The following is a 44,062-nucleotide window of genomic DNA, read 5'->3' as shown; positions in this document are numbered from 1 at the left end:
TCGCTCACCCGCCCACCCTACGGACCTCTCGGGTGATCAAGAGGTTTGCGTCGGCGCTGGGCGCGTTTCTGACGTAAACCTCTTGATCACCCGGGGCCGAGGGTGGCAACACCGTTGCGTCAGACGGAGTGGCTGTTCGTCAACCCCGCGCTGTCCGTCGATCATGGAGTTGTGGTGGGTGGCAAAGTGCCCGCATCGAGCCAAACCAGGCACCGTAACTCCATGATCGACGAGGGCGGGCTGCCCCTCGTCCGCGATCTTGCGTTTACTGTCGCGACATAAGAGGGTATTCCGCGCATATCAGCGACCAAAACTGCAAGATCGGCGCGGGCGGGGCCGTTCTGGAGTGACGGACCTGGGTTCACCGTGCCCATGCGCCCACTAACCGATCTCTAGTGCAACGGTGTTGCCGAGGGTGGTTGCGGGCCGCTGCCGCGCTGCGGGGTGGCACGTACGATGGGGCGGTGACTGATCTCCGGACCGGCAAGCGCGTGCTCCTGGCCAAGCCCCGCGGCTACTGCGCGGGTGTCGACCGCGCGGTGCAGACCGTGGAGGAGGCGCTGAAGCTCTACGGCGCCCCGATCTACGTGCGCAAGCAGATCGTGCACAACAAGCACGTGGTGCAGACCCTGGAGGCCCAGGGCGCCATCTTCGTGGAGGAGAACGAGGAGGTGCCGGAGGGCGCCACAGTCGTCTTCTCCGCGCACGGTGTGGCGCCCGAGGTCCACGAGCAGGCCAAGGCGCGTTCGTTGAAGGCGATCGACGCGACCTGTCCGCTGGTCACCAAGGTGCACCACGAGGCGCGGCGCTTCGCGGCCGAGGACTACGACATCCTGCTCATCGGCCACGAGGGGCACGAAGAGGTCATCGGCACCGCCGGTGAGGCCCCCGCGCACATCCAGCTGGTGGACGGCCCGGACGGCGCCGACAAGATCACCGTACGTGATCCGGAGAAGGTGGTATGGCTCTCCCAGACCACGCTCTCGGTCGACGAGACGCTGGAGACTGTGGCCCGCCTCAAGCAGCGGCTGCCGCTGTTGCAGTCCCCGCCCAGCGACGACATCTGCTACGCCACCTCCAACCGGCAGCACGTGGTCAAGGAGATCGCCGCCGACTGTGACGTGGTGATCGTGGTCGGCTCGACGAACTCCTCCAACTCGGTCCGCCTGGTCGAGGTCGCCCTCGACGCCGGTGCCCGCGCCGGTCACCTGGTCGACTTCGCGCACGAGATCGACGACGCCTGGCTGGAGGGGGCCACCACGGTCGGTTTGACCTCGGGCGCGAGCGTCCCGGACGACCTGGTCCAGGAGGTGCTGGTCCACCTCGCCGCCCGTGGCTTCGCCGACGTCGAGGAGATCACCACCGCCAACGAGCGGCTCACGTTCTCGCTTCCGCAGGAGCTGAGGCGGGACATGAAGGCCGCTGCGGCGCGCGGCTGAAGCGTGGGAACGAACTCGGGTCGGCGTACGTCAGATTCGGCATGAGGACTCTTCGGCTCGCCGTCCCCGCGCTGGCCGTCTGCGTGGCGCTGAGCGCCTGCGGCGGCCAGGGTGTCGGGGGCGGCACACCCACCCCGACCCCGACGGGAGCGCAGCCGGTGACCAGCCAGCCCACGCCCGACCCGACGCCCTCGCCAGAGACCGGCACCCGGTCCGTGCCGCCCGGGCTGAAGACTCCGAAACCGGGCGGCCCGAGCACGCCGCCGGGAGTCGGGGCCACCACACTGAGCGGCACCGTGCAGGGCGGTGTGGAGCCTGGCTGCGTACTGCTCGACGGTTACCTACTGCTCGGCGGCCCGCGTGAGGTGCTGACGCCGGGCGCCCGGGTCGAGGTCACCGGTCGGGTGGAGCCCGGCATGATGACCACCTGCCAGCAGGGCACCCCGTTCGTCGTGACGGCCGCCCACCGGTCCTGACCACTGACCCCTGACATGCGGGAGCCCGCCCCCGAACGTGGGGACGGGCTCCTGCCGGTGTTACGAGCGGATCAGTTCACGGCACCGATGGACACGTTCCCGCGACCCACGATCGCACCCTCGCTGGTGACGATCGCCAGTTCACCGGAGAGCTGACGCCCGTCGGCCGGAACGGCCACCGCGGTCACCGTGCCGGTGATGGTGGCCGACTCGCCGTGCATCAGCGGCACCGCGACGGCCGGAGCGGTGATCGTGCCCAGCGACGCGGACGCGAACGCGTCGTAGTAGTCGTAGGCGGTGCTGGTGCCCGGCCCGTCAACCCCGTACGGCTCCACCACGACGCGGTAGGTGCCGGCGGCCGGGTTGGTCAGCGTGACCGCCTCCTCCGAGTCGCCGTCCGCGGCCCGGCCGACCTCGGTGGTGTCCCGGTAGACGAACAGGTCCAGGTCGGCGCCCGCGTTGGCGGGGTTGCCGATCCGGGCGGTGAACGTCGACGTGCCCGCCGGGATCTCGACGGTCCACTCCTGGTTGGGACCGCCCTCGGTGATGGTCGGACGCTCGGTCCGCACACCGGTCAGCGCGCCACTGCGGCCGCTGACCGAGACCGGGCCGAAGGCGTTGGTGACCTTCCAGCTCACCGGGGTCGGCTCGCCGGCCTCGACACTGGGCAGCTCGACCAGCGCCGGCTCGACAGTCAGGCCCTGCACCCGCGCCTGGAGCTTGAACGGGTTGTTCAGCGCCGGGGACGTCCGCCGCGACTCCACCTCGATCTCCCAGACCCCGGGAAGCGGGTTCTGGTAGTCACGCTCCTGCGGCTTGCAGACGTTGACGTCGGAGAAGTTGGTGTAGCAGACGGTGCTGGTGGTGGACTCCACCGGCACACCCAACGGGTTGATCGCGATGAACCGGGTCTGCGAACCGGTGGCGATTCCGGAGAGGTTCACCTGGAGGGCCTTGGCGCCCTCCGGCACCGTGACGAAGTACGACGTGAAGCCGTTGCGGTCGACCGAGCCCTCGTTGGCGTACGAGAAGTTGGGCTTCTTCACATCGTTCGAGGCCACCACCACCGTGGACACCTCGAAGTCGACCACGTTGGTGGCCGGGTCGTCGATCCGCACGATCGCGCCGTGCGCGCCCTCGGTGGCCGGCTTGGCGGTGACGCTGATGGTGACGGCCTTGTTGAGCGGCAACGCGACGGTCTTCGGTGCCTTGAAGGTGCCGTCGTTGCCCTGGAGCGTGATGTTGTGCTTGATGGTGCCGGCCGGGCCGCTGGTGCGGGTCAGCTTGACCGGGTAGGTCTTGCTCTGGCCGACCTTGTGGCCGCCCTCGGACGAGGTGCAGCGGTTGTAGACGCCGGTGCCCCGACCGGGGTTCGGCACGAACTTCACGCCGTTCCAGATGGTCAGCTGCTCCGCCAGGGGGCTGCAGACCGGCGCGTCGGAGACGTACGACCGGGTTTCGACGCCCTGGCGCAGCAGCTGCCAGGCGCCCGGAACGTTGACCATGCCGTAGCCCTGCGCGTACGTCGGCACGTCAGCGATCGGCTTGGCGGAGGTGAACAGCGCCCGCCGCAACGCCGCCGGGCTGACGCCCCGGTCGGTGGCCTTGGCGGCCGACAGCAGCAACGCGCCGGCGCCAGCGGTCTGCGGAGACGCCATCGAGGTGCCGTTCAGCATCGCGTAGCCCGGGGGCAGCGCGTATCCGGCCTCGGGGACCGGGGCGCCGAGCTGCCAGGTCGGTGCGGTGGAGATGGCCGAGCCGGGGGCGGCGATGTTCGGCTTGAAGCCGCCGTCCTCGCGCGGGCCACGGGAGGAGAAGTTGAACAGGGCGTTCTTCTTCTTGACGACCGAGCCGTAGTTGGCCAGCCAGGTGTCCTTGCTGATGTTGGCGGCAACGCTGATCACGTTGCTGGCCACCGACGGGTCGCCGACGGTGTTGAGACCCGGGCCGGAGTTGCCGGCCGAGATGATCAACTGCACGCCGTACGTCTCGATCAGTTCGTTGTAGAGGTTCGCCCGCGCGTTGTTGCCGTCGTTCAGGCCCGGTAGGCCACCGATCGACATGTTGACGATGTCGACGCCACGATTGGCCACCAGGTCGATCATGCCGGTGGTGAGCGCCGCCGCGGTGCAGCCGCCGCCCCAGGAGCAGGCGCGGGCGGAGACCAGCTTGGCGCCGGGCGCGGCACCGTCGAAGGCCCCGTTGCCGAGCATGTCGTTGGCGGCGGTGATGCCGGCGACGTGGGTGCCGTGGGTGCTCTCGACAATGCCGATGTTGACGTAGTCGTAGGTGCCCGGCAGCCCGATCGGCGTGGTGTTCACGTTCTTGCGGAACTCGACGACGAAGGGCTGCCGCTCGGCGACCGGCGTGGCCGGGTTGTCGGTGCCGAAGTAGCCGATGTCGTACTTCTCCTTGTACGGCCGCATGACCGGGTCGTCGGTGAAGTTGAGGTTCTGGTTGGCGTCCACCCGGATGTTGTTGGTGGCCGGGTCGAAGAGCACACCCCAGGTGTCGGTCGTGTCGCCGTCGCGGTTGACGTCACCCCGGGCGTCGCTCGCGTTGGTGACCGACTCGCTGAACAGGTTGAACCGGTACGTGCCGGCCGGCGCCGTCCAGGTGCCGAGGCCGTCGATGGTGAACGACGGGCCGGCGACCTCGGCCTGCATCCGCCGCCACGAGCTGTCCTCCAGCGGGTCGGTCGCGGTGACCCAGTCGACGATCTTTCGCTCACCGGTGGTGGTCTGCTGCAACGCCGGGTGGGCCAGGTCCACACCGGAGTCCATGATGCCGATCGTGACGCCCCGGCCGTCCCACTCCGGGTGGGCCGCGGTGAACGCCACCGCGCCGGTCTCGTTCGTCGGCATGTACGGGTTGTCCGCCGGGGTGGCCGCGCCCGGCGCCTCCACGGCGGCCTGTCGCGCACCAGCGGTGCCGGTGGGGGTCTGTTCCGGGGCCGGGTCCGGCAGTTGGATGACCTCGTCCAGGTCGACCGCCGACACGCCGGGCAGCCGGGCCGCCTTGAGAACCCGGTCGGTCGGGACCTTGGCCAGCACGAAGCCGACCCGGTCCTGCCGCTGGCTGACAGTGCCGCCGAGCTTGGTGAGGCTGTCGGCGACGTCCCCCGCCTCACCCTTCTCGGTGGCGACGATCAACGTGACGGTCGGAGCCTTCTTGGCGCGGGCCTCGCTGAGCAGTTTGGCGTCGTGCGCGCCCAGCGTCTCGGCGGCGGTGGCCGGGGAGGTGTCCGCTGTGGTCGTTGGAGCGGCGGCCGCGGTGGCGGCACCACCCATGGCGGTCACGGCGCTCGCCGCCAGGACCGATGCGAAGAGCGCGGCTGAGGTGCGCCGGCTCAGGTTTGGGAGTCTGCTCACGTTCTCTTTTCCTCCAGAGAACAGGGCCCTCAGACAAGGGCGCTCGGGTGAGCAGAATCTTTCGGGGTATCGGCGAGCACTGTCACTAGTGGCCAGTTCCTTGTGACCACTTCGTGATATGCAGGCGTACGCACTGTCACATAGATGGCTGGCGGGCCGAGACCTCGTCGGCCGGATCGGCCAGCTCGGGAGCCTGCGGCTGCCGGGGCGTCAACTCGACCTGGGCCGGCGTGGCCAACTCGTCGTCCGAGACGCCCAACTCGGCGAGCTTGCGAGCGCTGACCAACACCCGGGCCTCCAGCGAGCCGACCGCCCGGTTGTAGGCGGTCACCGCACCGGCCAGCGAGGACCCGAGCTTGCCCACGTGGTCGCCCAGGGTGGATAGCCGGCCGTACAGCTCCCGGGCGAGGGTGTGCACGGCGAGCGCGTTGCGGGCCAGTGCCTCCTGCCGCCAGGAGTAGGCCACCGTGCGGAGCAGGGCGACCAGCGTGGCCGGCGTGGCGAGCACCACGTTGCGGGTGAAGGCGTGCTCCAGCAGCGTCGGGTCTCGCTGGAGCGCGACGTCGAGGAACGGGTCGGCCGGGACGAACAGCACCACGAACTCGGGTGAGTTGTCGAACGCCGACCAGTACGACTTGGCGGCCAGGGCGTCGACGTGCCCCCGCAGGTGCCGCGCGTGCGCGTCGAGGTGGGTGTCCCGGCCGCGCTCGTCGCGGGCCTCCATGGCTGTCAGGTACGCGTCGAACGGGGCCTTGGCGTCCACCACCACCGAGCGACCACCGTGCAGGCGGACCACCAGATCCGGTCGGACGACCTGCTGGTCGGTGGCGGCGGTGACCTGCTCGGAGAAGTCGCAGTGCTCCAGCATGCCGGCAGCCTCGACGATCCGGCGCAACTGGTGCTCGCCCCAGCGGCCCCGCACCTGCGGTGCGCGCAGCGCCGCCACCAACTGCTTGGTCTCGGTGCGCAGCTCACCGGAGACCGCGTTCATCGAGCGGACCTGCTCACGCAGTTCGGCGTACGCGTCGACGCGGTCGTGCTCCAGCTCGGCCACCCGTTGCTCGTAGCGGCGCAGGGTGTCGTGCAGCGGCGCGACCGCCCGGGCCACCGCCTCCTGGGACTGTGCGGTGGCCTCGTAGCTCAACGCCCGCATGGACTGTTCCAGCCGACCCTCGCCCTCCCGGGTGGCGGCCAGGGTGGCATCCAGGCGGGCGATGTCGGCCGCCGAGCGGGACCGGGCCGCGAGCCAGCCCACCGCCCCGCCGGCGCCGAGGCACACGATCACCAGGAGCAGCGTCGAGACGTCCATCACCGGAGCTTGCCAGACGGATACGACGTGCGACCCGGGGGTACGTTCGATGACATGGAACTTGTGCTCTGCCTCGCCGTTGTGCTGGTCGGCGCGCTGGGCGCCGCCGCGCTCGTCCGCGCTCAGGCCGGTGCCCGTCGGCGCACCGAGCTCGGCGACGCCCGCGCGGAGGCGCAGCGGTGGTACGAGCGCCTCGGCGGCCAGTTGATGAACCTGCACGGCGACGACCCAGCGGTACGACAGGCGCTGGCCGACGCCGGTGAGCGGTACAACGCGGCGGGCTCCCAGCTGGAGCAGGCGTCCACGCCGCACCAGTTCGGGCTGGCCCGGGAGACCGCGCTGGAGGGTTTGGCGTACATCCGGGCGGCGCGTACGGCGCTGGGCATCGATCCGGGCCCCGAGGTGCCGCCAGTGGCCGCCGCCCGTGGCGTGGGGCAGCTCACCAAGGAGCGCGAGGTCGATGTGCAGGGGCAGACCTTCCGGGCCGGGCCGCAACCCGGCCGGGAAACGCCCTACTACTACCCCGGTGGGCGTTATCAGGGCCGCCCGGTGCCCGCCGGCTGGTATTCGACGCCCTGGTGGAAGACGGCGCTGGGTGCCGGCGCCGGTGTGCTCGGCGGCATCCTGATCGCCGACGCGCTCTTCTCGCCGGCCTTCGCCGACCCCGGGTACGGCTACGACGCCGGCTACCAGGAGGGCTTCGGTGACGGTGTCGACCAGGGCGGCGACGGCGGCGACCAGGGCGGCGACTTCGGCGGCAGCGACCAGGGTGGGGACGTCGGCGGCGGCGACTACGCCGGTGGGGACTTCGGCGGTGGCGGCTTCGGCGGCGGTGACTTCGGGGGCGGGGATTTCGGCGGCGGCGACTTCTGACAGTCGTTCAGACCTACGGAAACGGGCCCCGGTCGCTGCGACCGGGGCCCGTTTCCGTACCTGTCGATCAGCCGGTGTTGCGCATCCCGGCCGCGATGCCGTTCACGGTGGTGAGCAGTGCGCGTTCCAGGGCGGTGCCGTCGCTCGGTGCGCGTCGGCCGCCCGGTGCGGTGGCGATCGCCCGCCCGGCCGCGCCCGACTCCCGGTACTGCCGCAGCAGCGCCACCTGGAGATGGTGCAGCGGCTCCAGGTAGGTGTCGCGGACGGCCAGGGTGCGCTGAAGCACCGGCGAGTTCTCCAGCAGGGCCGGTGAGGCGGTCACCGCCAGCACTTCCCGCTTGGTCAGCTCGTACTCCTGCTCGATCTGCTCGAAGATCGGGTGCAGCTTCTTCGGCACCAGCGTCTCGACGTACCGGCGGGCGATGCTCAGGTCGGTCTTGGTCAACATCATCTCGACGTTCGACAGGAACGTGCGGAAGAAGTGCCAGTTGCGGTGCATCTCGGCCAGCACGTCCGCCAGACCGGCCTCACGGGCGGCGGCCAGCCCGGAGCCGACGCCGAACCAGCCCGGCACGATCTGCCGGGTCTGCGTCCAGCCGAACACCCACGGGATGGCCCGCAGCCCGGACAGCCCGGCGCCGGTGTTCGGGCGCTTCGCCGGCCGGGAGCCGATGTTCAGCGCGCCGAGCAGCTCGGTGGGGGTGGACGCCCAGAAGTACGCGGGCAGGTCCGGGTCCTCGACGAGCGACCGGTAGGACCGGAACGCCGACTCGGAGACCACGTCCATCGTCGCGTCCCAGCGCTCCAACATCTCGGCCGGCTGCCGGGGAGCGGTGTGCAGCAGGGTCGCCTGGAGCACCGCGGCGAGGGTCAGCTCCAGGTTCTCCCGGGCCAGCGAGGGCAGGGTGTACTTGTCGGAGATCACCTCGCCCTGCTCGGTCACCTTGATCGCGCCGTCCATGGTGCCGTACGGCTGCGCCAGGATCGCCTCGTGCGTCGGCCCGCCGCCGCGCCCGACAGTGCCGCCCCGGCCGTGGAAGAGCCGCAGGTGCACACCGTGCCGGGCGGCCACGTCGCGCAGCGCGCGCTGCGCCCGGTGGATCGACCACTGGCTGGTGGTGATCCCGGCTTCCTTGTTCGAGTCGGAGTAGCCGAGCATGACCTCCTGCACGTCACCCCGGGCCGTCACCAGCGCCCGGTACGCGGGCAGCGACAGCAACTCGTCGAGGAGCTCGCCGCCGGAGTTCAGCTCGGCGGGGGTCTCCAGGAGCGGCACGAACCCGACCCGGGCCCGCCCGCTGTGCACGTCCACCAGGCCGGCCTCGCGGGCCAGCACCACGGCGGCCAGCACGTCGTCGACACCCAGGGTCATCGAGATGATGTACGACTCGATCACCTCGGCGCCGAACCGGTCCTGTGCCTCCCGGATGGTGCTGAACACGTCGAACGTCTTGCGGGCCGGCTCGGACAGCGACGTGTCCACCGTCGACAGCGGACGGCGACCGGTCAGCTCGTCGGCGAGCAGCTTGGTGCGTTCCAGCCGGGTCAGCGCCGGGTAGTCGGAGACCTCGCCGACCGCCTCGTAGAGCTGCGCGAGCACGGCGTGGTGCGCCTCGGCGTGTTCCCGGACGTCCATCGTCGCCAGATGCAGGCCGAACGCGGAGACCGTACGGATGGTGGAGGCCAGCCGGCCGACCGCGGTGAGCTGCCCGGAGTTGCGGGCCAACGAGGCGCGCAGCAGGTCCAGGTCGGCGATCAGCTCGGCCGAGCCCCGGTAGTCCCGACCCGGTACGTGTGCGGTGCCCTGGCGCAACCTCAGCCGGGTGTTGGCGAGCTTCGCCTTCACGCAGCGTGCCTTGAGCCGGTACGGCTCCTCCGCGTTGACCCGGCGGAAGCGCTGTGCCACCTCGGGCAGCGCGTCCAGGTCGGCGGCGAGGCTGGCGGACAGGTCCAGGGACACCCCGCGCAGTCGGCGGGACACCGAAACCTCGTTGATCAGGTGGTCCATCGCCTTCTCGGTGGCCGCGATGCCGTGCTCGTGCTGGATGGTCAGCACCTCGCGGGTGACCGCCGGGGTGACGAACGGGTTGCCGTCGCGATCGCCGCCGATCCAGGTGCCGAAGCTCAGCGGCCGGGCCGTCGGTGAGGTCTCCACACCGAGCGTGCGCAACGTGTCGGCCAGGTCGTCGAGCACCTGCGGGGCGGCCTCGGCGTACAGGTCGCGCAGGTAGTAGATGGCGTTGCGGGCCTCGTCGGTCGGGTCCGGCCGGTCGAGCCGCAGCTCGTCGGTCTGCCACATCAGGTCCAACAACTCGGCCAGCCGGCGGTTGGCCGGGCCCTCGTCGCTGGCGCCGTACAGGATCGCGTTGGCGGTCTCGGCGTCCAACTCGTCGGCGATCGCCCGCAGCTTGGACAGGATCGAGCGACGGGCCGCCTCGGTCGGGTGCGCGGTGAAGACCGGTCGCACCGCCAGCCGGCGAGCCGCGTTGGCGATCTCCTCGGCCGGCACCCCGCGCTCGGCGATCATCTTGGCGGCCTGGTCCAGCCAGCCGCCCTGCACCGCGCGGCGGCGGCGCAGGTCCCGCGCACGGTGCACCTGCTCGGTGATGTTGGCCAGGTGGAAGTAGGTGGAGAACGCGCGGGCCAGCTTGGTGCCGGTGGTCACGTCGAGCCCGCCGAGGCGCTGGGCGGCCGCCGGGGCGTCGGAGCGGACCTGGGCGCGGATCTCCTCGACGAGGTCGAGCAGTGGGCGACCCTCCTGGCGGGCCAGTGTCTGGCCGAGCAGGGTGCCGAGTCGGCGAATGTCGGCGCGCAGTGCGGCGTCCGGGCCGTCGTGGTCGTGCTGGTCGGTCACGATGCGCTCCCTTACGTGGATACGAAGGACAGCGCTGTCCGACTTACTGGATGGTATCCGCGCGCAGGGGGTGTCTGGAGGGCCCCCTGGTGATCCACTGCCCGCCGAAGGGTGTTTTCCGGGGTGATCTCAACCACCGTCACGGTCCGGCGAGGGGCCGGACTGGGTCGTTCCGGGGCCGGAGGGGGCGACCCGGCGACCCCGGACCAGGCTTGCGCTGACCAACCCGAGCCCTCCGAGGACCGTCCAGATCCCGAGGGCGGATGCCGGCCAGCCGGCCTACCGCCAGCGCCCACGTTGCTAGCCCATGGTCCGTTTTGTGGACCGCACTGTGGAACCAGCTCGCCGCCCCCACGGCCCGGCAGAGACCAGCCGCTGGCCGTGCGGCAGGCGTCGCCGGTGGCGTCAGGGGTTGACGACGGCGAAGGCGCGGACCGGAAAGGTGCCCATGCCGGCCACCATCGGCGGGGCAGCGGTGAACCGGAACCCGCTCGGCGGCAACGCGTCCAGGCCGGTCAGGTGCTCGACGATCGGGATGCCGGCGGCGAGCAGCGCGCTGTGCGCGGGGCGTACGCCGGCGGCCGCCGGGCTCATGTCGTCGATGTTGATCGAGTCGATGCCGACCAGGGCCGCCCCCGCGTCGACCAGCGCCCGGGCGGCCTCCCCGGTCAGGTACGGCGCGTCCGGCGCGCCGTACCGTTCGGTGCCGAAGTGCGCGTCCCACCCGGTGTGCAGCAGCACCGCCCGGCCGGTCACCTCGTACGGGGCCAGCATCAGCCGGTCCACCGCGCGGATGCCGGCCGGCACCCGCACCACCACCCCCGGTAGGTCGGCGAGACGGTCCAGCGACACCCCGGTCAGGTCGTCCCGGCCGGCCCAGCGGTGGGCGGGCGTGTCCAGGTACGTGCCGGTGTTGGCGATCATGTCGATGCGGGCCACGTGGAACTCGGTGCCCGGGGCGTACCGCTCGCGGGATGCCGCGAAGGTCAGCCAGTCGGTGATCCGGGGGCCCGGCCAACCCGGCAGGGTGGTCATCCCGTCGCTGATCACGTGGCTCAGCTCGACCAGCCGACGATCGGCGCCGGATCCGTCGACCGTGACGCCTCGGCCGCCCTTGTGCGGCTCCTCGATGATCGTCTTGGCGCTGATCCGGACGTGGGCGACCATCAGCAGCCCGAGGTGCCGGACGAACAACGCCGCCAGGTCGTCGTCGGTGATCTCCCGACCGGGAATGTCCAGCCGGAACCCCTCGGTACGCAGCCCGCCACCGTTGGCGAAGCTCACCTCCGCGTCGAACTGTGCCCGCCACTGCTCACCCATCCCGAAACCCGACCACGCCAGCCGGCGACGGTCAAGATCCTCTGGCCGGGCGTGGGGCGCGGGTGACGCGCGCGGCGCGGACCTGGGCGGAAGGGGGTGGCTGTCGGTCGACGGGGCTAGGCTTGTTGCCGTGCCCCCCCGTCCGGCTGGACGAGGGGCCGCCGTCGTGTGCGTCGACTCCCCGGGAAGGATTCCCTTGCTCACCGGTCTGTTCACCGCCGCCCTGTCCGACCCCGGGCTGACCCGGGCGCGTGACCTGGCGCGCTCCGGTGCCGCCCAGGTCGACGGCCTCGACATCACCGCCCCGGCGGCGCTGCGCCCGTTCGCCGTCGCGGCGGTCGCCGCCGACAACGACGGCGCCGGGCGACCGGTGCTGGCGGTGACCGCCACCACCCGGGAGGCCGACGACCTGGCCGCCGCGCTGGGCGGGTTGCTGCCGGCCGAGCAGGTAGTTGTCTTCCCCTCCTGGGAGACGCTGCCGCACGAGCGGCTGTCCCCCCGCTCCGACACGGTCGGCCGACGACTGGCCGTGCTGCGCCGGCTGGCGCACCCGGAGGCGACCGACGCGCACGGCGGCACCGGGCCACTGCGAGTGGTAGTGGCCCCGGTCCGTTCGCTGCTCCAGCCACAGCTCAAGGGGCTCGGTGATCTGGAGCCGGTGCAGCTCGCCGCCGGCGAGGAGGCGGACCTGGAAGAGGTCGCCCGCCGACTGATCGACATGGCGTACGCCCGGGTCGACCTGGTCACCAAGCGCGGCGAGTTCGCGGTGCGCGGCGGGATCCTGGACGTCTTCCCGCCCACCGACGAGCACCCGTCGCGGGTCGAGTTCTGGGGCGACGAGGTGGAGGAGATCCGCACCTTCGCCGTCGCCGACCAGCGGACCATCGAGCAGGTTCCGCTGCTCTGGGCACCACCCTGCCGCGAGCTGCTGCTCACCCCGGCGGTCTGCGACCGGGCCGCCGCGCTCGCCGAGCAGCACCCCGAGCTGGCCGAGATCCTCGACAAGCTGGCCGAGGGCATCCCGGTGGAGGGGATGGAGTCGCTGGCCCCGGTGCTGGTCGGCCCCGACTCACTGGAGCTGCTGCTGGACGCCATGCCGGCCGGCACCCACGTCCTGCTCTGCGACCCCGAGCGGATCCGCACGCGGGCGCACGACCTGGTGCGTACGTCGGAGGAGTTCCTGCAGGCCAGCTGGGCCGCCGCCGCGGTCGGCGGCCAGGCCCCGGTGGACGTCGGCGCCGCCGCCTTCCGCACCCTCGGCGAGGTACGCGCCGCCGCCGGCAAGCTCGGCCAGCCGTGGTGGACGCTGTCCCCGTTCGGATTGGGTGAGGGGGAGACCGCCGATACTCGGCAGCCCTGGGAGGACGCGCCCGAGCAGGCCGCCGTCACTCCGGACGACGCCATCGCGGTGACCCTGTCCGCCCAACCGGCGCCGCTCTATCACGGCGAGACCTCTCGGGTGGTCGAGGACCTCAAGCGCTGGGCCGGCGAGGGCTGGTCGATCGCGCTGGTCTTCGAGGGGCACGGCCCCGCCCAGCGGGCGGTGGAGGTGCTGCGCGACGCCGGCCTGGGTGCCCGGTTCACCGAGGAGGTGCCGACCGCGCCCGTCCCCGGCGAGCTGGTGGTCACCTGTGGCGCGCTGAGCAGCGGGTTCGTCGACGAGGCGTCCCGCTTCGTGCTGCTCACCGGCAATGACGTGACAGGCGGTCGGGGCACCTCGACGCGAGACATGCGCAAGATGCCGAGTCGGCGGCGCAACACCATCGACCCGCTGGAGTTGAAGACCGGCGACCACGTGGTGCACGAGCAGCACGGCATCGGCCGCTACGTCGAGCTGGTGCAGCGCACCGTCAACGGCGCCAGCCGGGAATACCTCGTCATCGAGTACGCGGCCAGCAAGCGGGGCCAGCCCGGCGACCGGTTGTTCGTCCCGACCGACCAGCTCGACCAGCTCTCCCGCTACGTGGGCGGCGAGCAGCCGACCCTGCACAAGATGGGCGGCTCGGACTGGCAGAAGTCCAAGGCCCGGGCCCGCAAGGCGGTCCGGGAGATCGCCGCGCAGCTCATCCAGCTCTACGCCGCCCGCAAGGCGTCCAAGGGGCACTCGTTCGGGCCGGACACCCCGTGGCAGCGGGAGCTGGAGGATGCCTTCCCCTGGCAGGAGACGCCGGACCAGCTCGCCGCGATCGACGAGGTCAAGCGGGACATGGAGCAGAGCGTCCCGATGGACCGGCTGATCTGCGGTGACGTCGGCTACGGCAAGACCGAGATCGCGGTCCGGGCGGCGTTCAAGGCGGTGCAGGACGGTAAGCAGGTGGCGGTGCTGGTGCCGACCACCCTGCTGGTTCAGCAGCACTACAACACGTTCGCCGAGCGGATGAGCCAGTTCCCGGTCCAGATCCGGCAGCTGTCCCGGTTCCAGACGGCGAAGGAGACCGAGCGGACGATGGAGATGGTCGCCGACGGCACCGTCGACATCGTCATCGGTACGCACCGGCTGTTGCAGACGGCCACCCGCTTCAAGCAGCTGGGTCTGGTGATCGTCGACGAGGAGCAGCGCTTCGGTGTCGAGCACAAGGAGCACCTGAAGACGCTGCGCGCGTCGGTCGACGTGCTCAGCATGTCGGCCACCCCGATCCCGCGCACCCTGGAGATGGCGATCACCGGCATCCGGGAGATGTCCACCATCGCCACCCCACCGGAGGAGCGGCATCCGGTGCTCACCTTCGTCGGCGCGCAGGACGACCGGCAGGTGGCTGCGTCCATCCACCGTGAGCTGCTCCGCGACGGGCAGGTCTTCTACCTGCACAACCGGGTCGAGTCGATCGACCGGGCGGCACGGCGGCTGCGGGAGCTGGTGCCCGAGGCGCGGGTCGCGGTGGCGCACGGCCAGATGGGCGAGGACGCCCTGGAGAAGGTCATGGTCGGCTTCTGGGAGAAGGAGTTCGACGTCCTGGTCTGCACCACGATCGTCGAGTCGGGCATCGACATCCCGAACGCCAACACGCTGATCGTGGAGCGGGCAGACCTGCTGGGCCTGGCCCAGCTGCACCAGATCCGGGGCCGGGTCGGCCGGGGCCGGGAGCGGGCGTACGCCTACTTCCTCTACCCGCCGGAGAAGCCGCTCACCGAGCACGCCCACGAGCGGTTGGCGACCATCGCCCAGCACACCGAGTTGGGCGCCGGCATGTACGTGGCGATGAAGGACCTGGAGATCCGGGGCGCCGGCAACCTGCTCGGTGGCGAGCAGTCCGGGCACATCGAGGGCGTCGGCTTCGACCTGTACGTGCGGATGGTCGGCGAGGCGGTCTCCGCGTTCAAGGGTGAGCGGTCGGAGGAGGAGACCGATGTCAAGATCGATCTGCCGGTCGACGCGCACCTGCCGCACGACTACGTGAGCGTGGAGCGGCTGCGCCTGGAGATGTACCGCAAGCTCGCCGAGGCGCGCGACGAGGAGCGGCTGGGCGAGGTGATCGCCGAGATGACCGACCGGTACGGCGAGCCACCGGCCCCGGTGCAGAACCTGGTGGAGGTGGCCCGGTTCCGTCTGCTGGCCCGCCGCTACGGCCTGTCCGACGTGTCCGTGCAGGGCAAGCACGTACGGTTCGGCCCGCTGCCGTTGCCGGATTCGAAGCAGATGCGGCTCAAGCGCTATCACCCGGATGCCGTCTACAAGCAGGCCACCGACCAGGTCAGCGTGCCCCGACCGACCACTCGTCGGATCGGTGGCGAGCCGCTGCGTGACCAGGCGCTGCTCCAGTGGTGCGCGCAACTGCTCTCCGATGTGCTCGGTGCCCCCGCCCCACTCGCCGTCGCCGCGAGCGCCTGAGCCGTCGCCGCGAGCGACTGAGCCGGCGGTGTGCTCTGGACCAGGGGCGCTCGTGCGTCGACGCCGCCCCTGGTCGGGGGATGAGCGAAGGTGGGGGGTGTCACAACCCCGGGTGACGGCGTGAGAGAGTGACGGCTATGCGTGCTCGCCGTCTTGCCGCCGTCGCCACTGTGGCGCTCGGCCTCGTCGCCCTCTCCGGTTGCCGTGCTGAGCCTGGTATCGCCGCTTACGTCGGTGACCAGCGCATCACCGATGTTCAGGTCACCACCGCGATGAAGGACCTGCGGACGAAGAACCCGGCGCCGGAGTCCTCCGCCGCCAGCGGGCAACCCGCGGCGCAGCAACCGACTCTGCCCAAGGTGGCCGACGTGGTCCGGGCCCTGGTGCTGACCAAGGTGTGCGAGAAGCTCTCCGCCGAGAAGAACTACCAGCCGCGCGGCCAGGTGACGGCCGAGCAGGCTGCCCAGCAGCTCAGCCTCGACCCGGAGACCGAGCACGTGCGGGAAGTGGCGAAGTTCTTCACCTGCCTGTCCGGGTTGCCGGCCGAGCCGGTCGAGCCGACCAAGGAGGAGCTCGCCGACGTGATCGCTGCCGGGCGTGCGGCCGGCAAGATCCCGGCCGACGTGACCGATGAGGCCGCCGCCCAGCAGCTCGACGGCGAGCAGCTACGCGGCGCGCTGGCGACCAAGCGGATCCTGGCCGAGGCGGTCGGTCGTTACGACGTCACCATCAGCCCTCGGTACCGCCCGCTCGAGTTCCCGCTGCTCAGCTTCACCGATGACGCACCCGCGGTGAGCGTGCCGTTGGGTGAGCCGGGCTCCGACGCGGTCACCGACATTTCCACCCCGGAGGGGCCGACCGCGGCGCCGGAGGCCGAGGGCACGGCCAGCTGAGCATGACCGCACGGATCGTTCTCCTGGTCACCTCACCCCGGTTGCCCGCCGGCCTGTTGACGGCCGCGGCCTGGGACGTCGTACGCCAGCACCCGGTGTTGACGGGCGCGGACAGCGAGTTGACCACGGCCGTGCGCCAGGCGGGCGCCGAGGTCACAGTGGTGGACGGCCCGGCGACTCAGCCGCTGCTGGACGCGGTGGCGACGCACGGCACTGTGGTGTGGCTGGCCGGTCCGGCGGGTGACGAGGCGTTGGCCCGGGAGTTGGGTCTGCGGCTGGCCCGGCAGCCGGGGTTGGCCGAGATGGAGCTGATGTACGGCTCGTGGGATCCGCCGGGTGCCCGGCTGCTCGACGCGGTGGCCGTGCTGGATCGACTGGCCTCGCCGGGCGGCGACCCGTGGAAGCGGGCGCAGACGCACCGCAGCCTCGCCGGTTACCTGCTGGAGGAGAGCTACGAGGCGTACGACGCCATCAGCGCCGACGACACCGACGCGCTGCGCGAGGAGTTGGGCGACGTGTTGTTGCAGGTGGTGCTGCACGCGCGGCTCGCCGAGGAGTTGCCCGAGGACGAGCGGTGGACCATCGACGACGTGGCCGGTGGCCTGGTCGACAAGATGATCCGACGTAATCCGCACGTCTTCGCCGGCGCCGAGGCGGGCACCCTGGAGGAGATCACCGAGAACTGGGAGCGGATCAAGCGCGCCGAGAAGGCGCGGCACTCGGCGTTGGACGGGGTGGCCCTGAGCCAGCCCGCGCTGGCCCTGGCAACGCAGATCCTGGACCGCGCCGCCCGCCGAGGCATCGACGTCCCGCTCCCACCGGCGGCCGACACCCAGGCGGATGCCGAGGCAAGACTGGGCGCCGACCTGCTGGCAAGGGTGGCCGCAGCCCGCGAGGCGGGCACAGACCCCGAAGCAGCCCTCCGCCGCACCACCCTCGCCCACGCCGAAGCCATCCGCCAAGCCGAACCCCCACCCCCACCCGCCAGCCCGCGGTGATCATGAAGTTATTGCTCCGACACGCCGAGGTGGATGGCAACAACTTCATGATCGACGGGGTGGGTGAAACCGGCGGCGGAGCGCACAGCGGTCGGTAGGGTGGTGCGGTGGAAGCGTTTGGGGTGCTGGCTGAGCGGGTTGTCGAGGCTTTACTGGAGTCGCGGCCGGGGGTTGCCACCGCAGCCGGGGACCACCGGTTCGACGACAGGCTGCCGGACCTCTCCGCCGACGGGGTGACCGCCGATCGGGCGATGCTCTCCGACGCGGCCAACGCACTGTCCGAACTGGACCCGGACTCGCTCGACGTCGACGAGCAGGTCGACCACGCGCTGCTCAGCTCATTCGTGGACCGGGAGCTGTTCGAGCTGACCGAGATCCGCTCGCACGAGTGGGATCCGCTGCGGCACAACCCCGGCCCGTTGCTGCACCCGCTGCTGGCCCGCCCGTACGCCCCCGCGGACGTGCGGCTGACCCAACTGACCGGCCGGCTCGCCGCCGTACCGGACGCCCTCGCCACCGCCCGCGCGACGCTGCGGGACATGCCGCGAATCCACGCGGAGACGGCGGTGGGGCAGTTCACCGGCACGGCCGCGCTGATCCGCGACGAGCTTCCGGCGTTGCTCGCCCAGGCACCGGGCCACCTCGACCGGGTCGAGCCGGCGGCCACCGCCGCGATCGCCGCGCTGGACGAGTTCGTGGCCTGGCTGCGCACCGGCCTGGCCGCCGATGCCGGCCCCGGCCGTGACCCGCGACTGGGCCGACGCCGCTGGGAGGCCCGGCTGTGGCACACCCTCGACACCGAGCTGGGCGCCGCCGAGATCCAGCGTCGCGCCTGGGCCAACCTGGACCGGGTCACCGCGGAGATCCGCGAGGCCGCCGTCGAGCTGGTCGGTGGTCCGGCCGACGACGCGACAGTACGTCGGGCGTTGGACCTGCTCGCCGCCGAGCACCCGAACGACGCGACGATCGTCGAGCTGGCCGGGGTGACACTGGACGAGGCGACCGACTTCGTCCGCGCACACGACCTGGTCACAGTGGTCGACGACCGGTGCGTGATCCAGGAGATGCCGGAGTTCGCCCGGGGGGTCGCGGTGGCGTACTGCGACGCGCCCGGCCCGTTGGAGACCGCCGTCCTACCGACCTTCTACTGCATTGCGCCCACCCCGTCGGACTGGCCGGCGCAGCGGGTCGAGTCGTTCTACCGCGAGTACAACGACCACATGATCCGCAACCTGACCGTGCACGAGGCGATGCCGGGGCACTTCCTCCAGCTCGCCCACGCCCGCCGCTACGTCGGTGGCACACGGGTCCGCGCGTTGGCCGAGTCCGGCCCGTTCATCGAGGGCTGGGCGGTCTACGCGGAAGAGGTGATGACTGGGCTCGGCTTCGGTGGTCTGCCGGTGCGGTTGCAGCGGCTCAAGATGCAACTACGGATGACGATCAACGCGCTGCTCGACCAGTTGGTGCACGCCGAGGACCTGCCCGAGGCCGAGGCGATGGCGTTGATGACCGGGCGCGGCTTCCAGGAGGAGGGCGAGGCGGCCGGCAAGTGGCGGCGCGCGCAACTGACCTCCACCCAGCTCTCCACCTACTTCGTCGGGTACAGCGAGATGGCCGAGATCGCCGCCGCCCGCCCGGCCGGGGTGTCGGTCCGCGACTGGCACGACGCGATGCTCGCCCACGACTGCCCGCCCCCGCGCCACCTGCGCACCCTGCTCGGTCTCTGAGGAGGACCGCCGGGCCGCGCGGGTTTCAGCGCCGCCCGGCGGTCACCGTCGCGTCGATCAGCCAGCGCGAGATGGAGTACGCGGGCGGCAGTTGCGCCGGCAGCGCATCCAGGCCGAACCACTGAGCCCTGGTCAGCTCCCGCCCGTCGACCACCGGTTCGGCCCGCGGGTCGGCGGCACGGGCGGTGAAGCCGGCGAGCAGCACGCCCGGGCCGGAGATCGCCCACGGTTGGCTGCCGAAGTAGGTCAGCCGGTCGACGGGCAGCCCGACCTCCTCACCGACCTCCCGGTGTACCGCCGCCTCAAGCGTCTCGCCGGCCTCGACGAAGCCGGCCACCAGCGCCCACAGCCCGGTCGGACCGGTGGCGTGCTGGACCAGCAGCAGGTCGTCAACGTGCCCGGGCAGGCCGGGCCGGGTGATCGCGACCAGTACGGCGGCGGAGAGCTGCATCGGCACGTACAGGCCGCAGTCGGGGCACTGTCGGGCGGTCTCGCCGGGTCGGTCGGTCAGCTCCGCTCGGCAGGCGCCGCACCACCGGTGCGTACGCCGCCAGGTCAGCACCGCCAGCGCTCGGCCGGCGAGCGTGGCGTGCGGCTCCGGCACCTCGGCGGCGAGTGACGCCCAGCCGCGCGCCTGGCCGGGAAGGTCGTCGGCGGTGGTGGTCAGGTCGGCGCCCCAGGCGGGCACTCCGTCGAGCGTGCCCAGCGGCACCCAGTCGGTGTCGGCGGGCAGGTCGGCGACCCGGAGGGGGTGGCCGTCGACGCCGGTCAGCAGCTTCGCGCCGGTCACCGGCAGGGCCAGGTCGCCGGGGCCGGGAGGCGGGCTCCGGTCGGCCCCGGGGAGGAACCCGCCGGGCGGGTCGGTCACGAGCCGCCGGGGCGGCGGTCGACGACAGCGGCGTCGGCGGGCGGTTCGAACGCGCCCTCGTCGACGGTCGCGGAGTAGTTGCTCAGTGCCAGCTCCATCGGCTTGCCGTCGACCGGCCCGGTGAAGCTGCCGAGCACGCCCTCGGTGGTCACGCAGGCGGTGAAGTCGCCGGACGACGAGCTCTGAACCGCGACGCAGGCGGCGTGGTGCCCGGCGACGGTGGTGTCGCTCTGCTTGATCACCGCCTGTGGGTCGAGCGCGGCGGCGGTGAGCAGCCCGACCACCACCGGCGGCGTGACGAGGCCCTGCTGGTTGGCCTCGCCGAACAGCGTCACCGTGGGCTTGCTGCCCGGGGTGGGCGGGGTGATCAGCGTGCACTGCGGGCGCGCGCCGGTCGTCGTGCACCGGGTGATGGCCTCCGGGGTGACGGTGAGCTGCCCGCCCGGATAGGTGTACGTGGATCGCGCCGGCTTCTGTGCCTGCACGATCGCTGCGCGTTGGCCGCCGGGCAACTGGTAGTCGGCCGAGTAGGTCAATTCCAGTGCGCGATCGAGCCGGGCGGCGAGGTCGTTGACGAGTTCCGAGCGGCCCATGGCGACTCCGGCGTCCTCGAATGTCTGACAGCCGGTGACCGTGAGCGACGCGATGACCGACACGGCGAGCATGCGGAGGGTGGTCGAGGCGGCGGGCATGGCGACCAGCCTGGTGGATCTGGTCCGCGCAGCGCAAACCCGTTGCCGGTTGACGCCCGGAAATCCGGGAATGTCCGTCAATGCGGGGTGACCCGGGTGCGCGGGCGACGCCGTGCCCGTTCGCGCCGCCCGATACGCTGCGTTCAACACCTGCCTCAGCCGCACCGTCGCGGCCCACCCACGGACCGGATCACAACAACGAGGAGCGACTTAGTGGCAACCATCGAGGGAATCGTCGCCCGGGAGATTCTCGACTCGCGGGGCAACCCGACGGTCGAGGTCGAGGTCGGTCTGGACGACGGCACGGTAGCCCGCGCCGCCGTGCCGTCCGGCGCCTCCACCGGCGCCTTCGAGGCGATCGAACTGCGCGACGGTGACGCCGACCGCTACCAGGGCAAGGGCGTGGAGAAGGCGGTCTCCAACGTCGAAGACAAGATCGTCGACCAGATCATCGGGTACGAGGCCAGCGAGCAGCGGCTGATCGACCAGAAGATGCTCGACATCGACGGCACGGAAACCAAGTCGGAGCTGGGCGCGAACGCCATCCTCGGGGTTTCCCTGGCGGTGGCGAAGGCCGCTGCCGGCAGCGCCGAGCTGAGCCTCTTCCGCTACCTGGGCGGCCCGAACGCGCACCTCCTGCCCGTGCCGATGATGAACATCCTCAACGGTGGCGCGCACGCCGACTCGAACGTCGACATCCAGGAGTTCATGATCGCGCCGATCGGCGCGCCCACCTTCCGTGAGGCGCTGCGCTCGGGCGCGGAGGTCTACCACGCGCTGAAGTCGGTGTTGAAGAAGAAGGGGCTCTCCACCGGGCTCGGCGACGAGGGTGGCTTCGCGCCGAACCTGCCGACGAACGCGGCGGCCCTGGACCTGATCGCCGAGGCGGTCGAGAAGGCCGGTTACCGGCTCGGCACCGACATCGTGTTCGCGCTCGACGTGGCGGCCACGGAGTTCTTCGACAACGGCACCTACACGTTCGAGGGTGCCGCGAAGTCCGCCGAGGAGATGAGCACCTACTACACGAAGCTGGCCGACGAGTACCCGATCGTGTCGATCGAGGACCCGCTGGCCGAGGACGACTGGAGCGGCTGGCAGACGTTGACCGCCTCGATCGGCGACCGGGTGCAGATCGTCGGTGACGACCTGTTCGTGACCAACCCGCAGCGCATCGCCCGCGGCATCGCGGAGAAGGCGGCGAACGCGGTTCTCGTCAAGGTCAACCAGATCGGCTCGCTGACCGAGACCCTGGACGCGGTGGACCTGGCCCACCGGGCCGGCTTCAAGTGCATGATGAGCCACCGCTCGGGCGAGACCGAGGACACCACCATCGCCGACCTGGCGGTGGCCACCGGGTGCGGCCAGATCAAGACCGGCGCCCCGGCCCGTTCGGACCGTGTCGCCAAGTACAACCAGCTTCTCCGGATCGAGGAGGAGCTGGCCGACGCGGCGCGCTACGCCGGCGCTGGCGCGTTCCCGCGCTACCGTTCGGCCTGAGACGCACGAAGCCTCGGGGGAGGGGTGTGACGATGCAGCAGCGCCGCACACCGGGTGGTCAGCGTCCCGCCCGCCGGCCGGGTCAGTCCGGTCGGCCGGGCGGTGGGCGCGCCACGCGGGGATCGGTCCGGGAGGCCGGCGTACGCGCCGAGCCGCGCGCCGCCGGTCGCGCTCCGGGTGCTGCCCGGGGCGCCGAAGGCGTTCGCTCCGCGAATCGTCCCGCCGCCGCTCGGCGTACCGCTGCCGCTGGCGCCGTGAAGCGGCTCGCCGCACCCAACCCCCGTCGCTTCACCGGCCGGGCCACAGTGCTGTTCGCGGTCCTGATCGCGCTCGCGCTGGCCTACACCTATCCGGTTCGGGTCTACCTGGACCAGCAGGCCGACATCGAGCGGATGGAGGCGGCCCAGGCGGTGCAGGAGCGGGAGATCGCCAAGCTCGCCGCCGAGGCCGCCAACTGGAAAGACGACGAGTACATCAAGACGCAGGCTCGGGAGCGGTTCTTCATGGGCGAGCCCGGCGAGAAGATAATGGTGGTGCTGCACGACCCGGAGGGCGCCGCCCGGGACGCCGGGAAGTCGGCCGGTTCGGCCCCGCCAGCCGGGCCGGTGACCTGGTACGACACGCTCTGGTCGAGCGTGCGGGCGGCGGACAGCCAGCAGCCGGGCCAGTGATCCACCGACCAGCACACCAGGAGAGATGGGCACCGTGACTGTCGTACCACCGTCGGAGCCGGCGGCGGATTCCGTTCCCCTGCCGCAGCGCGAGCCGGCCGCCGAGGCCGACCTGGCCGCGGTGGCCGCGCAGCTCGGCCGGGCGCCCCGGGGCACCCGGGCGGTGGCCCACCGGTGCCCGTGCGGCCTTCCCGACGTGGTGGAGACGACCCCCCGCCTCGCCGACGGCACCCCGTTCCCGACGCTCTACTACCTGACCTGCCCCCGGGCCACCGCTGCGTGCAGCCGACTGGAGTCGGCGGGGCTGATGAAGGAGATGGCGGACCGGCTGACGACGGACCCGGAGTTGGCCGCCCACTACCGTGCCGCGCACGAGGACTACCTCGCCCGCCGGGAGGCGATCGGCGAGGTGCCGGAGATCGCCGGCATCTCGGCGGGTGGGATGCCGGGCCGGGTGAAGTGCCTGCACGTGCACCTGGGCCACGCGCTGGGCGCCGGCCCCGGGGTGAACCCGTTCGGCGACGAGACGTTGGGCCTGGTCGAGCCCTGGTGGTCGGCGGGGCCGTGCGTGGACGTGCCGGCGGCCGAATGAGCAGGCAGGCCGGGTCCGAGGCACCCGAGAGTCAGATCCTCGTACGGCGGGCCCGCACCGGGGACGTGCGGGGCATCCGACGGCTCGTCGACACCTACACCGACGACCGGCGGCTGCTGAGCAAGGCGACGGTCACCCTCTTCGAGGACGTGCAGGAGTTCCGGGTCGCGGTCCGGGCCGAGGACGACGTCGTGGTGGGCTGCGGCGCGCTGCACGTCATGTGGGAGGACCTGGCCGAGATCCGCACGGTGGCGGTGGACCCGTCCTGCCGGGGCCGGCGCATCGGTCACCGGCTGGTCGGTGAGCTGATCGACGCGGCCCGGGAGTTGGGCGTGGCGCGGATCTTCGTGCTCACCTTCGAGACCCGGTTCTTCGGCTCGTTCGGTTTCCGCGAGATCGATGGCGCTCCGGTGCCACAGCCGGTCTACGAGCAGCTGCTGCGCTCCTACGACGAGGGTGTCGCGGAGTTCCTGGACCTGGAGCGGGTCAAGCCGAACACGCTGGGCAACACCCGGATGCTGCTGCGCCTGTAGGTCAGGCAGTGCGGGGGTGGGCGGCGAAGAACTCCCACATCAGGTCGGTGGCGGACAGCCCCGCGTCGGATGCGGCGAGTTGGCCCGCTGTCGCTCCCGGCCAACTGTGGCCCATGTCGGCGATCGTGTAGACGCTGACCTCGCTGCCGTCCGCGCAACCCGCCACCGTGTGCGTCACACCCGGCACCCCGGACGCCTTCGGGCTCGGCCGGCAGCTGAGCCGCTGCTGCCAGGTCCGCATGCCGGCCTGGAAGGTCGAGGCGTAGCGGTCCTGGCCGCCGATGAAGGTGATCACGGAGACCGGGCTCTTCGGCACGTAACTGTCGGCGGTGGTCAAGTTTCCGCTGTAACCACCGCTGACCACCCCGATCGCGGCGAACGTGCCAGTGCTCTCCACCGCCGCCCGGAAGCTCATGTCGCCGCCGTTCGAGATGCCGGTGAGGAACACCCGGTTCGGGTCCGCGTGCCAGGTCTGCACCAGATGGTCGGTGAGGGCGTTGAGGAAGCCGACGTCGTCCTCGCTGCCGCAGCAGATCAGCGCGTTGAAGCCGCCCCCCTGCCCGTTGGGGTAGGCGACCAGCACGTTGTCCTTGTCGGCCTTGGCGTCCAGGCCCGCCAACTCCCGCATCGAGGACCCGAGGCCGGGATAGAAGTGCAGCGCGATGACCAGCGCGGAGGGTTTGCCCGGGTCGTACCCCGGTGGCGCGTGCAGCAGGTAGGTGCGGTCGAGTCCGTTGTGGTGCAGGGTGAGCTGGTGGTCACCTGCCGCCGGTCGTTCGCTCGACGCGGACGGTGAGGCTGGTGGGGCCGACGAGGGTTGCCCCCGCTCACCACAAGCTGCCGCAACGACCATGAGGCAGAGCCCCGTCAACACCGCCACCGTTCGCCGCACGCCGGCCACCCCTCGTCGACCCCGCGGTCCACACTGGAGATCATCCAGCCGCGGAGCAACCCTTTCGGTCCTGGGCGAAGGCAGGCAGGCTGTTGCCATGCTTCGCCTCCAGCTCGGGTCGGCCGACCTGTGCCGGGTGCGGTTCGCCGATCGGCTGCATCCGGTCGGGATCGCGCTGCTGGCTGGTCAATGGCTGCGCGATCCCACTGTCGCGGCGATGGCGCCGACCCTGGCCGAGCGGGTGGCGGCGGCCGAGGGCACGGCTGCCGCCCAGGCTGCCACCGCGGTCCTGCGGCATCTGCTGCCCGACCGGGGACGTCTGCCGGACTTCGTCACTCCCTTCGACGGCCTGGAGTCGGTGGAGGCCGGGCTTGAGGCGATCCGGGCCACCCCGGCGCGGCGGGTCCGCGCCGAGGTCACCCTGGCGTACTCGGACACGTCGGCCAGCCCGCTGCGGCGGCGGTTCGCGGCGGCCGACCCGGAGGTGCTGGACCTGTTCGGCGGGGCCGTGCGGACCTGGTTCGACGCGGTGCTCGAACCGCACTGGGTCGAGCTGGTGTCCGCGTACCGTCAGCAGGTGGCGTCTGCCAGCCAGCGGCTGGCGCAGCACGGCCTGGCCAGCCTCTTCGCCGGTCTGCACCCGGCGATCCGGTGGCGGGAGCCGGTGCTGGAGGTACGGACGTGGTGGGACGGCGACCTTCCCGGCACCGGCCACGGGATCATTCTGCTGCCCTCCCCGTTGGCCGGGCCGCGGCCCCGGGTGCTTGTCGAGCAGGGTTACCCGATCCTGCTCGTCTACCCGGTGGTCATGCCCGTGCGCGGGGCCCCCGCCGACGACGGTGCCCTCGGTCGGCTGCTCGGCGTCACCCGGGCGCTGGTGCTGCGCCGACTGGCGACCGACGGGGGGTTGACCACCACCGTGTTGTCCCGGGCGGCCGGGATCAGTCTCTCCTCGGCCTCGGAACATGCCCGCGCGCTGCGGACCGCCGGTCTGGTGACCAGCGAGCGGGAGGGCGGGGCCGTGCGACATCACCTGACCTCGCTCGGGGTGGCGTTGTTGCGGGGCCCGCCGGGCGACCTGGGCGAGTCGTGGCCCACGGCCAACCAAGCCGCCGGGTGGCCGCCCGTCCTGCCGTAAGGTTGCTGCCGTGACGACGCGTGTGGCGGCCATCGACTGCGGGACCAACTCGATCCGACTGCTGGTCGCCGACCTGCCCGACGCCTCGGCCGGGTCGCAGGCGCCGCTGGTCGACCTGACCCGGCGGATGGAGATCGTCCGGTTGGGGCAGGGCGTGGACCGCACCGGCCGACTGGCGCCGGAGGCGATCGAGCGGACCAGGGTGGCGTTGGCGTCGTACGCCGCCGACATCGAGAAGCTGGGCGCGCAGCGGGTGCGGATGTGTGCCACCTCGGCCTCCCGCGATGCCGCCAACGCCGCCGACTTCACCGAGATGGTGCGGGCCACCCTCGGTGTCGCGCCCGAGGTGGTCAGCGGCGACGAGGAGGCCCGGCTGTCGTTCACCGGCGCGGTGCGCGGGCTGCCTGCCGACGCGAAGGAGCCGTTCCTGGTCGTCGACATCGGTGGTGGTTCCACCGAGTTCGTGGTCGGTGACCGGGCCGCCGGGGTGCGGTCGGCGATCTCGGTGGACATCGGCTGCGTCCGGATGACCGAGCGGCACCTGCCCGGTGACCCGCCGACGCCCGAGCAGGTCGCGGCTGCGCAGGCCGACATCGCTGCGGTGGTGGACCGGGCGCTCGCCGTGGTGCCCGGTCGCGAGGCGGCCACCCTGGTCGGCCTCGCCGGGTCGGTCACCACAGTGGTCGCGCTCGCGCGGGGCCTGCGGGAGTACGACCCGGAGCGCATCCATCACGCCCGGGTGTCGTACGAGGAGGTCGCCCGGGTGACAGCGGAGCTGCTGGGTCAGACCCGTGCGCAGCGGTTGGCGAACCCGGTGATGCATCCGGGCCGCGCCGACGTGATCGGCGCCGGCGCGCTGGTGCTTCGCGTGATCATGGAGCGGGCCGGAATGCCGTCGGTGGTCGCCTCGGAGCACGACATCCTCGACGGCATCGCCTGGAGCATCCAGTAAGCCACCGCGCGCCGTCGATCACCACCCGCACGCCGTGCGCGGCTCGGCGTGTTGCGGCCGATTCGTTGACGCTACTTCGCATTACGCACTAGTGTGCAATGCGTGGACACCACACAGTTGTTGAAGGGCGTGCTTGATCTGGCCGTCCTGGCCGTGCTCCGAGAGGAGGACGGTTACGGTTACGACATCCTGCGCCGGCTGCGCGAGGCCGGCCTGGAGGAGGTCGGTGACGCCTCGGTCTACGGGACGCTGCGCCGCCTCTTCGCCGCCGGCCTGCTCACCACCTACGTCGTGCCGAGCGAATCCGGGCCGCACCGCAAGTACTACTCACTCAACGCCGCGGGGCGTGACCAGCTGACCCGCTCCGGCAAGCTCTGGCGCTCGTTCGCCACCACAATGGACAGTCTGCTCGACGATCGGGGGATGGCGGCATGACCGTCGCGGAGCAGGAGATCACCGACTATGTGGCGCGGGTCCGGGCCGCTCTGGCCGACCTGCCGCCCGGGCAACGCGACGAGTTGACCGAGGATCTCGCCGACCACCTCACCGAGGTCGCCGCCGAGGCCGAGGGCACCCTGGTCGAGCGGTTGGGCGAGCCCGAGACGTACGCCGCCGAGCTGCGCGCCGCGGCCGGCGCCGCACCGGGCAGCGGGCGCAACCTCGACCAGCGGGTGGCGAGCGCGGTGGCCCGGGTCCGTGGCCGGCTGCGCACCATGGACACCCGTCTCGGCCCACCCCTGGGGTACGAGACGGCAAGCGACTTCCTCCAACTGCTGCGCCCCGGCTGGTGGGTGCTCCGGGGCTACCTGGCGGCGATGCTGATCACGGTGATCAGCACCGGCGGCAGCTTCGGGCTGCTGCCGAGGTTCGGCGGCGAGTTGCTCGCCGGCATGATCATGCTCGTCGGCTTCGTGCTCGCCTCCATCTGGATCGGCCGCAGCTCCGGGCGGTTGACCCGCTGGCCGCGTTCGGCGGTGCAGGTCGGCAGCGTGGTGCTGGTGGTCTTCGCGTTCGCCGCGCTGATCCAGGCGGAGGACCGGATGCGGTACGGCGACTACGGCATCGATCCGACGTCGGTCAACGGCCCGTACGACCAGGTCCGGGACGTCTTTGTCTACGACAGCGAGGGCCGGCTGGTGGAGAACGCCCGACTCTTCGATCAGAACGGCAATCCGATCCGGCTCGGCTACCCGGACTGTGAAGGCCGCGTCGACGAGTACGGCAACCCGCTGCTGCGGCCCTACCCGTACTGCGTGGGCCGGGCGCCCTTCGGGCCCCGGGGCCCGGGCGTGTCCCCGCCGTCGGCGCCGGCCGCGATCAGCACGCCGACGCCGGAGTCGACCGCCGCACCGACGTCGGGGCCGACCGGCACACCGACGCCGAGTGGAACGCCCGGCGAGCCCTCGGCGGGCCCGACCGTGACGCCGAGCGACACCCCAACCCCCACCCCGACGGGCTGAACCGTCGTGTGAACTGGATCATGCTGATGAAGCTGGGAAATAGCTGAACGGACGAGGCGAGCGGGACGGCACCGGAAATCAATGATCGTTACGGTGTCGTCTGCTCATCAACCCCTCGGAAGGAACCCCCGTGCCAGAGCAGGTCGCACCGCCCCCCGCGCCCGACGCCGCAACCCCTGAGCCGGCCGTCGAGACGCCGCAAGCGGCCGCGCCGCAGCCTGCCGCGCAGCAGCCGCAGCCGGCCACCGAGCCGCAGTCGGCCACCGAGACGCAGCCGGCTACCGAGACGCAGCCGGCGGCCGAACCGAAGGCGGAGAAGTCCGGTGCGAAGAAGGCCATCGGCATCGTCGGTGCGATCCTCGTCGTCGTCGTCATCGCCGGCCTGAAGTTCGGCGTCGCCTCGGCGATCGGCAACTACTTCAACAAGGACGAGACCGCAGCCGCCAAGACCGGTGACTGCATCGCCGAGCTGCCCGAGGTCACCGGCACCGAGCAGGAGGAGGTCGACGGCGCCAAGGTCGTCGAGTGCACCTCCACCGACGCGGCGTACAGCGTGGTCGGTCGGGTGGACGGCCAGAGCGAGGCGCAGGCCAAGGCCGACACGACCTGCACCCAGTTCTTCAAGGAAGGCGAGGAGGGGTACATCTTCTCCAGCATCGAGCCGGGCAAGACGGGCTACGTGCTCTGCCTGACCAAGAAGGTCTGACCACAGCGGTAGCTCGGCAAAGACGGCGGCGGGAGCAGACCCCGCCGCCGTCGGCGTACCCGGAGTCACCGGGGGGCGAACAGGAGGTGAATGCCACTGTTCCGGCGTCTTCCCGACGGCCGCGCGGCGTGGCAGGCTACCGGCACGTAGGACCACTGGGCGACCAGCCAACGATGACTGACCGCTAGGAGGACGGCCCATGGGCGAAATGGTGAGCTACCGCAGCAACGGGGGCACGAGCGAGGGGTATCTCGCGATACCCGCCAGCGGCACGGCCAGCCCCGCCGTCATCGTCATTCAGGAATGGTGGGGCCTGGTCCCGCACATCCGGTCGGTGGCGGACCGGTTCGCCGAGGCCGGTTTCGTCGCCCTCGCCCCGGACTTCTACCACGGTGAGACGACCAGCGAGCCGGACGAGGCGCAGCGGCTCCTGCTGGCGATGCGGATGGACGAGGCGGCGAAGGACATCGCCGGAGCGGCCGACTATCTCGCCGGGCGGCCCGAGGTCACCGGTAAGGTCGGTGCCGTGGGCTTCTGCGCCGGTGGCAGCCTGGCCCTCTGGTCGGCCACCATCTCCGAGCGGATCGTCGCGACCGCCGGCTTCTATCCCGTGCTGCCCTGGGAGTCGATGCGCCCCGACTGGGCCGACTACGCCGGCAAGGCAGCGGTCATCCACTGCTCCGAAGAGGACGGCACCTCGGCCGACGACGGCGTACAGACCGCCCGGCGGGCCATCGAGGAGGCCGGCGGCGACTGCCACCTCTACGACTACCCGGGCACGTCGCACGCCTTCTTCAACGACGACCGGCCGGAGGCGTTCGACCAGCGCGCCGCCGCCAGCGCCTGGGCCCGCACCCTGGAACTCTTCCGGGCCAAGCTTGGCTGAGGCGCGTACCCCCGCACAGGTGGTCGCCCGCGCAGCGCGGGCGACCGACCTGGCCGACCTCGACGCGGCGGTGAGCGACTGTTTCGCCTGCCCCCGGCTGGTCCAGTGGCGGGAGGAGGTCGCCCGCACCCGCCGGGCCGCCTTCCGCGACGAGGAGTACTGGGGTCGGCCGGTGCCGGGCCTCGGCACCGGTGACGCCCGGATCGCCATCCTCGGGCTGGCGCCCGCCGCGCACGGTGGCAACCGCACCGGCCGGATCTTCACCGGTGACCGGTCGGGTGACGTGCTGTTCGCGGCGCTGCACCGGGCCGGGCTGGCCAACCAGCCCACCAGCGTCGCCGCCGACGACGGGCTCACAGTGCGTGACCTGCGGATCTTCTCGGCCGTCCGGTGTGCGCCTCCGGACAACAAGCCGACCCCAGTGGAACGGGACACCTGCGCACCCTGGCTGCACCGCGAGGTCACGCTGATCCGGCCCACGCTGCGGGTCGTGGTCGCGCTGGGCGCGTTCGCCTGGGCCGCGTGGTGGCCGGTGCTCCGTGCGGTGTACGGGCAGCGCCCGCCCAGCCCGCGACCGGCGTTCGGTCATGGGGCACACTGGTCCGGCACGAACGCTCCGGACTTGCTCGGCTGCTACCACGTCAGTCAGCAGAACACCTTCACCGGGCGGTTGACACCAGGGATGTTGGACGACGTCTTCGGCCAGGCTAAACAGCTGGCCGGAGTGGACTGAGACGACGCGTGGGGTGGTGGCGATGACAGACGGAACACGCCCGCCCACACCGGTACCGTCCGCCGAGCCGGGTGTGCTGCGGCCGGTTCTCGGCCTGCTCCGCCGGTGGTGGCCGGTCGGCGCGGTCGCCGCCCTGCTCGCCGGTGCCGCGCTGGCGTCCGCTCACTCGTCGATCGGGGCCAGTCGCATCCCGCCGGCCGCGGACAACGTTCCCTGGGTTCCCGAGTACCCCACCTTCGAGCCGTCGCCGTCCATCCCGATCGAGCCCCGCGACGCCGGCCAGGCCACCCAGGCGCACATCCCGCAGTGGGTCGGCACCGTGGCGGTGGTCCTGCTCGGGCTGGCCATCCTCGCCGCGCTCGGCTACCTCAGCTGGGTGTTCATCCGGGGCGCGCTGCGCCGTACCACCCGGGCACTACCAGCGCAGCGGGCCCGCCGTACCGCCGAGGGCACCGCCCGCGAGGTGGTCGCCGCCCTCGACGCCGGCCTGGTGGAACTCGACGACCGGGACACCGACCCCCGGGTGGCGGTGATCGCCTGCTGGGTGCGCCTGGAGGAGACCGCCGCAGCGGCCGGCGTGCCGAGGCTTGCCGGAGACACCCCCACCGACCTGGTCAGCCGACTGTTGCAGGGTGATCCGGCCGCGGGCGTGCCGGCCATCGCCAGCACCGACGTGCTGGCCGAGTTCGCGCACGTCTACCGGGAGGCCCGGTACGCCACCCACCCGGTCGGCGAACGCACCCGGGACCAGGCCCGCGCCGCGCTCGGCCGGCTGCGCGGCGAGCTCACCGCGGCGGTGACCTCATGAGCAGCACCAGCATCGACGATCTGCTCGCGTTCGAGGAGGAGGCCGCGCCGGCCGGTCCGCAGGCGCGCCCGTCCCGATGGCGTCCGGTGCTGCGCTCGCTCGCGTGGGCCGCCGCGTTGGTAGCGGTCCTGCTGGTCGGCCTCCGCGCGGTGGGCCTCCAGGTCTCGCTGCCCGTACTGATCGCCGGGGTGCTCGCCGTGCTGGCGGTCCGCCGGGTCACCGCCCTGCTGGCGCCGCCACCCGCGCAGCCGCCGGCTCGCCAGGCCGGCGCGGGCGAAGAGGACGGCAGCTACAACTGGGGCGCCCGGGACGCGTTGGGTGGCGCGATCAACCAGTGGGAACGGCCCCTGGACTGGTCCTCGAACCGAACCGAACGTTTCACCGAGGTGGTCCTGCCCCGGATCGGTGAACTGGCCGACGAGCGGATGCGGCTGAAACACGGCGTCACCCGTGAGTCGGATCCCGCCCGCGCTCGCGTCCTGCTGGGTGACCGCCTGTGGACGTTCCTGGAGACCCCGCCTCGCCGCACCCCGTCGCCACGCGACCTCGCGGTGATCGTCGCCGAACTGGAGAGTATTTGATGAACGACGTGGACCGGAGCATTGCCCCCGCCGAGGTCGGGCACCTGGCTCGGGCGGTCCTGGACGCGGTCGGCACCGTCGTGGTCGGCAAACGGGACGCGTTGGAGCTGGTCCTCGCCGGCATCCTCGCGGGCGGGCACGTGCTCCTGGAGGACCTGCCAGGGCTCGGTAAGACACTCACCGCCCGCTCGTTCGCCCAGGCCCTCGGGTTGGACTTCCGTCGGTTGCAGTTCACTCCCGACCTGCTCCCCGCCGACGTCACCGGCTCCTTCCTGTACGACCAGCGCAACGGTGACTTCACCTTCCGGGCCGGCCCGGTCTTCACCAACCTGCTCCTCGCCGACGAGATCAACCGGACGCCGCCGAAGACCCAGTCCGCGCTGCTGGAGGCCATGCAGGAGAAGCAGGTGTCGGTCGAGGGCGTGACCTACAAGCTCGACGAGCCGTTCCACGTGCTGGCCACCGCCAACCCCATCGAGTACGAGGGCACCTACCCGCTGCCGGAGGCGCAGCTGGACCGGTTCCTGCTGCGGGTCTCGTTCGGTTACCCGCAGCACGAAGAGGAGTGGGAGGTGCTGCGCCGTCGGATGAGCCGCCGCCGGGAGGAGGCGGACATCAAGGCGGTGGTCGACGCGGCGACGCTGCGGGCCATGCAGGCCGCCCTGGAGGACGTGGTGGTGGAGGACTCCATCGGCCGCTACATCGTGTCGCTCACCGCGGCCACCCGGGAGCACCCGTCGGTGCTGGTCGGCGCCTCACCTCGCGGTTCGCTGGCGCTGCTGCTGCTGGCCCGGGTCCGCGCGGTGTTCGGCGGACGGGACTACGTGGTGCCGGAGGACGTCAAGTCGGTGGCGGCGCCCGCCCTGGCCCACCGGATCACCCTGCGCCCGGAGATGTGGTTGCGCCGGGTCGACCCGGCGTTCGTGGTGGGCGAGGTGCTGGAGGCGACTCCCGCCCCGGCCAGTGGCGCGCTGCCGAGCTACGCCGCCGGCGGGCCCCGGCACTGATGACCGGACCGACAGTGCCGACGGCCACCGAAGCGGAACCGGCTGCCGGCTGGGCGCCCACCCCGGCGCTCGGCCGCGCGGTGCTGCTCGCCGGCCTGCTGCTGGTGGCCGGGGTGCTGCTGGGCCGGGTGGACCTCATCGTGCTCGCCGCCCCGTTCGCGTTGGGCACCGCGTACGCGCTGCGTCGACGCCCCACGGCGCTGCCACAGGTGTGGATCACCCAGGGTGACGGTGGGCCGCTGGTCGAGGGCGGTGACGTGGCGGCGGCGGTGAGCGTCGGCAACCCGGACACGATCGACTACGACCTGGTCGTGATGCGTACCCGCGTGTCGCCGTGGCTGCGGATCGTCCGGGCCGGCTTCGCCCGTGCCGAGGCCGTCGACGACGGGGAGCCGAGCGCCACCCCGGAAACCGGTGCGACGGCGCCGGGCAGCGGCGGGCGCCGTTCCGTCGCGGACCGGCCGTTCGTGACGTCGGTGCCGATCGGCGCCGCGGTGGATTTGGAGCTGGCCGGCAAGGCAGTGCGCTGGGGCCGGCACCCGGTCGGCCCCGCCGGTGCCCGGGTCGCCACGGCCGGGGGTCTGCTGGTCTCCCGGGCGGTGATCACCGAGCCGGTACGGGTGCGGGTGTACCCCCGTACCGAGCCGTTCGAGGCGGTCGAGGCGATGCCCCGCGCCGCCGGCCTGGTCGGGGCGCACCACTCTCGCCGACCCGGAGAGGGCGGCGAGCTTGCCGGCGTACGCGTCTTCGCCCCCGGGGACCGGCTGCGCCGGATCGACTGGCGGGTCTCGTTGCGGGCCCGGCAACTGCATGTGGCCGCCACCCTCTCCGACCGGGACGCGGAGGTGGTGGTGCTGCTCGACGTGCTCGCCGAGGCGGGCCGCTCCGGTGGGGTGGACGGCGCCGCCTCGGTGCTCGACACCACCGTCCGGGCCACCGCCGCGATCGCCGAGCACTACCTGCACCGCGGTGACCGGGTCTCGCTGCTGGAGTACGGACCGGCCGCCCGCCGGCTCCGGCCGGCCGCCGGACGGCGGCAGTACCTGACCGTCCTGGAGTGGCTGCTCGACGTCCGGGTCCACGCGTCCGCACACGAACCGTACGACCAGGTCTTCGGCCCGCAGTTGCTCTCCTCGGACGCGTTGGTGGTGGTGCTCACCCCACTGCTGGACGAACGGTCGGCGCAGATGCTCGCCCGGTTGGCCCGCGGTGGGCGGTTCGTGGTGGCGGTCGACACGTTGCCGACCGACCTGACGTCGCCGAAGGACCGGGGGTGGGCCGAGGTGGCGTACCGGCTGTGGCGCCTGGATCGGGAGATCATGATCGGGCAACTCCGGGAGCACGGCGTACCGGTGGTGCGCTGGGCCGGCGCCGGCAGCCTGGACCAGGTGTTGCGGGACGTGGCCCGCTTGGCGACGGCGCCAAGGGTGGGTGGCCGGTGAGCGCGAGGAGTGCGCTTGCGAGCCCCGCAGTCGCGAACGGAAGGCGAGTGCGGTGAACGTTCTGGTGGAGCGGGTTCGGGCGGCGCAGTACGCCGTGGCTCGCGTCAGCGTGGCCCCGCTGCTGGTCCGGGCCGGGATCTTCGTCATCGTGTTTGCCGGGTTCGTCCTGGCGTTTCCCGCGGAGGTGCTTTCCGGCCGGCCGATCTTCTTCCTTGCGGTGGCCGCCATGTTGCCCGCGTTCGGGCCGCGCAAGGTCTGGACGACCTTCACGGCGTTGGTCACTGTCGGCGGCTGGCTGCTCGCCACCGACGGGTACGGCCGTCCGGTCGCCCTCTGGCGGCTGCTCGCCGTCGCGGCGCTGCTCTACCTGGGGCACACCCTCTGCGCGCTGGCCGCGCTGTTGCCCTATGACGCGATGGTGGACCCCGAGTTGATCACCCGGTGGTTGGTGCGGTCGGCCGCCGTGCTGTTGGGTTCCGCAGTGCTCGGTGTGCTGTTGCTGCGGGCGACGGGGACGGGTGGGGGCGCCGGATACCAGTGGGTGACAGTGCTGGGGCTGCTGGTGGCGGTGGGGATGGCAGTGTTGCTGGGCTGGCTGCTGCGGCGTCGGTGACCATTGCGGCCTGAGGGTTACCCAGGTCACATGGGTTGTGCTCCGTCACAGATGGGGGGCGCGAGCGGGATTACCTGAGCCGGCCGGGGAAAGATAGACAACGTGAATCCGAAGCGGATCCTTGTGGTTGGTGCCGGGCACGTCGGTCTGTACGCGGCCCTGCGCCTGTCGAAGAAGCTCAGCTCCCGTGAGGCTGAGGTCATGGTGGTTGACCCCCAACCCCACATGACCTATCAGCCGTTCCTGCCGGAGGCGGCGGCGGGCAACATCTCCCCGCGGCACTCCGTGGTGCCGCTGCGGCGGGAGTTGCGCCGGTGCAAGATGGTGGCCGGCACGGTCACGCGGATCGAGCACGACCGCAAGGTGGCCACCGTGCAGCCGATCAGCGGCCCGGCCCGCGAGATCACCTACGACCACGTGATCGTGGCTCCGGGTTCGGTCTCCCGCACCCTGCCGATCCCGGGTCTGCACGAGCAGGGCATCGGGTTCAAGACCATCGGTGAGGCGATCTACCTGCGCAACCACGTGCTGGATCGGCTCGACGTGGCGGCCGCCACGCCGGATCCGGACGTCCGCCGTTCGGCGCTGACCTTCACCTTCGTCGGCGGTGGGTACGCCGGCATCGAGGCGCTCGCCGAGATGGAGGACATGGCTCGCGACGCCCTGCGCTACTACCCGGAGCTCAAGCAGGACGAGGTCCGCTGGGTGCTGGTCGAGGCCACCCAGCGGGTGCTGCCCGAGGTCGACCGGGACATGGGCGCCTACACGGTGCAGCAGCTGATGAAGCGCAACATGGACATCCGGCTGGACACCCGGCTCGAGTCCTGCGTCGACGGGGTGGTCAAGCTCTCCGACGGTGACAGCTTCCGCTCCGACACGATCGTCTGGACGGCCGGCGTGAAGCCGTCGCCGATGCTGGACTCGACCGACTTCCCGCGCGACGACCGTCGTCGGATCACCTGCCTGCCCACCCTCCAGGTGGTCGACGGTGACCAGGTGCTCGAGGGCGCCTGGAGCGCCGGGGACTGCGCCGCCGTGCCGGACCTGACCAAGGAACCGGGCAACTTCTGCTCGCCGAGCGCTCAGCACGCGGTGCGCCAGGCCGCCCGGATGGCCGACAACATCACGGCCGTGATCCGGGGTCGCGAGCCGGTGAACTACAAGCACAAGCACGTCGGCAGTGTGGCGAGCCTCGGCCTGCACAAGGGTGTGGCCCAGGTGTACGGGATCAAGATGACCGGTTGGCCGGCGTGGGTGATGCACCGGACGTACCACATGAGCCGGATCCCGTCGTTCAACCGGAAGGTCCGCGTGGTGGTGGACTGGTCGTTGGCGTTCTTCCTCAAGCGTGAGGTGGTCGCCCTGGGTCAGCTGCACGACCCGCGCGAGGAGTTCGTCGAGGCATCCCAGCCGATCGGCGCGCCCCGCGTCTGATCAGAGAGCGACGCCGACCCCGTCGATCTTGCACTTCCGGATGCCGTAGTGCGCCTTTTGGTGCATCTTGTCCGGGCAAAAAGTGCAAGATCGACGGGGTTCTTGGTGGTCTAGACCCGCCACGTCCAGGCATCGGCGATGCGGGTGGGTGGGCCGTAGAGCTGCTCCAGGGTGGCGCGCAGGCTTTCCGCGTGAGGGGCGTCGTCGGTGAGCGCCACGCAGGAGGCGCCCCAGAAGTCGGCGTCGCGGACGGCCTGGCGGCGCTGCTCGTCGCCGATGGCCGGTTGGTCGCCGCGGCGGGCGACATCCGCCAGTAGCGCGGACGTGGGCTGCTTGAACGTGCCCATCGCCGCGGTGCCGCCCCTCCCGTACGGGCCGATGAAGAAGCCTTCCGGCAGCCCGAAGCCGGCGTCGGCGGCGGTCGCCCAGCGCATCGGCCAGGGTTCCTTCGGGGTGGGCAGCGGCACCGGGACCAGCACCCCGCCCGGCGGTACGCACTGCCGCCAGTGGCCGCCGGTGATGAATTCCGGCACGGCGGGTCGTCCGGCGGTCGGCAGGGGGGCCGGGAAGATCGGCAGCAGCGCCACGCCGACGGCCAGCGGCACCAGCCGCCGCGCCCGACCGGAGCTGCGCAGGGCCCGGTCGACCGCGAGCACCAGCAGCGTCGCGACGATCGGCAGCAACGCCAGCGCGAACCGCATCGGCAACGCCCCGTCCACCACCGGCAGCCCTCCGATCAGGGCGTACGGACCGGGGACCGCCGTCCTGGTGCCGCCGAGCACCACCTCCGGGCCGAGCGAGAGTGCCCCCATCACCAGGCCCGCCACGACGCAGGCGAAGACCAGCCGGCGTCGCCCGGCCCAGATCGCGCAGACCGCGGTGACCAGCAGCAGTGGCCAGCCGAGGAAGGTGTTGTACTCGGCGGGGCCGGTGGTCAGCCGGGCGGATTCGTCGCTGCCGGCCACCGACAGCGGGGAGAGCGTCCACCAACTGCTCAGGTCGGCGGAGAAGTAGGCAGGGGTGAACATCCCGTCGGCGACTCCCTGCGGCCCGGCGAACTGGAACCACAGCGGATAGCCGAGCACCAGCAAGGCGAGCCCGGCGGCGATCGCCAACCCGCCGGCGAACCCGGGGAGCGCCCGACGGGCCAGGTCCCGGTCCGCCACGGCGTAGCTGATCGCCATCACCAGCAGCGTGATCGCGGCGAGGAAGAGCACCTCCTCGCCGATGAAGACCTGCGCGCTGATCGCGCCGGCCAGCCCCGCAGCGGAGGTGAACAGCCGACGACGGTCCGGTCCGGAGGCTCGGCTACGGCCGGTCTCGTCGGGGGTACCGGGCCCCGGGTCGGCCGCCCGCAGCAGCCGGACCACCAGCCAGACGATCACCGGCACCAGCCACTGGGCGGTCATGTGCAGGTGGCTGTTGGTCTGCGACACCATGCCGGGTCCGAATCCGCACAGCCCGCCGCCGAGTGCGGCGGCCACCCGGCGGACGCGCAACGTGCGGTGGAACAGCAGGTACCAGGCGAGTGCGGTGCCGGCGAGGTTGCCGGCGGCGAGCAGCGCGAAGGTGACCGGTGCGCCCAGCAGCAGGGTGACCGGCGCGAAGAGGACGCCGAGGGCGATCACCGTGGTGTTGGTCATCAGGTTCACGCCGTCGGGAGCGTTGAGCCGGTTGGTGAGCAGGTCGAAGTCGCCGAGCAACGCGCGGGCGTCCACCGCCAGGAACCACTCGTAGAGGGCCTGGTCCTCCGGGTTGAGCGCCAGGATGCGGCCGCCCGGGTCGGGCCACAGCCCGTGGGTGAGCCAGCCGGCCAGCACCGCGAAGATCAACGCGGCCAGCAGGTCCGCCTGGTGGCGGCGGACGGCGGCCAGCAGCCGGGTGGCCCGGGGTCGGCGGTTGACCTGATCGGCGAGGCGGAATGCCTGTTCAGGGGCGGCGTCGGGGGCCGTGGGGGCTGCGCTGCTCACGGCATCGACCCTAATGTGGCCGGGCCGGCGGGGTACGCCGGGTCGCCGCAGACCGGCTACGGTGACACTGCACCAGGCGTGTCGGCGCGCCGGTGCCACTCGCCCGGGTGGTGGAAAGGCAGACACGGCCGCCTTAAAAGCGGCTGCCGAAAGGCGTGCGGGTTCGACCCCCGCCCCGGGCACCGGTCGGCTCACCCATTCTCATTCGTGATCTCCAGGACTTGGCTCTGCCGTTTACTCTTGGAGGGCACGTTCACGTGCACACGACCCCCTGAGGGAGGCCAGACAGTGAAGACCTCGAACCCGGTGCTCGCCCGGCTCGGCCAAGCGGCCGAGCGGGAGCGGTCCGCCGGGTACGCCCCGGCCGGGCCGTACGGACAGCCCGGCATTCCCCAGCAGTACCCGTCCCAGGCCGATTACCCGGCCGCGCCGCCGACCGTGGCGCCCATGACGATCGACGACGTCGTCGTCAAGACCGTCACTCTGCTCGGCATCCTCGGCATCACCGCCGCGGCCGCCTGGGTGCTCGTGCCCGACGCGCTGGTCGGTACCGCGTGGATCGGCGCGGCGGTGGTCGGCCTGGTCCTCGGCTTGATCATTTCGTTCTCCCGGATGGCCAACCCGGCGCTCGTGATCGCGTACGCGGTCGTCGAGGGTGTCTTCGTCGGCATGGTCAGCAAGGCGTTCGAGACGCGCTACGACGGCATCGTGCTCCAGGCCGCCGTGGCCAGCTTCGGCATCTTCTTCCTGATGGCGATGCTCTACAAGGCGAAGGTCATCCGGGCCACCCCGGCCTTCGTCAAGGGCATGATCGCGGTGATGGTCGGCCTCTTCGCGGTCATGATGATCAACCTGGTGCTGGCGCTGTTCGGCGTCAACACCGGCCTGCGCGACGGCAGCCCGCTCGCCATCGGGTTCAGCCTGGTCTGCATCGCGGTCGCCTCGCTGAGCTTCGTGCTCAGCTTCAAGGAGATCGAGGACGGCGTCCGGATGGGCCTTCCGCAGCGCTACTCCTGGGTGGCCGCGTTCGGCATCCTGGTCAGCCTGGTCTGGCTCTACATCGAGATTCTGCGCCTGCTGAGCTACTTCCAGGGCGACGACTGACCTCGTCCGCACTGCCGACCGGCGCCCGTCCCCACTCCGGTGGAGGCGGGCGCCGTCGTCCGCGCCGTTTGCCCGCCGCCGCCGGTCCGCCCGGGGCAGAGTGATTTCGGGGGGTACGCGGGCGAAGGAGGCGGCGGTGCGCAGCAACAACCCGGTGCTCAACCGGCTGGACGAAACCGGCCGGGTGGAGGCCCGGGTGCTCGGCGCCCGTGACGTCGAGCCGATGACCGTCGACGACGTGGTGGTCCGTACCGTCGGGTTGCTGCTGGTGACCGGCGCGGCCGCGGCGGTGTCCTGGGCGGTGATCCCCGACGCGGTGTGGCTGGGCGCCGCGCTGGCGGGCAGCGCGCTCGCCTCGATCGCGCTGGTCCTGGTCATCTCGTTGCGAGCGATCACCAACCCGGTGCCGATCGTCGGCTACGCCATCCTCCAGGGGCTGCTGCTGGGAGTGGCGAGCCGCACCTTCGAGCAGGTCTATCCGGGCATCGTGGTGCAGGCGGTGGCCGGCACCTTCGGCGTCTTCCTCGGCATGGCCGCGCTCTACCGGGCCCGGGTGATCCGGGCGACGCCCCGCCTCGCCCGCCTGGTGATCGGCACCCTGCTCGGCATCGCCGTGCTCAGCGTGGTCAACCTGGTGTCGTACCTGATCAGCGGGCGGCCGGGCCTGGCGGTCTACAGCGTCAGCGGTGAGGTCGGCTGGCTGCCGTACGCCTTCTCGGTGGTGGCCATCATCGCCGGTGCGTTCAGCTTCATCCTCGACTTCGATCTCGTCGAACGCTCGGTGCGGGACGGTCGAGCCCGTCGGTACGCGTGGCTGAGCGCGTTCGGCCTTCTCACCGGGTTGGTCTTCCTCTACTGGCAGTTGCTGCGGCTGCTCAGTTACCTGCGCCGCTGACCGGCCCGACCCGGCACGGTCGGTGTCGGCCGTAGACTCGGCGGCGATGAGCGCAGCGGAGTTGAACAAGGCCGTGCAGTTGCTGGTCCGTCAGATCGCGCACTGGCAGCAGCCCAGGTGGGCGGCGGTCGCGACGGCCGGCAACGTGTCCCGCGCCGACCTGGTGCACCGCCTGGCGCAGGAGGTCGCCAACCTGGCGGCCGACGCCGAGGGGGAGCCCCGCCGGGTGGTGCCCCGGCTCGACAACGACCTGGCCCTACCCGATCAGTTGCGGGTGGTCACGGCGGACCTGCTGGCCGCCGACCCGGGGGCCGAGGCACTGGCCCGGGCCGCCGCCGAGGTGACGGCGACCCGCAGCGCGCTCTGAGGCCGCTCAGCTCAGCTGAGCCGTTCCAGCACCATGGCCATGCCCTGGCCACCACCCACGCACATGGTCTCCAGACCGATGGTCTTGTCGTGCCACTCCAGCGCGTTGAGCAGGGTGCCGGTGATCCGGGCGCCGGTCATGCCGAACGGGTGGCCGACCGCGATGGCGCCGCCCATCACGTTCAGCTTCTCCTCCGGGATGCCCAGCTCGCGGTAGGAGGGGATGACCTGCGCGGCGAACGCCTCGTTGATCTCGACGAGGTCGACGTCGTCGATGGTCATGCCGGCTCGGCGCAGCGCCTGCCGGGACGCCTCGACCGGCCCGAGACCCATGATCTCCGGCGACAGGGCGGTCACACCGGTCGAGACGATCCGGGCCAGCGGGGTGAGCCCCAGTTCCTCGGCCCGCTGGGCGCTCATCACCACCACGGCGGCGGCGCCGTCGTTGAGCGGGCAGCAGTTGCCGGCGGTGATTCGACCGTCCGGGCGGAACACCGGCTTCAGGCCGGAGACCGCGTCGAGGGTGACGCCGGCCCGGGGCCCGTCGTCGGTGCTCACCACGGTGCCGTCCGGCGTGGTGACCGGGGTGATCTCCCGGGCCCAGAAACCGTCGGTGATGGCCTTCTCGGCGAGGTTCTGGCTGCGTACGCCGAACTCGTCCATGTCGGCGCGGGTGACGTCGTACACCTGGGCCAGGTTCTCCGCGGTCTGCCCCATGGTCAGGTAGATGTCGGGCAGCTCGCCGGCCTCACGCGGGTCGGTCCACACCTCGGCGTCGCCCTGCGCGCGGCGCTTCGAGCGCTCACCGGCCGGCCCGAAGCGGGGGTTCTCCCAGCCGCCGCCGACCAGGGCCTGCGCCTCGGGCGGCAGCCCGTCGGAGCTGCCCCGGGCGTAGCGGGAGACCATCTCCACCCCGGCGGAGACGAACACGTCGCCCTCGCCGGCCCGGATCGCGTGCATCGCCATCCGGGTGGTCTGCAACGAGGAGGCGCAGTAGCGGGTCAGCGTGGCGCCGGGGACAGTGTCCAGACCGAGGAGGGTGGACACCACCCGGGCCATGTTGAAGCCCTGCTCGCCGCCGGGCAGGCCGCACCCGAGGTAGAGGTCGTCGATAGTGGTCGGATCGAGCGCGGGGACCTTGTCCAGCGCGGCCTGGACGATGGTCGCGGCGAGGTCGTCGGAGCGGACGTCGCGCAGGGACCCCTTGTGCGCCCGGCCGATGGGGGAGCGGGCGGTGGCGACGATGACGGCGTCGCGGGACGACTCAATCGGCATGGACCAACGTTAACCCGCCGGTAACATGGCGCGGAAGAAGCCGGTGCGGCGGGAAATGTCACCCTGGCCGGGGACGATCTAGCGCCGGGTCGTGGCCGCCGCCGCGGCGACGATGGCGGGCAGCAGCGCGTGCGCCCACACCCGGTAGCCGTCGGCGGAGGGGTGGAAGCCGTCCTGGCAGAGCGTCCCGGCGTCGGCCCGGAACACCGGCCCGGTCTCGGTGGCCAGGTCGACCACCGAGCCGCCCGCCTCCAGCACGGCAGTGGTCTGCGCGCGGGCCACCCGACGCCCCGACCAGCCGACCACCTGGCGCAGCGGAGGCGCGATGGCGCGCACCGCCCCCAGGTCGGGGCAGGTGCCCACCACCACCTCGACACGCGCCTCGCGCAGGCGGTGCACCGCGGCGCCGAGATAGGCCGCCGCGTCGGAGGGCCGGCGCAGCCCGGTGGCGTCGTTCGCGCCGATCAGGATCAACGCCACGTCGGGCCGCTCACCGAGCAGGGCCCGGGCCACCTGGGTGGCGAGGTCCGTCGAGCGGGACCCGGAGACGCCGACGCTGGACAGGTGCACCCGGCGGCCGGTCGGGCCCTCGGCGAGCAGGTTGGCCAACTGCCCGCCGATGGTGTCCTCCAGACGGTCGACACCGACGCCCAGTGCCGACGAGTCGCCCAGCAACACCAGTCGCAGCGGCGAAGCGCCCGCCCGGCCGATCGTGGCGCGCAGGGCAAGGCCGAGCTCCGGTTCGGCGTAGCGTCGGTGCCGGGCGATGAACGCCTCACCTGCGAGGACGGCGGCGCCCCCGACGGTGCCGGCGAACAGCGAGATCGCCGCCGCCCGACCCAGTCGGCCGGCGAGCCCGGAGGTCGCGCTCCGCGCGCTGCGCTCGTTCATGCCAGTCCCTCCACTGTCGAGGTGTCCGAGGCGGGCCCGTGCTGCGGCACCGCGCCGACACCGAAGAACGCCCGTCGGCGCAGCTGCGCCCACCGGCCGGCCGGCCCTCGGTCGCGGCCCCGGACCTGGACGCCGCTGACCTCCGTGCCGGCGTGTCGAGCCGCCTCCTGCGCGGCCTTCGGCAGCGACCGTACGCCGTCGCCGCGCGTCGGTGTGGCCCGTCGTTCCGGGGTCGCGCCGAGGGCGGAGAGCATCGTCGGTAGGAGCGCGGCGGCGGCCATCGCGTACCCCTCGGCGGAGGGATGGAACCGGTCCCAGGCGAACATCCGGGTCGGCTCGGCTGCGAACCGGGGGCCGAGCAGGTCACCGAGGGAGACCGTCCACCCGCCCGCCTCGACCACGGCCACCGTCTGGGCGGTCGCGAGCTGGCGGCTCCAGCGGTGCGCCAGCCAGCGCAGAGGCGGCTGGATCGGGCGGATCGCGCCCAGGTCGGGGCAGGTGCCGACGACCACCTCGCACCCCGCGTCGCGCAGGGTGTGCACCGCCTCGACCAGGTAGCGCACCGCCAGGCCGCGCGGGGTGCGGTTGGTGATGTCGTTGCCGCCGATGAGGATCACCGCGATGTCGGGTCGGCACTCCAGCGCCGCCTCCACCTGGTGGCGCAGCGCCGCCGAGATGGCGCCGACCACCGCGAAGCGGTGCAACTGCACCGGCCGGTGCAGCCGACGGGACAGGCCGGTGGCGAGCAGCGCCCCGGGTGTCTCCCGACGGCGGTGCACCCCGTAGCCGGCCGCCGACGAGTCACCGAGCACGACCATGGTGAGCGCCGGACCGGGGAACTTCGCGCCGTACATCCCATCGCAGCGGGGCGGCGGCGCCTCGGCCATCGGGATGGTCCGTCGAGCCTGGCGGGCCTCCCACTCCAGGAACCGGTCGGTCTCGGCGAGCACGCTGCCGGCCAACCAGG

Annotated in this window: 37 protein-coding genes, 1 tRNA gene and 1 pseudogene; 28 read left to right on the top strand and 11 right to left on the bottom strand. The window is 71.9% G+C overall.

Features of this window, described 5'->3' with window-relative positions:
- Positions 1-419 precede the first annotated feature (419 nt).
- Both KBX08_RS24115 and KBX08_RS24110 read left to right on the top strand, forming a co-directional pair.
- On the top strand, positions 420-1,439 hold the full coding sequence (locus KBX08_RS24115) for a 4-hydroxy-3-methylbut-2-enyl diphosphate reductase (RefSeq protein ID WP_374101967.1): 1,020 nt from the start codon (positions 420-422) through the stop codon (positions 1,437-1,439).
- 41 nt (positions 1,440-1,480) lie between these two features.
- The gene (locus tag KBX08_RS24110; RefSeq protein WP_112581935.1) at positions 1,481-1,915 is read left to right on the top strand and encodes a hypothetical protein; all 435 of its coding nucleotides are present in this window, start codon (positions 1,481-1,483) and stop codon (positions 1,913-1,915) included.
- Between the two features lie 71 nt (positions 1,916-1,986).
- On the opposite strand, the gene KBX08_RS24105 is transcribed toward KBX08_RS24110, so the two are convergent.
- Both KBX08_RS24105 and KBX08_RS24100 read right to left on the bottom strand, forming a co-directional pair.
- Entirely contained in the window at positions 1,987-5,286 is a 3,300-nt protein-coding gene (locus KBX08_RS24105; protein WP_210785665.1) for a S8 family serine peptidase, read from the bottom strand.
- A 136-nt stretch (positions 5,287-5,422) separates the two neighbouring features.
- Positions 5,423-6,595 (bottom strand): DNA recombination protein RmuC, encoded by a 1,173-nt coding sequence (locus tag KBX08_RS24100; RefSeq protein WP_210785664.1) that lies wholly within the window; start codon positions 6,593-6,595, stop codon positions 5,423-5,425.
- A 54-nt stretch (positions 6,596-6,649) separates the two neighbouring features.
- Here KBX08_RS24100 and KBX08_RS24095 point away from each other — a divergent pair, with 54 nt between their 5' ends.
- On the top strand, positions 6,650-7,468 hold the full coding sequence (locus KBX08_RS24095; protein ID WP_210785663.1) for a hypothetical protein: 819 nt from the start codon (positions 6,650-6,652) through the stop codon (positions 7,466-7,468).
- 67 nt (positions 7,469-7,535) lie between these two features.
- Here KBX08_RS24095 and ppc read toward each other — a convergent pair whose 3' ends face one another.
- Positions 7,536-10,322: a phosphoenolpyruvate carboxylase gene (ppc, locus tag KBX08_RS24090; RefSeq protein WP_210785662.1), complete on the bottom strand. Its 2,787-nt coding sequence runs from the start codon at positions 10,320-10,322 to the stop codon at positions 7,536-7,538.
- A 405-nt stretch (positions 10,323-10,727) separates the two neighbouring features.
- Positions 10,728-11,642 (bottom strand): cyclase family protein, encoded by a 915-nt coding sequence (locus KBX08_RS24085; protein ID WP_210785661.1) that lies wholly within the window; start codon positions 11,640-11,642, stop codon positions 10,728-10,730.
- A gap of 196 nt (positions 11,643-11,838) precedes the next feature.
- Here KBX08_RS24085 and mfd point away from each other — a divergent pair, with 196 nt between their 5' ends.
- The 4 genes from mfd (at position 11,839) to KBX08_RS24065 (ending at position 19,089) form a co-directional block, all read left to right on the top strand.
- On the top strand, positions 11,839-15,471 hold the full coding sequence (mfd, locus tag KBX08_RS24080; RefSeq protein ID WP_210785660.1) for a transcription-repair coupling factor: 3,633 nt from the start codon (positions 11,839-11,841) through the stop codon (positions 15,469-15,471).
- A gap of 137 nt (positions 15,472-15,608) precedes the next feature.
- A complete protein-coding gene (locus tag KBX08_RS24075; RefSeq protein ID WP_210785659.1) occupies positions 15,609-16,364 on the top strand; it encodes a hypothetical protein in 756 nt (251 codons plus the stop codon).
- A gap of 2 nt (positions 16,365-16,366) precedes the next feature.
- Complete coding sequence (locus tag KBX08_RS24070; RefSeq protein ID WP_210785658.1) at positions 16,367-17,362, top strand: nucleoside triphosphate pyrophosphohydrolase; 996 nt, start codon at positions 16,367-16,369, stop codon at positions 17,360-17,362.
- A 107-nt stretch (positions 17,363-17,469) separates the two neighbouring features.
- Positions 17,470-19,089, top strand: coding sequence for a DUF885 domain-containing protein (locus KBX08_RS24065; protein WP_210785657.1), 1,620 nt, complete (start codon positions 17,470-17,472; stop codon positions 19,087-19,089).
- 25 nt (positions 19,090-19,114) lie between these two features.
- Here KBX08_RS24065 and nudC read toward each other — a convergent pair whose 3' ends face one another.
- Together nudC and KBX08_RS24055 are read right to left on the bottom strand one after the other, a co-directional pair.
- Positions 19,115-19,957, bottom strand: coding sequence for an NAD(+) diphosphatase (gene nudC / locus KBX08_RS24060; RefSeq protein ID WP_210785656.1), 843 nt, complete (start codon positions 19,955-19,957; stop codon positions 19,115-19,117).
- Positions 19,954-20,649, bottom strand: a complete 696-nt coding sequence (locus tag KBX08_RS24055) for a hypothetical protein (protein ID WP_210785655.1) — start codon at positions 20,647-20,649, stop codon at positions 19,954-19,956. Before KBX08_RS24055 ends, nudC begins: the two co-directional genes overlap by 4 nt.
- Before the next feature lie 213 nt (positions 20,650-20,862).
- Between KBX08_RS24055 and eno the strand changes: the two genes are divergently transcribed.
- From eno to KBX08_RS24035, 4 genes are read left to right on the top strand one after another with little or no spacing between them, the layout of a single operon-like run.
- On the top strand, positions 20,863-22,146 hold the full coding sequence (eno, locus tag KBX08_RS24050) for a phosphopyruvate hydratase (RefSeq protein ID WP_210785654.1): 1,284 nt from the start codon (positions 20,863-20,865) through the stop codon (positions 22,144-22,146).
- Between the two features lie 32 nt (positions 22,147-22,178).
- Entirely contained in the window at positions 22,179-22,817 is a 639-nt protein-coding gene (locus KBX08_RS24045) for a septum formation initiator family protein (RefSeq protein ID WP_210785653.1), read from the top strand.
- A 34-nt stretch (positions 22,818-22,851) separates the two neighbouring features.
- A complete protein-coding gene (locus tag KBX08_RS24040) occupies positions 22,852-23,409 on the top strand; it encodes a DUF501 domain-containing protein (RefSeq protein WP_210785652.1) in 558 nt (185 codons plus the stop codon).
- Complete coding sequence (locus tag KBX08_RS24035; RefSeq protein WP_210785651.1) at positions 23,406-23,942, top strand: amino-acid N-acetyltransferase; 537 nt, start codon at positions 23,406-23,408, stop codon at positions 23,940-23,942. The genes KBX08_RS24040 and KBX08_RS24035 overlap by 4 nt, the downstream gene beginning before the upstream one ends.
- Position 23,943: 1 nt before the next feature.
- On the opposite strand, the gene KBX08_RS24030 is transcribed toward KBX08_RS24035, so the two are convergent.
- Positions 23,944-24,834, bottom strand: coding sequence for a PHB depolymerase family esterase (locus tag KBX08_RS24030; protein ID WP_238691018.1), 891 nt, complete (start codon positions 24,832-24,834; stop codon positions 23,944-23,946).
- A gap of 97 nt (positions 24,835-24,931) precedes the next feature.
- Between KBX08_RS24030 and KBX08_RS24025 the strand changes: the two genes are divergently transcribed.
- From KBX08_RS24025 to KBX08_RS23965, 13 genes are all read left to right on the top strand, one after another.
- A complete protein-coding gene (locus KBX08_RS24025) occupies positions 24,932-25,972 on the top strand; it encodes a helix-turn-helix transcriptional regulator (protein WP_210785650.1) in 1,041 nt (346 codons plus the stop codon).
- A gap of 22 nt (positions 25,973-25,994) precedes the next feature.
- Positions 25,995-26,924 (top strand): Ppx/GppA phosphatase family protein, encoded by a 930-nt coding sequence (locus KBX08_RS24020; protein ID WP_210785668.1) that lies wholly within the window; start codon positions 25,995-25,997, stop codon positions 26,922-26,924.
- Positions 26,925-27,026: 102 nt separating this feature from the next.
- Positions 27,027-27,359, top strand: a complete 333-nt coding sequence (locus tag KBX08_RS24015) for a PadR family transcriptional regulator (RefSeq protein ID WP_074316865.1) — start codon at positions 27,027-27,029, stop codon at positions 27,357-27,359.
- Positions 27,356-28,384 carry a hypothetical protein gene (locus KBX08_RS24010; protein ID WP_210785649.1) on the top strand — a complete coding sequence of 343 codons (1,029 nt, stop codon included), beginning with the start codon at positions 27,356-27,358 and terminating at the stop codon, positions 28,382-28,384. The genes KBX08_RS24015 and KBX08_RS24010 overlap by 4 nt, the downstream gene beginning before the upstream one ends.
- A gap of 130 nt (positions 28,385-28,514) precedes the next feature.
- Entirely contained in the window at positions 28,515-29,090 is a 576-nt protein-coding gene (locus tag KBX08_RS24005) for a hypothetical protein (protein WP_307850631.1), read from the top strand.
- Between the two features lie 199 nt (positions 29,091-29,289).
- Positions 29,290-29,976: a dienelactone hydrolase family protein gene (locus KBX08_RS24000; RefSeq protein ID WP_210785648.1), complete on the top strand. Its 687-nt coding sequence runs from the start codon at positions 29,290-29,292 to the stop codon at positions 29,974-29,976.
- A 19-nt stretch (positions 29,977-29,995) separates the two neighbouring features.
- Positions 29,996-30,709, top strand: a complete 714-nt coding sequence (locus KBX08_RS23995; protein WP_210785647.1) for a uracil-DNA glycosylase — start codon at positions 29,996-29,998, stop codon at positions 30,707-30,709.
- A gap of 22 nt (positions 30,710-30,731) precedes the next feature.
- Entirely contained in the window at positions 30,732-31,517 is a 786-nt protein-coding gene (locus KBX08_RS23990) for a DUF4129 domain-containing protein (RefSeq protein WP_210785646.1), read from the top strand.
- A complete protein-coding gene (locus tag KBX08_RS23985; protein WP_210785645.1) occupies positions 31,514-32,098 on the top strand; it encodes a hypothetical protein in 585 nt (194 codons plus the stop codon). The genes KBX08_RS23990 and KBX08_RS23985 overlap by 4 nt, the downstream gene beginning before the upstream one ends.
- The gene (locus KBX08_RS23980; RefSeq protein ID WP_091394243.1) at positions 32,098-33,105 is read left to right on the top strand and encodes a MoxR family ATPase; all 1,008 of its coding nucleotides are present in this window, start codon (positions 32,098-32,100) and stop codon (positions 33,103-33,105) included. Before KBX08_RS23985 ends, KBX08_RS23980 begins: the two co-directional genes overlap by 1 nt.
- The gene (locus tag KBX08_RS23975) at positions 33,105-34,547 is read left to right on the top strand and encodes a DUF58 domain-containing protein (RefSeq protein ID WP_210785644.1); all 1,443 of its coding nucleotides are present in this window, start codon (positions 33,105-33,107) and stop codon (positions 34,545-34,547) included. The genes KBX08_RS23980 and KBX08_RS23975 overlap by 1 nt, the downstream gene beginning before the upstream one ends.
- Positions 34,548-34,599: 52 nt before the next feature.
- Positions 34,600-35,160: a hypothetical protein gene (locus KBX08_RS23970; protein ID WP_210785643.1), complete on the top strand. Its 561-nt coding sequence runs from the start codon at positions 34,600-34,602 to the stop codon at positions 35,158-35,160.
- A 102-nt stretch (positions 35,161-35,262) separates the two neighbouring features.
- The gene (locus KBX08_RS23965) at positions 35,263-36,594 is read left to right on the top strand and encodes an NAD(P)/FAD-dependent oxidoreductase (RefSeq protein ID WP_210785642.1); all 1,332 of its coding nucleotides are present in this window, start codon (positions 35,263-35,265) and stop codon (positions 36,592-36,594) included.
- 110 nt (positions 36,595-36,704) lie between these two features.
- On the opposite strand, the gene KBX08_RS23960 is transcribed toward KBX08_RS23965, so the two are convergent.
- Positions 36,705-38,564, bottom strand: a complete 1,860-nt coding sequence (locus KBX08_RS23960) for a hypothetical protein (protein WP_210785641.1) — start codon at positions 38,562-38,564, stop codon at positions 36,705-36,707.
- A 101-nt stretch (positions 38,565-38,665) separates the two neighbouring features.
- On the opposite strand from KBX08_RS23960, the gene KBX08_RS23955 reads away from it, so the two are divergent.
- The 4 genes from KBX08_RS23955 (at position 38,666) to KBX08_RS23940 (ending at position 40,930) form a co-directional block, all read left to right on the top strand.
- Positions 38,666-38,746, top strand: a tRNA-Leu gene (locus KBX08_RS23955).
- Positions 38,747-38,852: 106 nt separating this feature from the next.
- The gene (locus tag KBX08_RS23950) at positions 38,853-39,668 is read left to right on the top strand and encodes a Bax inhibitor-1/YccA family protein (protein ID WP_210785640.1); all 816 of its coding nucleotides are present in this window, start codon (positions 38,853-38,855) and stop codon (positions 39,666-39,668) included.
- A 136-nt stretch (positions 39,669-39,804) separates the two neighbouring features.
- On the top strand, positions 39,805-40,563 hold the full coding sequence (locus KBX08_RS23945) for a Bax inhibitor-1/YccA family protein (protein WP_210785639.1): 759 nt from the start codon (positions 39,805-39,807) through the stop codon (positions 40,561-40,563).
- Between the two features lie 46 nt (positions 40,564-40,609).
- The gene (locus tag KBX08_RS23940; protein ID WP_210785638.1) at positions 40,610-40,930 is read left to right on the top strand and encodes a hypothetical protein; all 321 of its coding nucleotides are present in this window, start codon (positions 40,610-40,612) and stop codon (positions 40,928-40,930) included.
- 11 nt (positions 40,931-40,941) lie between these two features.
- Here the strand turns inward: KBX08_RS23940 and KBX08_RS23935 are convergent, their stop codons facing one another.
- The 3 genes and pseudogenes from KBX08_RS23935 to KBX08_RS23925 all read right to left on the bottom strand — a co-directional run.
- Positions 40,942-42,204 (bottom strand): acetyl-CoA C-acetyltransferase, encoded by a 1,263-nt coding sequence (locus KBX08_RS23935; RefSeq protein WP_210785637.1) that lies wholly within the window; start codon positions 42,202-42,204, stop codon positions 40,942-40,944.
- A 78-nt stretch (positions 42,205-42,282) separates the two neighbouring features.
- On the bottom strand, positions 42,283-43,095 hold the full coding sequence (locus KBX08_RS23930) for an SGNH/GDSL hydrolase family protein (protein ID WP_210785636.1): 813 nt from the start codon (positions 43,093-43,095) through the stop codon (positions 42,283-42,285).
- Positions 43,081-44,062: pseudogene (locus KBX08_RS23925) on the bottom strand (SGNH/GDSL hydrolase family protein); the annotation flags it as partial. The pseudogene KBX08_RS23925 and the gene KBX08_RS23930, both read right to left, overlap by 15 nt.

Origin of the sequence: Micromonospora sp. H61 (assembly GCF_018070325.1) — a bacterium.
Classification (GTDB): domain Bacteria; phylum Actinomycetota; class Actinomycetes; order Mycobacteriales; family Micromonosporaceae; genus Micromonospora; species Micromonospora salmantinae.
This window is presented reverse-complemented; position numbering and strand designations above follow the sequence as displayed.

Excerpts from the sequence above, each read along its gene's own strand:
- KBX08_RS24035 (WP_210785651.1), top strand. The coding sequence starts at position 23,406 with ATGAGCAGGCAGGCCGGGTCCGAGGCACCCGAGAGTCAGATCCTCGTA.
- KBX08_RS24075 (WP_210785659.1), top strand. The coding sequence starts at position 15,609 with ATGCGTGCTCGCCGTCTTGCCGCCGTCGCCACTGTGGCGCTCGGCCTC.
- KBX08_RS23990 (WP_210785646.1), top strand. The coding sequence starts at position 30,732 with ATGACAGACGGAACACGCCCGCCCACACCGGTACCGTCCGCCGAGCCG.
- KBX08_RS24085 (WP_210785661.1), bottom strand. The coding sequence starts at position 11,642 with ATGGGTGAGCAGTGGCGGGCACAGTTCGACGCGGAGGTGAGCTTCGCC.
- KBX08_RS24000 (WP_210785648.1), top strand. The coding sequence starts at position 29,290 with ATGGGCGAAATGGTGAGCTACCGCAGCAACGGGGGCACGAGCGAGGGG.
- KBX08_RS23935 (WP_210785637.1), bottom strand. The coding sequence starts at position 42,204 with ATGCCGATTGAGTCGTCCCGCGACGCCGTCATCGTCGCCACCGCCCGC.
- KBX08_RS24070 (WP_210785658.1), top strand. The coding sequence starts at position 16,367 with ATGACCGCACGGATCGTTCTCCTGGTCACCTCACCCCGGTTGCCCGCC.
- KBX08_RS24055 (WP_210785655.1), bottom strand. The coding sequence starts at position 20,649 with ATGCCCGCCGCCTCGACCACCCTCCGCATGCTCGCCGTGTCGGTCATC.
- KBX08_RS24095 (WP_210785663.1), top strand. The coding sequence starts at position 6,650 with ATGGAACTTGTGCTCTGCCTCGCCGTTGTGCTGGTCGGCGCGCTGGGC.
- KBX08_RS24045 (WP_210785653.1), top strand. The coding sequence starts at position 22,179 with ATGCAGCAGCGCCGCACACCGGGTGGTCAGCGTCCCGCCCGCCGGCCG.
- KBX08_RS23940 (WP_210785638.1), top strand. The coding sequence starts at position 40,610 with ATGAGCGCAGCGGAGTTGAACAAGGCCGTGCAGTTGCTGGTCCGTCAG.
- KBX08_RS24110 (WP_112581935.1), top strand. The coding sequence starts at position 1,481 with ATGAGGACTCTTCGGCTCGCCGTCCCCGCGCTGGCCGTCTGCGTGGCG.
- KBX08_RS24010 (WP_210785649.1), top strand. The coding sequence starts at position 27,356 with ATGACCGTCGCGGAGCAGGAGATCACCGACTATGTGGCGCGGGTCCGG.
- KBX08_RS24025 (WP_210785650.1), top strand. The coding sequence starts at position 24,932 with ATGCTTCGCCTCCAGCTCGGGTCGGCCGACCTGTGCCGGGTGCGGTTC.
- KBX08_RS23975 (WP_210785644.1), top strand. The coding sequence starts at position 33,105 with ATGACCGGACCGACAGTGCCGACGGCCACCGAAGCGGAACCGGCTGCC.
- KBX08_RS24100 (WP_210785664.1), bottom strand. The coding sequence starts at position 6,595 with ATGGACGTCTCGACGCTGCTCCTGGTGATCGTGTGCCTCGGCGCCGGC.
- KBX08_RS23930 (WP_210785636.1), bottom strand. The coding sequence starts at position 43,095 with ATGAACGAGCGCAGCGCGCGGAGCGCGACCTCCGGGCTCGCCGGCCGA.
- KBX08_RS23980 (WP_091394243.1), top strand. The coding sequence starts at position 32,098 with ATGAACGACGTGGACCGGAGCATTGCCCCCGCCGAGGTCGGGCACCTG.
- KBX08_RS23985 (WP_210785645.1), top strand. The coding sequence starts at position 31,514 with ATGAGCAGCACCAGCATCGACGATCTGCTCGCGTTCGAGGAGGAGGCC.